Genomic DNA, 57,671 nt, shown 5'->3' with positions numbered 1-57,671 from the left:
ACCGGAGAAGGTCACCCCTCCACCCGTTGCGTCAAAGAAGGAACGATAGCTGTTCGCTTCTTTGATGATTTCTTTAGGTGTTACTTTTCGGCCACAACCGAATTCCCAGGTGTCCGCATTGTGGCAATATTGGCAGCGTAGTGGGCAGCCTTGCGTAAAGACGATGAAACGAATACCGGGACCATCGACAGTCCCACAAGATTCGACAGAGTGAACCGTCCCGTAAGTCATAGTGATCAAGTCCTTTCAGAAAAGTTAAAGTGCACCGTGGAATGTACGGTTGATGACATCGATTTGTTGTTCGCGTGTCAACTTAATGAAGTTGACGGCATAACCCGATACACGAATCGTTAACTGTGGATAAAGTTCAGGATGCTCCATTGCATCGAGTAAAGTGGCGCGATCGAACACGTTGACGTTTAAGTGATGACCACGGGTAGTCGTACCGCCCATATAGCCGTCAAGTAGACCGACTGTATTGTTGATACGTGTTGTTTCATCTTTTCCGAGTGCTTTCGGAACGATTGAGAACGTGTAGGAAATACCATCTAAGGCATGCTCATAAGGTAATTTGCCGACAGAAGTCAACGCAGCGACTGCACCACGTGTGTCACGTCCGTGCATTGGATTTGCTCCCGGTGCGAACGGTTCGCCAGCGCGACGACCATCGGGTGTATTCCCGGTTTTTTTACCGTACACGACGTTTGACGTGATCGTCAGAACAGATTGGGTTGGTAAAGCATCACGATACGTTGGATGTTTCCGGATTTTTTCCATAAAGAGTTCGACGAGATCGACGGCCATTTGATCGACACGATCATCGTTATTTCCGAATTTCGGGAAATCGCCTTCGATTTTAAAGTCGACTGTAATGCCATCCGTATCTCGGATTGGTGTGACTTTAGCATAACGAATCGCTGACAGACTATCGGCGACAACGGATAATCCGGCAATCCCACAAGCCATCGTCCGTAAAATTTCAGGATCGTGGAGTGCCATTTCAATGCGCTCATAACTATATTTATCATGCATGAAGTGAATGACATTCAGTGTATTGACATAGAGCTCAGCTAACCAATCCAATTGTTTATCATAGGCGGCCATGACGGTTTCATAATCGAGCACGTCATCTAAAATCAAGTCGGAAGGAGGGGCGACTTGAATTTTGAGTTTTTCGTCGACGCCACCGTTCAACGTGTAGAGTAAGGCTTTTGCTAAGTTCGCCCGGGCGCCGAAGAATTGCATTTGTTTACCGATTTTCATTGCTGAGACACAACAAGCAATCCCGTAATCATCACCATAAATCGGAAGCATCAAGTCATCATTTTCATATTGGATCGAACTAGACAGGATGGACATCTTCGCACAAAATTCTTTGAAACCACGTGGAAGTTTTGGTGACCATAAAACGGTTAAGTTCGGTTCAGGTGCCGGACCGAGGTTGACGAGTGTCTGCAAGAAGCGGAACGAACTTTTTGTGACGTTCGAGCGACCGTCTTCACTCATGCCGCCGATTGATTCTGTTACCCACGTCGGGTCACCGGAAAAGAGTTCGTTGTAATCGGGTGTCCGAAGAAACTTGACGATGCGAAGTTTCATCACAAAGTGGTCGACAAGTTCTTGCGCGCTCTCTTCTGTCAACCGACCCGTTTGCAAGTCACGTTCGATATAAATATCAAGGAAGGTCGAAACGCGACCGAGCGACATCGCTGCTCCGTTTTGTTCTTTGATTGCTGCGAGATAAGCAAGATAGACCCACTGGAATGCTTCTTGGGCCGTTTCAGCTGGTCGTGATAAGTCACATGTGTAACGTTTACCGAGTTCTGTCAGTTCATGAAGGGCGCGGAGTTGTTCGTTCATCTCCTCGCGATCACGAATCATCGCTTCTGATAAAAATCCACCGTGTGCTTTCAAATCCGCTTTTCTTGCAGCAATGAGGTGAGCTGTTCCATAAAGGGCGACGCGACGGTAATCACCGATGATCCGTCCGCGACCGTACGCATCAGGAAGTCCAGTGATGATACCGGCTTTACGGGCAGCACGCATTTCGGGCGTATACGCATCGAAAACCCCTTGATTATGCGTTTTACGGTACTCGCTAAAAATCTGTGTAACAGTGTCATCTGATTTAAAACCATACGCTTCTAAGGCATCATTGACCATTCGGATACCACCGTTCGGATGAATCGAACGTTTGAATGGTTCATCGGTCTGTAGACCAACGATTTTTTCGAGTTCAGGATTGAGGTAACCTGGACCGTGCGAAAGAATTGAAGATGGAGTTGCAGCATCAACGGCATAGACACCACCACGAATTCGTTCTTCTTCTGTTAACTGCATGATTTGTTGCCATAACGTGTTGGTTGCATCGGTCGGACCGGCGAGGAACTGATCGTCTCCTGTGTATTCTGAGCGATTGCGCCGGATGAAATCAGCGACATCAATCTTTTCCATCCATTCTCCACCTTCGAATCGTTGCCATGCTTGTGTTTTTTCAAGTAACATCATCAACACTCCTTCATTAGTAAGGTCAGCGGTTCTTAATACATCTCTTATGTGAATAGTGTAACAAACAATTCGGGATAGAGGTTTTACGTATATGTGAATCTTTTAACAAATGTAAAAGTGTTGCTATGACTTACTTCACAGTAAATTGTATCAGTCAGTGTCCCTTGTTCAAAAAACAGAAAACGACTGCTGTGAAAGGATTTTTCTGTAGCTGTATCATTAATTTGTAGTGGAATGGATAGAGACAGAAGCTAGTGTGATAAAAGTCACGCGGCGCTACCTTGTATTTTTAGGACGTATCGTTGACAATGAAAAAGGGAATATAGAACGTGGAGGTGGAGTGAATGGAGTTTTCGCCATTAAAAGAGCAAGCAGACTATCGAACAGGGGACTGGGTTTCCCTAAAAGTATCAACTGAAGGAACAGAACGGATCGGGATGATCACCGAGTTTGAAGACGACGGGTTTTGGCTCCGGTTTGAAGACGATTTTGATTTCGAGGACTTTATCGGTTACGACCAGAAGTACCTCGCACGATTAGTTCGACGCCCAATCGATGTCAGAGCAACTTATCCTGTACTTGCTGGTTTCGAAACACTTGCTGTTGAGCTGCAAGATCGAATGGCGCAAGGTTTCGAAGTGTTAAGTGCAGATCAACAAAATGAGACAGAAATCGTTTTTCATATTCGGTTAATCGATTCTGGAAATGAATATACACAGACGTTACGCGGTATTAAAACTGAAACCGATGATCGTTTCGAATATGTAACAGAATGATAGACAAGAGAGTAGGAGAAGATACGTTATGAATTTTACTAAACCTTTTATTAATGAAGCGTGGGAACGAGCACGCTTTGAACAAATGATGCCCGTCCAAGAACAAGCCATTCCTCTAATCCGTGAGGGTAAAGATGTCTTAGTCGAAGCGCCGACAGGAACTGGGAAAACGCTCGCTTATGTCATTCCAGCCCTCGAGCGCATCGATCCGAATGAACCACACGTTCAAGTCGCGATTACGGCACCGACACGAGAACTGGTCATGCAAATTCATCAAGTCATCCAATTATTTGCCCAAGGAAGCGGGATTAAGTCAGGTGCGTTCATCGGTGGCGTTGAATTAAAACGTCAATATGAGCGTCTCAAGAAAAAACCACAAATTATTGTTGGGACACCAGGACGCTTAGTTGAGTTGATTGATTCAAAAAAGTTGAAGATGCATAAAGTAAAATTGATTGTTTTAGATGAGGCTGATCAAATCTACGAAAGTGGAATGAGTGCATCAGCGACGCGCATCGCGAACAGTGCGCTTCGTGACCGCCAGTTAGCACTCGTTTCAGCAACATTGCCTGAACGGACAGCAGCATGGGGACGGACACTTTCGAATGATCCAGAAGTCATCCGAGTTGAACGGACGGAGACGACGCAAGTCAAGTTCGGTTACATCGAAACATCTCGTCGTCTGAAACCGGAAATGTTACGTCGTTTGTCTAATATGCAACAGGTCAAAGTGTTGACGTTCATAAACAACCGTTCTTTCCTCGGTCCGTTAAACGGTGAATTAAGCAAGTTTTCGCTGAAATACCGGATTTTAGATGCCGAAAAAGGGAAAAGAGAACGGATGGAGACGTTACGTTCATATAAACGGGGAGAGTTTCCGTTACTCGTCACGACAGGGCTTGCTGCACGCGGTCTGGACATTGATGCCGTCACGCATGTCGTGCATTATGATTTACCGGAATCCCTTGATGATTTTGTCCACCGCTCAGGTCGAACAGGACGTGGGAACGCGTCGGGTATGGTCCTTGCGCTCGTCACGGATCATGATCTGAAACACCTGAAAGCATTAGCGAAACAAATGGGTGTGGAAATTGAACCGATGGAGATTTATGGCGGGGAAGTGATTCCAAAACGTGAAGTCACGGAACCGGAAGCGCTTAAAAGTCCGGCGAAACCACACCGGAAAGGACCAACACGATGAAAAGTGAGCGAAAGATTATCCCGTTTCCGACGACTGTATCCGAAGCAGAGATGAACACAGCGCTCAAAACTTTATATCAAGAAGCAGCCACTGCTCGAAGCACCGATTGGGTCGCATTCATCGAAGAAATCGCGACGGAAGGACGTTGGTATTTAAAAGATGCTGAGTTATTCCGAGACTTGTTCGTCGATTGGGCCATTTTTTATGAGACCGATGAACAAGGGAAAACACCGCATGGTCGTTTTTTAGAACAAGTCAAAGAAGATATGTCTCAAAGTCTGTATCGTGCCTTAAGAGGGCTGGCCGATCCTGTTCCGTCGCTTTTCCTTGTAAAAGAAGACGGCGTCTTCGACATCATGTCGGAACAAACGTATCAGACCGATTTGACAGAGATTGACGTTGCGGTTGGCGATCTGTTAGTCGGCAAACTTCTCTACATTTCAGGCAAATGGCGATTCGCAATCGCCTATATGAAGGTTGCACGGGCACTTGTACCTGAAGTGCGTGTTCTTTTAGCTGATTTTGTCGATGAAGTCGGTGACGACGCACTATTGCGTCAGTATCCTGAATTTTGTGCGGAGTTGATTGACTTATTACTCGATATCGAAGAGGGAAACATTGCACCACGACCTGAAGCATAACAGCAAAAAATAAACGTCCATTCAATCCTAAGTTAGGGTGAATGGGCGTTTGTTCGTTTAAAAATCTTGATGGTACAGCGCAATATCGTTTTTTTTACGGTTTTTGATGCGATACATGGCGAGATCAGCATGTTTCAGCCAACTTTCTAAATCATCGTTTTCGAAAAATGGAGCGACTCCGATGCTGGCCGAGACATGTAACGTTTGCCCTTTATAAACATAAGGGCGACGCAATAATTGTAAGAAATGTTTACAGCGACGTCGGAGTGAAAGTTCATCTTTCGCTGAAGTTAGCAAGGCGAACTCATCACCACCCAGCCGGTAAACTGACTCTTCGCGTTCGAGGTCTAGACTTATTCTACGAGCAACTTCGATTAAGACATAATCACCAGCTTCGTGCCCATACGTATCGTTGACTAATTTAAAACCGTCTAAATCAAGTAACGCCAGATAGTTTACGGACTGGTCAATCGATAAGAATGTCCGTTCGAGCGAACGACGGTTACCGATACCAGTTAAAACATCATGAAACGCGTGGTATTCAATCCGTTGCTGCCGCTCCTTTTGTTCTGTTACGTCGTGTAAGACTAAGAAATGACCGGCCGATTTTGAAGCGATGTGGATGGGGATTTTTGTTAATTCATATTGGCGGTCGGATTCATCGAGATAACGATTGGAATCAAGCTGTAAGGAAGACTGAAGATGTAAGACTGAGTGAGTGGGTACTTCGATTGACAAGGCAGAAAGCTTAAACGTTGCTTGAGCCGCAAGATTGGCATACGTCGCTGTTTCGTTTTGATCAAAACGGATGATTGGATCAGGATGACTTGAAAACAGTGGCAGGACTTGTTGCTCACTTTCTTTGATTTGCCGGATCCGGTGTTCGATGCGTTCGGCTAACTGTTCGTTTCGCTCGTTTAACTTTTGCACGAGCAACGTATGTTGCCGAGCGATGATGATTTGTCGAATGATTAGTAACAATAAGATGATGAACACATCAAATTTTTTACCTTCGAGTTCGATGACATAATGTAAAAATAGTGGAATTGCGAGCAAAGGCAGCCAAGTTCTCTGAACGACAGGAGACGCTTGTTTACCTTCAGTGATGTGATCAAGGTGCCATAAGATTGCTGCACTTTGAACAAGACGAATCAATACAGGAGAAAAGACTAAATATTGTTCCGTGAAATCTGGAAAGTATACAGCAGATACTTCATACATGCCACGAATGAACAGTGAAAAGAATAGTAGAGATAACGTCGTTCGGGAAACCCAGTGTGTTTCTTGAACAAAAAAGAAGTAGAAGAGAACAAACAATCCGAGTGAAGTGTTGAGGACGACGATCATATCGTACGGGAACGTACTAGCTGTCGGGTCGGCCAGTTCGCTTAATGTATGAAAAGCAGCAAGTCCTAAAAAAACGACGATGATTAGAGCATCCACGAATGCAAGCAGATGTTGTGAAAAACTCTTTTGTGAAGCAATCCGGTAAAAAAGTCCGATTAAAAATATATAGTGCGAAATGGAGAAACAAATTAAGCTATAACTGTTCGGAAAAGACAGCGTATTACTGAACAAGTTAATGGTTTCAAAAATCGAAGCAGCTAGCGAGAAGATAAGTGAGATGAAGGCAATGATCCAAAATTTTCGTCTTGGCACGACGAGTGACCGTTCTTTTTTATAGGCGATGAGGATGAAAAGTCCGATTAAAAGAAACGACAAGTACTCTAGAATTTGTTCGACAAGGTGGTTCATGAATGAGCCTTGCGTGTATGAATAGAGAATTAAAATCAAAGAGATGATTAGTAGAGAAGGGAACCATCTGATGAAGTAGGGGGATCGTTGCATATGCGTTTCCTCCTAGTTGCGTTTTAGTTGAGCGGCGAACTGAAAATTATTTTTGTTCGTATTTTTAATGTGATACATGGCTTCGTCTGCACGGATCAAAAGGACATTCGAACTTTTTCCATCACTCGGATAAAGCGAAATACCGATGGACGGTGTGACAGACATCGTTTGATCTTTAATATAAAACGGCTCATTGAGTGATGCGAGCAACTTACTCGCAAATGCAGTCGTCTCATCTTCGTCTCGAACGGTGAATAAAATGAATTCGTCTCCTCCTAAACGGGCGACAAGCTCCTCTCCTTGAATTAGTTGTTGTAGCCGGCCTGCGGTTTCTTGAAGTAATAAATCTCCAGCATCATGCCCGTACGTATCATTGATAGCTTTAAAACCATCTAAATCAACAAACAATAACGATCCATGTCGTATGGTAGGGAGGAGAGTCTGCAATTGTTCTTCAAAAAAGCGCCGATTCGGTAAACGGGTCAAAGCGTCATGATTTCCTAATTTCTCCAACCATTGTTCTTGGCGAACATCTTCTGTGACGTCGGATAAAATGATAAAGACACGTTCTTGATCGGCTATACAAATCGACGTCATCGTGTAGATGAGGTCCTCTTCGTCATGGGGGATATAAAACGTTTTTGATAAGGAAGGGACCCCTTTATTGGCATGTAGCGCCTCCATTACTTGTTTGAAAAGACGGACCTGTTCGTCTTTCAATGACTTCTCCATCCATCCTTCTCGAATGGCTGCAGGATTTCCGGATAGAATGTGACTCGCTTGATTTACTTCAAGTACCATTTGCGGATAGGAGAGGAACAGTGCCTTGAATTCTTGTTCGCGTAACCGAAGTAACTCCGTTTTCTGTGAAACGATGGTTTCCAAATTTTCTTGTAGCGAAGTCGTTTCTCGTAAAAGGCGTACATTTTCGCGATAAGAAAAAAGCTGCCGCGTTAAGAAAAGTAAAAAAGTGGTCGCGATTGTGATGAAGTAGAAGCGTGTCGTGACAGGTGAAAACGTGACATAGGTAATTAACAGTAATAGTAAGATGTATGAAAAAGAAGGACGAAGAATTTGTTCAATCCGAAGTAACAATAATTGTTGTTTAGCGATGATCGGTAAATGCCAAGTTACTAGGAAACTAATGAAAAAATAGCTACTCAGCGGATAGAGCGGTAATAAAAGCATTGCGTAAAAAGTAAAATCGTTCAATAAAAAGCTGTAAAATAAAAAGTTGATCATACCTAATAAAAACGTTCCACCCATTAAAAAACTAAAAGCGAACAACGAGACCGGTTTTTTTAAACCGGAAGCATAGAGTAAAAAAAAGAAAAGAGTCAGGAGAATGGTCAAGAATGAATAGATATCCCAGCTGAGCTGCTCCGCGAACGTTCTTGTGTATTCGGGGATGTGTTTAAAAATTGTCAAGTATCCAGCAATCATCGCGACAGTAAAAAGTGTCAATGAATCAAGAATTAAAAGCTTTTGTGAACGGAAATGTTCAATATCCAAAAGACGGAATAAAAAAATGGTAATCGTCAAGAGATGGATTGTATAGGGAAAGTCGAGTAGGACGTTCAAATTGACAGACGTGAGCGAAAAGTAACCACTGACAACTCCACCTAAGTCTCCGATGAAATAAGCACTTACAGCAATGAGGATCCATTTAAGTTCTGGTGAAGGTGTTTTTCTATAAAATAAAATGGCGGCACTCGTAATCAATAAAGACCCGACAAAGCTTGAAAAGACGGCTGTGGGTAAGACGAATGAGTTTGGAATTAAAAGAAGGATGGTATACGAGATAATCAAATAAATGACGATTCCTCCTGTCATTCGTTTGAACGCTTTTGACATGAGAAAACCTCCTGTCTAATGAAAGTAACAGTTTAACTATATAATTCATTACCCTCAATTTGGAAAAAACGTACTTGGAACAGAAGAAAAAAGACCGCATTTTTCCGGAAAGGAAAATATACGGTCAAATAGACAATAAATCAAAAACAAATTATTTTTTATAAGATTCGTACGCCTCTATCTTCTCGGACAAGTAAGACCAATAGTCCATCAGTTGATCGAGTTGGGATTTTCCTTGCTCAATCTTTTGATAGAGTTCATTAACTTGCCCGATATCGCTACCTGCCGAAGCGAGCTGTTGTTCGAGTTGCTCAAGCGCAGCTTCCGCGTTTTCAATCTGTGTCTCAATCGTTGTCCAATCTTGTTGTTCCTGATAAGACAATTTTTTCGGGATGTCGGTTGGAGCAGCTACCACTTCTTTTACCTCAGTCACGATAGCTGCTTCAGGTGTCTCATCCTCACGCTGTTCCAGGTAATCCGTATACTGCCCATAATAAGAGACAATCGTACTATTCTCGAACGCAAGTAACCGATTGACGACACGGTCGAGGAAATAACGATCATGACTGACTGTGATAACCGTCCCGGGGAAGGACTCGAGATAATCTTCAAGAACCGACAGCGTTTCTGTATCTAAATCATTCGTCGGCTCATCGAGGAACAAGACGTTTGGTTCATCCATTAAGATCGTCAACAACTTGAGTCGACGCTTTTCGCCACCGGATAATTTACCAATCGGCTTATACTGTGCTTCCGGTTTGAATAAGAACTGCTCAAGCATCTGACTGGCTGTGATTTCTTGACCATCAAGTGTCGTGATCACCTGGGCGATCCGTTCGACTTCATCGATGACACGACGTTCCGGGTGCGTGAACTCGGCGAACTGTCCATAAAACCCAACTTTGACCGTTTCCCCGTGCACGACTTCCCCTTGAGTCGGTTCAAGTTGTTTCGCTAAAATCGACAACAGTGTCGATTTCCCGCTCCCGTTCCGACCGACGATGCCATAACGTTCTTTTCGACCGAATAACCAGCTAAATGATTCGAACAGTGTTCGTTCACCAAATGTATGACCAAGTTCCGTTGCTTCGATGACTTTTTTACCGAGTCGTGTCGAACCGACTTGTACTTCAAGTGTTGCTTCTTCTTCTTCATAAGAGAGTTCTTGGAGTGCATCGACACGCTGAATCCGTGCCTTTTGTTTTGTCGTCCGTGCCTTTGCACCACGACGTAGCCAAGCGAGTTCACGGCGTAAAATGTTTTGGCGCTTCTCTTCCATTGAAGCAGTCCGTTCGCGGCGCTCAGCCCGCTTTTCAAGGAATGACTCATAGTTTCCGACATAAAAATGGGCCGTCCCGTTCGCGATTTCCATCATGTGATTCGTGACACGATTCAAGAAATAACGGTCGTGGGTAATCAACAGAATCGCTCCACGGTATTCCTTGATCTGTGATTCGAGCCAAGTAATCGTTTCTGCATCGAGTTCATTCGTTGGCTCATCGAGTAGTAATAGATCGGCTTCGTCGAGCAAAGCTTCTGCCAAGCCGACACGCTTCCGTTGGCCGCCCGATAACGAACCGATTTTTGCTTCTAAATCTGTAATGCCAAGTCGCGTTAAAATCATTTTAAGGCGAGACTCCGTATCCCAGGCATTTGCGGCATCAATTTCCGTTTGGGCATCGATGAATCGTTTGAGTAACGTTTCATTTGTCGGATCTTGTTCAAGCGCTAAACGAGCCGTTTCATAATGGCGTAAAGCATTGATTGTCGGTGTGTTTCCGGAGAGGAGCACTTCCATCACTGTTTGATCTTCCGGATAATCTGTCGATTGTGAAAGTAAACGTATCCGGTAATCGTTCGGATGATGCAGTTCACCGAAATCAGCTGTCTCTTTTCCTGCTAAAATATGGAGCAGTGTCGATTTTCCTGTCCCGTTGACACCGATAATTCCAATCCGGTCTCCGGGTGTGACGGAAAATGTCACGTCTTCAAAAACGATTTTATCAGCAAATTCTTTTTTTAATTGATCTACTTTAAGTAGCATGTCAGACTCCTTCTACAATATGCTTGATTTGTTGTTCAACAGTAGCGACGAGTTCTTTTTGGGTCATTGTAGCAGGGTCGATGGGTGGAAGGATTGTCACATCGACAGTTGCCGGTCGAATCCGACCAGTCTCTTCCATGACACGATAGCTTCCTGAAATGGCAATCGGAACGACGCGTGCACCACTAGATGTTGCTAGGGTGAAGCTACCTGCTTTGAACTCAGCAATCGGTCCGCCTTTCGAGCGAGTACCTTCCGGGAAGATGATCATCGATTGCCCATCTTTGATTGTCTCGACACCGGCACGAATCGCCTTTAAAGACTGTCGGCGATCTTTTCGGTCAATCATGACACATCCCATTAAATTCATCCAGACATTGACGATTGGAATCTTATTGACTTCGATTTTCGAAATAAAGGCTTTGGGTTTTGCGATATGTCCGAGCAAAATCGGAATGTCAAAATTCCCTTGGTGGTTGGCGATGAAGACGACAGGTTGATCAGACGGAATATGTTCTTCCCCTGTCAGACGGACTTTCACTCCAGCTAAGCGAAGGAGCGAATTCGCCCAAACGTGTGCTACTTTTTGTGTATACGCGTAGCGAGCGGCGTGTGTTCGACGTTTTGCGCCAGGCAAAAATGGTAATGTAAGAGGTAATACTAGCCCAAAATGAATGAACCAGATGATCGTGCGTAACATGATGGCATCAAACTCCTTTTTTACTGTGTATTATTATTGTACAAAAAAAGACCAGGTATCGCACCCGGTCTTCTTCTTTATTCCCAGTAACGAGGTTCAGATTCCTCTTCACTCTCGCCGAGTTCGAATGTCAGGCGTCTCGTCGTCGGATCGATGGAAAACGAGGCATTCGTATTATCGATTTGTTTGATTTCCATCGTCTCTTCATCGAGGATGAGTGTCAAACGTACCTTATCTTCATGATCGACGAGTAAAACACCGTCTTCTTTTAGCCATAAGTCGATGACAGGTGAGTAACGAAGTGTCCAGCCGTTGGATAGTGGTATTTCATTCATAATGAATCGGTTCCTCCTAAAAACATGAAGTCAAACTCTTTATTTATCATGCTGTTCTGTCGTTGATAATGCAAGTGATGCGACTGTGTCATTTTGTTCGTAAGACAATTGATAAGAGTGTTCCCGTTTCTTCATACGCTCCAACTGTTTTTTGACGCGGCGGTATTGCATATATTCATGATAACCATGATATGTCGTACGAATTAATTGTCTAAAAGATGAAAGTGAAAGACAAATGGATAGGGTGAAGACGAAAATCCCGACTGAATCGGTATAATATCCCGTGATAAAACTAAGGTATGTACTAATGAGACCCGTAAGCGTCGTAAATAAGTAAAAATACACAGTACTTCCTCCTTCGTGTCACTCTACTAAGTGTGTCTAGTAAAGCAATTCGCTAACGAAGCAGGATTTCCTTTATCGTCCAGTAAAAACTCGGAAACAAATAAAAAAATCTACACGATGAGATGTAGATTTTAAGGTGTATCGATTTGTTGGAGTGCAGGTGTCTTTGGAGACAAATCAGTGCTACTCGACCCTTCAGCGAATACAATTCCAATCGTTGCGAGAAATGCGAAAAAAGCGAATACTAACGTTTTTGTAAAGCGTCTTGCGAAAGAACGCGATTGAATGTCATGAAACATAGTTTTTCCCCCATATTTACCAAAACTAAACCTTCTTTTTCCTATTCTTTTATCATATCTGTTTTTTTCAAAAAAATCACTTAAATCAGATTCGTTCACAAAAATGTCACAACTGTTCGCTTCCATTTGATGTCGGAGATAGGTTGAAAAAGAGTATAGTATTGAAGGTGATGAAAAGAACTTACGGTTAGTTGAGTGTTTCAGCTTAACCAAGTTAATGAAAGGAGATGACCATAAATGGCACTACGTGCAGGACAGGTTGTCACATTAAAAGTAGAGCGTGAAGCAGAATTTGGTGTGTTTTTAAGTGATGGTACGGAGGATATCTTACTTCATAAAAATGAACAGACGAAATCGCTCATGCTAGAAGAAGAGGTCGAAGTATTCCTTTATCAAGACAATGAAGGGCGTCTCGCCTCATCGATGACGATTCCGGAAGCGTCATTTGAGGATTACGTCAAAGCACCGATTAACGGAACACGTTACAATACAGGTGTTTTTGCGAACATCGGAATTCAAAAGGATGTTCTCGTCTCGCTGGACGATCTTCCGCAACGCCGGACATTTTGGCCGGAAGAGGGAGACGAACTTTACATTCGTTTGAAACATGACCAAAAATTACGTTTGTTAGGTGACCCGGCTCCTTATGCCTATTTCAATCTCAAGGCGCAACCGGCACCGGAAGAGTGGAATAACATGGACGTTGAAGGACTTGTTTTTGCTCAACGCGACCCGGGTGTCAACGTTTGGGTGAACGATCAATCGATTGGTTTTCTACATGAACAAGAGATGGAACGGTGGCCGCGTCTCGGAGAAGTTATGAAATTACGGGTGACAAATGTGAAGCCAGATGGTACAGTATTACTTTCAGCAAGACCACGTGCTCACGAGGCAATCGACATCGATGCGGATTTAATCCTGAACCACCTACTTGAACATGGCGGTCAGATGGCGTATGGTGATAAGACACCTCCTGAGACGATTGATGAGGTATTCGGCCTAAGTAAGGCTGCCTTCAAACGTGCTCTAGGTCGATTGTTGAAAGATAAAAAAATAGAAAAACATGAAACGGGTATTCGGCTAACGAAGTAAGCTAGCCAACTGCACCTACGTTTCGAATAAATAGTTAGGAATTCATCATTTTGGTGGTTGCGGCTGGTTTTAACCGGCGACCATTTCCAAATAAAACCCCATCACTAGTGGGGGCAAGCGGCGCGATTTAAAGCGTTGAACGGTCCGGGCATCATGCCTTTCCCTCGCCCTTATGGCAACGATTATGATGGTGACTTCCCTAAACATTATTATCAGTAGAAATAGCCTCTATCTTTAAGGACGGGCTTCTGCTATAATAGGTAGTCGATTGTATTCGTTACGGTAGCGTCTGTTTAGTGGCAGACGCTTTTCATATGACAAAGGAGAGTATTTAGCATTGACAACATTTCGTGAATTAAATCTTAGTGAGGCACTTATCAAAGGTGTCCTAAAAATGGGCTTTGAAGAAGCAACTCCAATCCAAGCAGAAACAATTCCAGTCGGTCTTAGCGGCGTTGACTTAATCGGTCAAGCACAAACAGGTACTGGTAAAACAGCAGCATTCGGTATTCCGACGATTGAGCGTCTTGACGCAAAATCGCGCCATATCCAAGCGTTGATTCTTGCACCGACTCGTGAACTTGCGATTCAAGTAGCAGAAGAACTTAACCGCATTGGTGAAATGAAACGCGTTCATGCATTGCCAGTATACGGTGGTCAGCAAATCGATCGTCAGATTCGTGCGCTTCGCAAGAATCCACAAATCGTCGTTGCGACACCTGGTCGCCTAATGGATCACATGAACCGTAAAACATTAAACCTTGACCACGTTCAAACAGTCATCTTGGATGAAGCAGATGAAATGTTGAACATGGGCTTCGTGGAAGATATCGAAAAAATCTTAGGTACACTTCCGCCAACTCGTCAAACACTTTTGTTCTCTGCAACGATGCCACCACAGATTCGTAAAATCGCGGATCGTTTCATGACAACACCAACGCACATCAAAGTAAAAGCAAAAGAAATGACAGTCGAAAACATCGACCAATCATTCATCGAACTAAAAGAAAGCCAAAAATTCGATGTGCTTTGCCGCTTGATTGATACAGATTCTCCAGAACTTTCAATCATCTTTGGTCGTACGAAAAAACGTGTTGACGAAATGACGGAAGGACTTATCCAACGTGGATACACGGCGGACGGTTTACACGGTGACTTAACACAAGCGAAACGTGACCAAGTCATTCGTCGCTTCAAAAAAGGAACAATCGATATCCTTGTTGCGACAGACGTTGCAGCACGTGGACTTGATATTTCTGGTGTTACACACGTTTACAACTTTGATGTACCACAAGATCCAGAGAGCTACGTTCACCGTATCGGTCGTACGGGACGTGCTGGTAAAACGGGATCAGCAATCACGTTCGTTACACCACGTGAATTTGGTCAAATCAAAACAATCGAACGTGTAACAAACAAAAAAATGTCACGTCGTCACGCACCGACACTTGACGAAATCTTGGAAGGCAACTTGAAGCTTGCTGCACAAGAACTCATCAAACGTGTAGAAGCGAAAAACTCACAAGAGTATACAACACTCGCGCAAGAACTTCTTGAAGAGTATGAAGCGGTTGAATTAATCGCAGCAGCGCTTAAAGGATTAACGAAAGAGCCGGATGCAACTCCAGTTCAAATTTCGTCAATCGAACCAATCCGTGTCAAACGTTTTGGTAGCAACGGTGGCGGTGGTAACCGTCGTCCTTACGGCAATAAAGGTGGATCAGGTTCTGGTTCTTCTAACCGTGGTGGCGGATACCGTGGCAGCAACCCGCGTGGTGGGGAGCGCCGTGAAGGTGGTCGTCCTTCTGAAGGAAACCGTAGTTCATCGTCATCAGATCGTCGTGAAGGTGGATACGCTGGTCGTAGCAACCGTAGCGAAAGTGATCGTAACCGTGGCGGACGTAAACCACGTTTTGAAAAGTAAAAAATCCGAACCGATTTGTCACAGACAAGTCGGTTCTTTTTTATGAATTCTCATGATAAAATGAGCAATGAAAGATATAGAGAGGGCTGAATCGTTCGTGTATACCATTTATGCAGCAGCATTCATTTGTCTGATTGGACTGCTCATCGCAACTAAAAAAATTAGCGAGCAGACGACAAAAGGACACTTTCGTTATATCCCTTTAGCGACGTTATTGTTTGGCGGGATTATTTTTCTCGTCTTAGCGATTGGTAAGGGTGGTGCTACAGGCATTCAATACGGTGTTCTGAGCATTATCTATTTAACGGCGACATTTGGGGTCTATTTGTACATTGCGTTAAGAAAAGATACAACGTTATTTTAAAGACGGGGCCTCTCTGATTACAGGGTGGTCTTTTTTTTGATAAGATAGAACAAGAGAATAGGGGGGAGAAGAATGGATGCATTAGATGTCATTGTTCATCCCGAACAGATTGAGGCGTGGTTCCAACCAATTGTTGGAGCGGCACCTTTTAAAGTGGAAGGGTATGAAATCCAATCTCATTTTCGCGGTGAGCCGCTGAAGCCATTTTTTCAAGAAGATGATGTACCAATTGAATACCAGTTAGAAGTCATGAGTCATGTCATTCGCCATGCTTTTCAAAAAGTCCCGGCCGATGCGCATTCATTTGTCTTAATCCGCTGTCGACCTGATTGGTTATTCGAAAATGGTGGCGAAGATTTTTTGAGTATCTTACGTAACGCACAGATCGACTTTCCGGAAGACCGGTTATATGTCACACTGACCGATGTCCAAGTGGATGACTTTGATCGACTCGGACGAATCGTTGCGTACTATCAAAACTCTGGCTTAAAGGTTGCGCTTGATCGTGCGGAGGCGACGAGCTTAGAACGCGTTTTTGCCATGTCGCCGGATATGCTGATTGTCGACTTATCTTCGATGATTGAGAAAAAAACCGTTTCAGCGAGTTATCCGCACCTGTTACAAACGATGGAACACTTATGTGACCAACTCGGTGCGCCACTTCTTTACAAAAATATCAGCCATCTTGGTCAACTCCGGTATGCATGGCAACACGGTGGGCGCTATTACATGGGAAATCTACTCGGTGAGACGACACCTGACTGGGTGACGACATGCCCAGGCATGGAAATCTTATTACATGAAGTGCCGATGTTCTATAAATATGACCGGGAACAGATGAATCGTTTGTTCCAGCTCGAACAAGACTGGACGGTTCGGTTTAATGAGTACTGCCAGTCGTTAAAATCAGATGAATCATTGGATGAATGGTTAATTAAGCTGGCTCAAAAAATGGAACCCGAATTCATTCGCTTTTACATCACAGACGCGAATGGCTTTCAAAAGTCATCAAACGTTAGCAAAAAGAGCGGTGAATGGAAAACATATGCGTTTTACAAAGGTTATAACTGGAGTTTTCGACCGTATTTCATTCGGACCACGGTTGCGATGGAACGACGGCATACGGGATACCTCTCTGATCGATACGTCGATTTCAGTTCGAGTGAACAAACGCGAACGTTCAGTATGCCGCTAAATAATGGGATGTTCTTATTTGCTGATATTTCAGCAAGTTATTTATATCAAGAACGGTTAAGTGAATAAGGAGGAAATGAAACATGTTGGATTATGATTATGATGCACTACGTGAGATTGGGCGCATCGTCGCCATTGCACGCGATGAAATGGCGGATGCCGTCAAACCAGGAATTACAACGAAAGAGCTTGATGACATCGGAGCGCGTATTTTGAAGGAACATGGGGCGGAATCAGCACCGATCGTCATGTATGATTTCCCTGGAGCAACGTGTATCAGTGTCAATGAAGTCGCGGCTCATGGTATTCCTGGTGCATATGTCATTCAAGAAGGCGATATCGTCAACGTCGATGTCTCGGCAGTCAAAGATGGCTACTATTCAGATACAGGTAAAACGGTGATTGCGGGCGAAGCGAAGCGTCCTGAGCACGTCCGACTGGTCGAGGTGTCATTGTCTGCCCTTGAAAAAGGACTTGAAAAAGTCAAAGCAGGTACGAAAGTCAATCAAATCGGTAAAGCAATCTATGCGGAAACACGCAAAAATGGCTTTACGGTCATTCGGAATTTAGCTGGACATGGATTAGGAAAAACGTTGCATGGTGAACCGGAGTCGATTTCGAATTACTTCAACCGAGAAGAAAATGATTTGTTGAAAGAAGGACAAGTCATCGCAGTCGAAACGTTTATCTCGACGAGCGACGAATTTTGTATGGAAGATGAAAAGGATGGCTGGACACTGTACACGCCAAATAAAAGTTTGGTTTCACAGTTCGAACATAGCGTCGTTGTCTTGAAGGATGGATACGAAATCTTGACGAAGGCAGACTAAAAAAAGCGTCGTTCCGCAAAGGGACGGCGCTTTTAGAATGTAGATTGTAGACAAACCCTCATTTCCACTTGGAAATGAGGGTTTGTCTTATGTATGTGTAAAAAATATGACACTACATTAGGATTCCGACTGAAATTCCATGACCAATTGGCCAATTTTTTGAGGTTCAGGGTAGCAAAAGTGAGCATTGCCTGAATCGTCACTTTTTTAACCCGAGGTAGCGAGTCCAACGTATGCCATGCTTTTCTGTCGCGTCCGCCAAGACACGTTCAATTATAATATGAAGGAAGGCTAAAAAAACCTCGGTTTCCGATCTAATCGCTTCCTAGTGGAAAGCAAACAGGAGCGACCCTGCAGCTTCGCTGTAGCGGCGCGATGTTTGCCACAGGAAGACGATTAGGAAGGAAAGAGAGAACAAAAAAAGATGGAAAATCACATTCAAGTGACCTGCCATCTAGTTTGTCTACATAGGTATGCCGTTTTATCGCGTCTCGCCCAAGGAAAGCAACGGAAAAGGTAGAAGCTTTTTTTGCGCAATGCGAATTCTTAACGTCTTCAAAGAACGATTTTAGACCGGGTAAGGCGATTTAACCGCTCGAGTGAAACCTCGTGCTCGGCGTATGGAATGTGACCGTTCCCGATTCGATAGTCGACTTCAAGGAGATCTTCGGCGAAATAATGATCGGTTCCAGCCATGTCAATCGGATACGCTAGACCAGGTAGTGTAGCGAAAGCAAGCGTCTGCCGACGCCCGATTCCACTCTCGAACATTCCACCGAGCCAGTACGTCGCTTTATCTCTTAATGCTAGGGCGTTCGTCAAGCCTCCGACGCGTGCCGGTTTAATGTTGATGATTTGACCTGCACCGAGTGAGAGCATTAAGTCAGCGTCAGTGACCGTTTGGATCGATTCGTCCAAACATAAAGGAGTCGAGAGCAGTGACGCAGCATATTGATGCGTCAACCAATCATCTGCCCGAAATGGTTGCTCCATCATGATTAATCCATACTGATCCCAGTCCTGCAGGAGATTCATCTCGGAACGGGTGAAACTTCCGTTGGCATCAAACATTAAAGGCGCATCAGGAAATTGTTTTCGAACGTGCGCTAAGACGGAGGTATCCGTTGGGTCTAGCTTTAGCTTGATACGCTGAAAACCGTCCTGTAACGCGTCCTCAACGGCACGTACCGTCTTGCTGGCTTCCGCGCGACCAAGTGCTTTTCCGCAAGCGATGGCTTTGTTTTCGTCACCTCCGAGATACGTGGCAAGCGTTTGGTTACTCGCGCGAGCAAACAATTCATAGACGGCGCCGTCGAACATTGCTTTTGCCATCTGGTTTCCTTGAATCGGGTGAAAGCGTGTTGCGACTTCTGACGGATGATTGAGCGGTCCTTTAAGCAAGCGATAGAGGACGGGAGCTAAGGCATGAATCGAATCTTGTGTCTCCGCGGTATACCAAGGTGTTTCAAAGGCGACACCTTCCCCGTAACCGATGTTGCCTTCTGTGTCCGTCAATCGGAGAATCGTCGTCCGGCGATTACTTAAAGTAGTGAGTGCCGTTTTCATCGGCTGACGGAATGTTAATCGGACATCAAATACTTCTGCGCTTCGAAGTGTGATCTTCATACGAAGTCCTTCAGTTGATGACGCAGCAGTTTACCGTTCGCATTCCGTGGCAGAGCGTCACGATAAACATAGGCGACGGGACACTTATATTTGGCGAGCAACTGACTGATTGCTTGACGGACGACCGATTCATCGACAGCGCTGACGATAAACGCAACAGGGACTTGTCCCCAAGTCGAATCAAAGCGACCGACGACACCAGCTTCCTTGATTCCGTCAATCGAGAGCAGGGCAGATTCGACTTCAGCCGGATAGACATTCTCACCGCCTGAAATGATTAAATCGCTTCGCCGATCGAGAACGTATAAATAGCCTTCTTCATCTAAACGTCCAAGGTCACCTGTCTTGAGATAGCCGTCTGCGGTAAAAGATGCTACGGTCGCTTGCTCATCTGAAAAATAACCTTTCATGACGGTCGGTCCTTTGACTTCGATTTCTTGATGGCGTGTGATTCGGATATCGGTCGGGGCAATTGCTTGGCCGGCAGAACCGATTTTTCGTAACGCATCTTCCGGCAATAGTGTCGCAATTTGCGAAGCGGTTTCTGTCATCCCGTATGTTTGCATGACAGGAATCTTTCGATCGAGGGCGCGAGTCAAAATCGGTAAAGGGACCGGTCCACCGCCCGTCAAGACGACACGTAAATCATAGCGACGCAACCCTGCTTCAAGCAGCCGATCCAACATGACAGAAACGAGGGAAACATGGGTAATCCGTTCATTTTTAATCCATTCAATCGTTTTCGTCGGGGCGAAATGAGGTTCAAGGACGATCGGGGCGCCGTAGATGACAGCACGGTAAACGACAGCGAGACCACTCATATGAAACAGTGGGGTAACGATTAAGAAGCGATCATCCGTCGAGGAACCGATATGACGTGCTGCATTCATCGCACTTGAAAAGTGATTTAGCATTGTCTGTTCGACTGCCTTAGCCCGACCTGTCGTTCCGCTCGTAAAGAGCATGGATTGGACATAATGTTTTGGCATATGTCGAACGATGATGTCAGGTGCCGTGTTCACATAGTGGAACGGTAAAATCTTGATATCGGTATCTAGCGTCCGGTCGGAGATGACATATTTGACTTGTGCTCGTTTTAATTGATCATCCAGTTCGCGCTGACTTAAGCGGACGTTGAGTGGGACGATTGTTAATTCAAGTAGTTGTGCCGCATGGATGGCAATGATATATGACTGACTTGCAGGACCATAAAGAGCAATCCGGTCACCACGCGAAAGGTGGCTTGCCCAGGCACTTGCTAATTTGTGTGCTGCCGTATATAATTCCTGCCAAGATAAGCGGGCTTGATCTGTGACTAGAGCTAAGTCGTTAGGTTGTTCCTTAGCGCGTGTATAAATCCAAGGGTACACCGGAAATCACATCCTTTCTTCAAGATGATACGAAAAAGGTTCAAACGTCTCACGACATTGAACCTTTTTTCGTATTATGGGAAACGTGGGAATTGACCGAAGTCAGGATCACGTTTTTCTTTGAACGCATCGCGTCCTTCTTTTGCTTCGTCTGTTGTGTAGTAGAGTAATGTTGCATCTCCAGCAAGTTGCTGAATTCCAGCAAGACCATCAGAGTCTGCATTGAGCGCTCCTTTTAAGAAACGAAGAGCTGTTGGTGAATGTTGAAGAATCTCAGAACACCATTGGATTGTTTCTTGCTCCAGATCAGCAAGTGGAACGACCGTGTTGATGAGTCCCATGTCGAGTGCTTCTTGAGCACCGTACTGACGGCAGAGGAACCAAATTTCACGCGCTTTTTTATGGCCGACGACACGAGCCAAGTAACCAGAACCATACCCTGCATCAAATGATCCAACTTTAGGACCGGTTTGTCCAAACTTCGCATTATCAGCAGCAATCGTTAAGTCACAGACTAAGTGTAAGACGTGTCCGCCACCAATTGCATAACCAGCGACCATCGCGATGACCGGTTTCGGGATAACACGAATCAAACGTTGAAGGTCAAGGACGTTCAAGCGTGGGATTTCATCTTCACCGACGTAACCACCATGTCCGCGAACTTTTTGGTCTCCACCTGAACAGAAAGCGAGATCGCCTTCACCTGTCAAGATGATGACACCGACGTTTTGGTCGTCACGCGCACGTGAGAACGCATCGATTAATTCATGGACCGTGTGTGGACGGAACGCGTTGCGCACTTCAGGACGGTTGATCGTAATTTTAGCGATCCCATTCCATTTTTCGTATTTAATGTCTTCATAACTACGGACTGCTGCCCATTCTGGAGCATATTTCATCTAAATTCCCCCATTTGCTTAAGTTAAGAGTAGTTTCTCTACTATTGTAACAAACTTTTCCGGTTGGTCGATATGTGGGGCATGCGTTGCATGCGAAATCTGGTGGATTTTTTTTGGATCCGCCGCTTGGTGCGCAATTTTTTTAAATTTTTCATCATGTTCCCCGACAATCCATTCAATGGATACGTCTTGAAGACAGGTCCATAAAGACGGCATGTTCCCTGTTCCTTGCGCGGCGAGTGAAGCGGCTAGCCCCTCTGCTGATTGGGACAAACGCTCCGACCGAATCTGTTGCTGCGCAAATGACGGTAATTGCTGCTGGCTTGCGAATAGCGGTAACGCTTCCCAGTGCCGGACGAATGCTTCGAGTCCGTCTTCAAGCAACATCTGTTGCAAAAGCCGATCTGTTGCACGCCGGGCACGGCGCTCGTGTGCTGTCTTTAGGCCAGGTGTCGTACTGACAGCGATCGTCTTTTGGACTTGCGTTGAACAGGCTGCAAGCATCAAGGCAATCCGTCCACCCATCGAGTAGCCTAACACGGTCCATCGTTCATTTCTTGTCGCAAGTAACGCTTGTAAGTCTTTGGCTTGTTCCGTCAAACGCATCCGCTGATATGCAGCAGGCGGCGTCTTTCCATGACCAAGCAAGTCAATCCGATAGACGGTGTAGGTTTCCTGAAGTCGTGCACTGAGCATCGTCCATGTCCCGCTGCTGCCGGTAAACCCATGCAGTAACAACAATGGAGGACCTTGCCCCTCGATTTCGAGATGGTAGTCATGGTCACGTAACTTCATTGAAAGCACTCCGTGAGCGCATGATTCGTCTGTTCCCAAATCGTACGGTGCTTCAGGACGTTCGTCGCACGATCTGTTCGAATCTCGAGAATTCGTGTGACGGTCGTCGGTTCGGTTAACCGTGTTTTCAGTTCGGAAATCGACGTGACGACTTGATGTTTGACCCCATAACCGGCTGCGATATGACTGAAATCGAGATGCTGGGCTGTTCCGAATAACGGTTCGAAGACCTCGGATTCAAGCTGTTGCTGTTGTGGGAGGAAGTTGAAAATTCCGCCCCCGGTGTTGTTGATGAGCAAGATGGTAATCGGACGAGTCCGTGCCATCATCAAGCCATTGACGTCATGAATAAAGGCGAGGTCACCGACGAGCAAGTAGCGTTCCTGTGCATCGTATGTCGCACCGACTGCGCTCGATAAAATCCCATCGATTCCATTCGCACCCCGGTTGGCGAGAAGGCGAAGCGGTGTACCTGCAGGCAAAAACGTATCGATGTCGCGAATCGGCATGCTGTTTGAGACGAATAAGCTGCCTGACGACAAGGTGTTTAAGGCACGAACGACGTTATACTCCGTCAGGTCGTCTTGATCGAGCGTCGTAAAGACAGTGCCGACTGTTTCTTCAGCTCTTTGGATCGTCTTGAGATAAGCAGGATCATGCTCAGTCACGGGCATCCTCAGGAGCTGACTCGGATGCCCGGCTAACAGATTCGTATGCAGTTGCGGAGCACGCCAATTTGCCGCATGACCGACGACCGTCGTCGGAATATCATGTGACCAAAGTAAGTAAGGTTTTGATGTCGGCATTGCTCCGAACCGTAAGATGTGGTCGGGTTTAGCTACTGTTTTGACTGTCTCATTTTTTAGCCACGTATCATAGAAGGCAAAAACGGTGTCTGTTTTGTACTGACGTCCTTGACTCAGGGGATCCGCTAATACGGGGATTCGCGAGTGTTTCGCGTAATCCAAAATAATTTTTGTATCGACCGTCGAAAGTTGTGGTCCGATGACAATCAAAAGACGCTTTGTAGATAGAAGAGCTAGGAGCTCGTCAGTCGTCATTTGCTCGGCAAAACGGGGGAGTGTTCCGACAGTTCGCCCAGTCCGCAATGGATCAAGCTCCGGAATCAACGGTTCGCGTAGCGGGACATTGATATGGACCGGTCCGGCCGGTTCGGTCATCGCCAACAGGACGGACCGCGTTGCAACATGAGCGACATACGATAGACTTTGTTCCTCGGGTAAAGGTAAATCGAATGCATGACGGACTTGTTTTCCGTAAAGACCGACTTGATCGATGACTTGTGGTGCTCCAACCCCACGCAATTCGTGTGGTCGGTCAGCGGTCAAAACAATCAACGGGAGTTCAAAAATGTTTGCTTCCGTGATGGCGGAAAAATAATTCGTCGCAGCTGTCCCGCTCGTACAAATCAAAGCGACGGGACGTGTCTGTTCTTCCGTCCGTGTTAATCCTAAAGCAAAAAAACTAGCCGACCGTTCGTCAACGAGGACGTGGGTACGGCTAGACGGGTGAAGAAATGCAGCAATCGCGAGTGGTGTGGAGCGAGAGCCGGGACTGATTACGAAATCCCGTACCCCGCTAGCGACGAGCGTATCGATTAATGTGTGCATCCACTTAGTCAACATAAACATCATCCTTTTCTAACGTGCACAGATGTGAAAGAGCTTGAAGCATCGGTGAAAGTTTCGTTTCCGTCTCTTCTAGTTCGCTCGTTAGTTGTGACCCGTCGACGAGTCCGCAACCGGCATAGAGAATTGCCGACCGTTCAGTGAAAAGACCTGACCGGATGGCAACAATGAATTCACCGTTTTCTTGACCGTCCATCCACCCGACAGGAGAACCGTACCAACCGCGTTCGAATGTTTCAATCTCACGGATGGCTTGAACTGCTTCTAGTTTAGGTTCGCCACCTAAAGCAGGCGTCGGGTGTAATTTTTCGATAATCTGCAGCAACGTCACATCCGGTGACAACGTAGCAGTAATCGGTGTATACAGGTGCTGGATGTGGCGGTTCTTAAGCAACATCGGCTGATCCGGTTTCTCGATTCGAGTCGATAAATCGTGTAACGTACTCGTGATGGAGTCAACGACGATTGAGTGTTCGACACGATTTTTTTTATCTTCGAGCAACTCGAGACCGAGTGCATCATCTGTTGGTTCGACTTCGTGACGTGGCGCAGAACCAGCGACGGCAGCTGTTTTAATTTGGTTTCCTTCTTTTAAGACGAGTCGTTCTGGTGTAGCTCCGAGGAACGCCTCGTCGACGGTCGGCTGGAAGAAGAAAACATAACTTCCCGGTTGAGACTGCTCGAGTTCGCGGACGAGTCCGGCAAGGTCGACGGCCTGATCCATTTCGTACACGACCTCACGGGCCAACACGATTTTCTTTAACGATGTTTTTAAAAGTTGTGTCGCTTGATGGAAAGACGCTTCAAAAGCCTCATTCCCGTCGCGAGTCATTCGGATCCGAGTCACGAAACGACTTGTTTTTGGTTGGTGTAACTCGGCGTAATCGGAAGCGAGTTGATTGAGTGTTTTTTCAGCGTTTGACTGAGGGTCGACGATCGCGAATAGTGTAACGGTCGTCCGTCCATCCCGTTCTAAGAATAAAAACTTTGGAACTGTCATCGAGGCTTCTCCAAAGGAAGACCAGCGATAATCGGGGTTTTTGAGTTCGCTGAACGAAAAACCGCAAAACGCAAATAAATCATCACCCACATGATCGCGGTTGAGATTCGACCATTTGGATTGAATTCGTAAAAATCGGTCGTGTCCTGACGCTTTTAACTGTTTCGCAATACCGAAACCGATGGCACGCATCGATCGGTCGGGTGTCGTAAAGTAATAGCGTTCTTTTGTTCCGTACGTCAATGAATTGACGTCTTGCGCTTCGATTTCCCATGAATAAGAAGCGATTATAGAGCGCTGGTATGCGTTCGCATGACCAACGGCCTGTTCAATACGTTGTTTAAGCTCTTGTTGAGCGTAAGCCATACCGCTCATTGCCCCCTAGTCTGTAGATACTGTGATACGTTTCACTTAATCTAAGTGTAAACTTTTTGTTGAAAAAAAAGAAGGAATAAGCTATCTTTCATTGAGCATTGACAGCAAAAAACGAAACCCGATACACTTAGACGGGAAAGGGGTTTATTATATGAATAAATCAATCGCCGTATATTGGCGAATGACACGGCCACATACATTAACAGCGAGTTTTGTACCGGTCGTCGTGGGGACGGCTATCGTCGCACCACGTATCGAGTCATTACGACTCGATCTATTTTTTGCGATGTTGATCGCATCGGTGTTGATTCAAATCGCAACGAACTTATTTAATGAATACTATGACTACAAGCGGGGACTCGACAATGAAGAGTCGGTCGGCATCGGTGGTTCAATCGTCCGGGACGGATTCAAGCCGGGGACGATTCTTGCCTTCGCCTTATCACTCTATGGCATTGCTGCACTGCTTGGGATTTATCTCTGTCTTGAGACAACATGGTGGCTGCTCTTAGTCGGACTTGTTTCGATGTTCGTCGGTTACATCTATACCGGGGGACCGCTCCCGATTGCATACACGCCGTTCGGGGAAATCGTCGCCGGATTCTTCATGGGGTACGTCATCATCGCCATTTCGGCTTATCTCCAGATTGGCTATGTCCCGACGGAAGCGGTCGCGATTTCAGTGCCAGTCGCGATTTTGATTGGATCGATCTTGCTAGCGAATAATATTCGTGATCTCGACAACGATAAAGTGAACGGAAGAAAAACGATTGCTTGCCTCGTCGGTCACCGGGCGGCAGTCTACGTCCTGATCGCCTTTTTTGTTGCTGCCGTCATTTCGTTAATCGTTGCCGTCGTTGCGTTTAACGTTTCCTGGTTCGCGTTACTTGCCTTACTGAGTATTCCATTGATGATCAAGGCCGTGAAGCTGTTTTGGGACGACCTTGAACCACAAGAATTGATGCCGGGAATGGCGCAGACGGGAAAAGTAAATACAATTTTCGGATTGTTGCTTGCGATTAGCTTGACGTTCGCTAACTTCTAAAATAATACCTTTAAAATATCCTACTGCCGTGAATACGGGCAGCAGGGTATTTTTTTGCCATGCACGAGTTACTCGTAAGAGTAGGATTGGTTGTCACAGATTTAAAATTTTACTATAATTGAAGCAATGTGCCTGAAATATTCGAGTGGATACTCGGGAATCATGAATTTTTTTTAGAGGTGGAACTGGAATGAATAAAATCGCGGTAATCGGAAAAGTATTCGTCGACATAAAAGGAACTTCGTTCGCTCCATTGCATAAGGATGCGAAAAACGTTGGAGACATCACGTTTTCAAATGGTGGTACAGGACGGAATGTAGCGCAGAACTTAGCCGTTCTCGGGAATGATGTTCGCTTTATCTCGACGGTTACGAACGACCAAATCGGTGTCGGCGTGTTGGAAGAACTAAAATCATACGGTGCAAATGTGGATCACGTCGAAATGCTTGACGACAACGGAATGGGTATGTGGTTAGCCGTCATGGATAACGAGGGTGACCTCCAGACATCGATTTCAAAGCAACCTGACGCAAAATTATTAGAAGAAGCGATTCTTCGCCAGTCCGTCTACGCCCTAGATGGAGTCGATGCAGTCGCGATCGATTTAGATTTATCCGTGACCGTTTTAGAACGGTTGATTCATCTCTGCCGAAAAATGGAGTTGCCGTTGTTCGGAGTGTGCGGACACCTCAGTGTCATCGAACGGAATCGTCACCTTTTGCAAGGATTCACAGGATTTATCTGCAGCCGCGAAGAAGCAGAAATCTTATCTGATTTATCAATCGTGACGGTTCAGGATGCGCTTCATGTGGCAAATGAACTGGCGAAAAAAGGGGCACCGTTCACAGTCGTGACGATGAGCGAGCTTGGTGCAGTCTATGTTGATCGCCGCAGTGCGACATCTGGTCACATCGGAACAAAAAAAGTGAAGGTCGTCGATTCGACTGGAGCGGGAGACTCATTCTTCTCAGCTGTTTTGTCGGAGTTAACAGACGCAAAAAAAGCAGAAGACGCCTTAACGCTCGGAATGAAAGTCGCGGCCGAAGTCATCGCTTCTACAGAAAACGGCTTAGTTCCTGAGATGTTAGAGACGATTCGATAAGTAACCGGACTATGTCTAATGTAAATGTGGGGAGGATAGCCATGCCAATACAACGAAGTGCCGTCATCATTTTGAATGAAGCAGATGAGGTTGCCTTGATTCGCCGGGATAAACAAGACGTGACGTATTACGTTTTCCCCGGAGGTGGTCTCGAAGAGGGGGCGACGCTCGAACAAACGGCGATTCGGGAAGCTCATGAGGAATTAGGTGTCGATGTCGAACTCGAAGGGGTAGCAGCAATCGTTCGTTTTAACGATTTAGACAATCCATATTACTGGGCGAAAATCACGGGTGGAGTATTTGGTACAGGGACTGGAGAAGAGTTCGAAGATACATCATCTGGGTATACCCCGCTTTGGGTCAAACGTAGCGAACTAAAACAGTTACCGGTTCGTCCGACTTCTCTCGTCAAGGAATTGTCAGAGATGACAGAACGATTTTATGATATTCGACTAGAAGATATTTGAGGTTTTAGTTGAACTAAACAGGGAAATAAATAGGAAGATGATGAGGTAGTCCTAGACTGCCTCTTTTTAATTAAGGAGAGATGATGAGGATGGCGCATACACGTGACCCAAAAGGGTTAGCACTTAATTTAAAGCAGCGGATGTCTGATCATAACATTACAGACTACGCTGGAACGCTCGCCTATTATTGGTTTTTATCGATTTTCCCAGGTATCATTTTTGTTATTTCAGTATTATCATTTTTCGATATTGACCAGCAAACACTTGAATCGCAACTTCGCGATTTAGCACCGGGTGGATCAGTGAATACATTCACGGATGTCATCTTCCAAGCAATCAAAGAACCTCAAGGTGGTCTGCTCTCGATTGGTGCGATTTTAGCGATTTGGTCAGCATCTAAAGGTGTCGATCGTTTGATTACAACTGCCAATCACGCCTATGGAGATTTTTCTCCACGGAGCTTTGTTGCTTCGCGTGGAATCGCCTTAATCTTGACGGTCGTTCTCGGGATTGGGATGTTATTGCTAATCATCTTAAACGTCCTCGGTGGTCCGATCATTAGTTACTTAGCAGATTTCGTTTTACCGATTGATATGGGGCAAAAAGTTCTCTTGACGGTCCTTCGGTATACAATCTCGACAATATTACTGATTGTCATCTTATCCATCTTTTATCGTGTTGCACCAAAGCGTCCGATTACGATGAAAGAGGCGATTCCAGGTGCCGTGTTCGGTGTCATCGTTTGGCAATTGCTGTCCGTTGGATTCGGATTTTACGTATCGAACTTCTCGAATTACAACCAGACGTACGGTTCACTCGGGAGTGTCGTCATCGTTCTCTTATGGCTCTACTTCACAGGATTGATTATTTTACTGGGTTCAGAATTAAATGCTTCATGGGAACGTTTCATGAAGAAGGCTGATCCGAAAAAAATGGAAGAAAAACGTCTGAAAGAACAAGCGGATCTCGACTCGATTCCGACGAATACGTTCGGGTGATAAAAAAAAGACTCTAAAAACCGGTTGCTCGGTTTTTAGAGTCTTTTTTAGTGAATCACTGAATTAAGCTGCGACTTTTTTTAAGCTGGCAGTCATCTCTACAGGTGTGGGAGCGTCTTTTTGTAAAAGACGTAAGCCGTTGAGGATGACGAGAATCGTCGATCCTTCATGCCCGACGACAGCGAACGGCATGATGAGAAATTGAGAGAGATTCGAGGCAATCAAGATTAAGATGACGCCGATTGCGAGCGTGATGTTTTGTTTGACGACACGGTTCATTTTCCGTGCCTTATTGACAGCGTAAGCGAGACGACCTAAGTCATTTTTCATCAAGACTACATCAGCAGTCTCTAATGCAGCATCTGTTCCTTCGCCCATCGCGATTCCGACATGAGCAAGGGCAAGAGCAGGAGCATCATTGATTCCGTCACCAACCATAGCGACAGTTTGTCCATCTGCTTGGTATTGTTTGATGTAGTTTACTTTATCTTCAGGTAGACATTCTGCGACAAACGATGTAAGACCGGCTTCTTCTGCAATTGCAGCTGCCGTGACAGGGTTGTCGCCTGTCAGCATGATTGTCGTGATGCCGAGCGAGTTGAGAGAAGTGATGGCTGCTTTTGCTTCAGGACGAATCGTATCACGGAGTGCATAGAGTGCAACGATGGATTCGCCGTTACTGACGTAGACCATTGTATTTCCTTTTTCTTTTAATGTTTGTTCCATCGAGCGAAACGGGTCATTTAAGCCTTCATGGAAACCATATTTCCCGATCCGATACGTCACGCCGGAAACCGTCGCTTCAATGCCGTATCCTGTCACGTCTTTAAAAGCAGACGGTTCTTGCGTCTCGATTTGAAGATGATCGACAATCGCTTGAGCGAGCGGGTGATTTGATTGCGCTTCGATCGAGGCGACGGCTTGTTTGAGCAAGAACTGATTAGCATCCTCTGCATAATGACTTTCGGTCACAATCGGTTTACCGGTCGTGAGTGTACCTGTCTTATCAAAGACGATCGTGTTGACTTGACCTAACGTCTCAATATGGGCGCCCCCTTTAAACAGGACACCATTCCGGGCAGAAGCTGCAATGGCTGATAGGGCAGCTGGTGTGATTGAGGCAACGAGGGCGCAAGGTGACGCAACAACGAGTAAAATCATGGCACGATAGATGCTTGTTTCAAAGCTCCAACCGACAAGATAATGTGGGAGAACCATCATCAATGTGACGACGACAAGGACGACCTTGACATAACGACTTTCAAACCGCTCAATGAACTGAGCAGAAGGTGATTGTTCACTTTGCGCATTTTGAACCATATGGATGATTTTTTGGAACAACGATTCATCAGCGGCTTTCGTCATCTCAATCGTCAAGACGCCGTTCATATTGACGGTTGAGTTGTAAACCGTGTCACCGGTCCGTTTTTCGACAGGAATGGATTCACCCGTAATCGAAGCTTCCTCAATCGCGGCTTGACCACGAATGATCGTCCCGTCTACGGGAATTCGTTCACCGGGACGGACATAGACGATATCACCAACCGAGAGATGTTCAATTCCGATGACTTCAAGTTTTCCGTCTGCGTTCAATCGTGTTGCTTCTTCTGGTTGTAGTGACATCAGGCTTTGAAGAGCACGTTCGTTTTTGTTCATCGTATACGTTTCAAGCGCACCGGATAACGCGAAGATGAAAATTAGGATCGCACCTTCCATCCAGTAGCCGATGGCTGCTGCACCGATTGCTGCTAAAATCATCAACAATTCAACATTCAATGTTCTTTCTTGATACGTTTCTGTCAATCCTTCTTTAGCTTTCGCATAGCCTCCGATCACATAGGCGGATAAGTAAAGTGTGACGTAGACAGTTGCCGGAATTTGTAGTTTTTCGAAAGCGTAAGCAATTAAAATTAATATTCCGCTAAAGAGTGCTAAAATCAATTCGTGATGCTCCTCGATAGCATGACGAATTGCGGAACGCTGATGAGTATCGGTAGTAGTAGAGGTAGTCATAAAAAAGCTCCTTCCAAATTATAAATGAGAAATGAAATCATTATATTAAAACAATGAGAATGGTTATTACCAACGTTTTTAAGTCAATGATAATGAGTTTCATTGTCGCTAGATTATAATTATTATTATCTGTAAAGTTACTATACCATGCCTCAGTGAAAAGAAACAGGGAAGGAAACTGAAAAAAATGAAAAAAATCTTAACCCATCCGGTCGGGATGGTTGTTTTTGCATTGTTTACGACACTTTTATGGGGGAGCGCCTTTCCGTTCATTAAAAAGAGTTATGAACTTTTAGCAATCACATCTTCAGAATATGGAGAGCAGTTATTGTTTGCGAGCTATCGCTTTTTTCTGGCAGGAGTTTTATTGCTCATCGTCAGCGTCCTGATTTTTAAACAGCCGATTACTTTGAAAAAGAGAGCGTATGCCTATAGTCGTCTTGGATTCTTTTTGACCTTTTTACAATATGTCTTCTTCTACATCGGGTTGTCATTATCGACAGGTGTCCAAGGCTCAATCATTGCCGGTTCAACATCGTTCTTTCAGATGTTACTTGCACACTTTCGTTATGAAGACGACCGCTTGAATCGTTTTAAAGGACTAGCGTTGTTCTTAGGGTTCACGGGTGTCATTTTAGCAAACTGGCCACAAGGGGCGGCGGGTGTCACGTTCGGTGTCGGTGAGATTTTGTTGATTTGTGCAATGATCTCAGGGGCATTTGCTAACTTGATTGCGAAAGAGTATTCGGCTGTTTATCCGGTCGCGCCGATGACGGGCTGGGCAATGGTGATTGGTTCGATCGGCCTGTTCATCGCAGGTGCGGTGCTGAATGGTCAATGGTTCCCGTTCCACTTCACACAAACGACGGCCTGGATGTTGTTCTATCTCGCTTTTTTGTCGGCGACAGGGTTTACACTTTGGAATTTATTAATGAAGTACAATCCTGTTAGTCGTGTTTCATTATTCATGTTTTTCGTTCCGATTTACGGTGTCAGTCTGTCGGCCCTGATTCTCGGCGAGACGATTCCGCCTCAAGCGCTCCTTGGATTGGTTTTTGTTGTATCAGGGATTCTTGTCTCGACGTATCTTCCAGTCTGGTTTCAAAAGCGTGGTTGACGAAGAATCTGAATCGTGTGAGAATAGTCTCAATTAAAGTTTCATTCTTAATCGTTCGTTGCTGAAGCCGACTTGTTCGGCTTTTTCTGTACGGTCATAAAACACCGATTCGGCCTTGCCAAAAAGGCTAGTATGACTAGAAAACGAGAGGAGATGAGAAAAGTGGAACGTAATGAGATCGTTCGAAAGATCATGGCAAATCGCCGTCCCCGGGATGAGTTCGCTCGGTTCGTCGTAACGTGCGTCAGCCAGCAACTCAAGGAAACCCATGGCGAGGTCGATGTGGAAATTATTGAGGCGGAAAAGGGGTACGATTCAGTTTGGTCGATCAATGGTCGAGAGGTCATCGTATTATTGGAGACGGAAGAGTTGAAGCAAGCGAAAAATCAACCATACGCAATCGATGAAAAGCTCTGGCAACGTTTTCGGCAAGTTGGAATCGTCAAGTGATACCGTCTCGTGTATAGGAGTCAACGAACTACGATGGACTGAACAAAAACGAAACGGTAAAGAAAGAAGGGAGTGTCGCATCGAGCGGCACTCCCTTCTTTCTTCTACATTAAAAAACGGGTCTCATTTAATTTGTGTCGGCTTCGCTGTCGAGCGAAATAATAAATAAGCAAGTGTAAAGAGGACGCCGACAAATAAACTAAAGTAAAAAGCAGGAGGAAGTAAGACAAAGACACTGCCTGCAATCGGTCCAAGAATCGACCCGAGACTAAAGGAGATACCAGCTAGGAGGTTGCCGGTCGGTAATAAATGACTCGGTAATTGTTCGGTCATGTAAGCGACCCCTAACGAATACGTCGAGCCAAGTGCCATGCCGCTAAAGGCGAAGATGGCGAACAAGGCACCGTAACTTTCAAAAAGGAAACAAGCCGCGAGAAACGCGCTTGCCCCGATGCAGAGTACAGTGATTAAGGTCCGCCGTTTTCCAAAGTGGTCAGCTAGCCGTCCGAGCGGGAGTTGCATGATGAGCGAACTGACGACGAACGTCGTGATTAAGGCACTCGTCTCGGACAAGGCATACCCGTTCCGTGTCGCGAAAACGGGGAAACTTGCATTCAATGTCGCTTCCAAAAATCCGTATGTGAAGCCAGGCAGTAACGTAAACCAGGCACTCGCGAGGACGAGACGATAGCGGGAGGCTGCACTTTGTAATTCTTCCGGCATGATGTCGGTTGGTTTTTCATTCGGCAAGCGACGTAACAAGACGAGGACGATGACGGTCAATGTCCCGGTTAAGACGAACGGAAGCCAGTCAATTAAATCGACAAGTGGAGCGGCAAGGGGACCGAGTGCGAAGCCAAGCCCGAATGCCATGCCGTAAAGCGACATCGTCCGTCCTAACTTTTCATTGGGGGTAATCGATGTCACCCAGACTTGCGAACCGTAATGTAACGTTTGATCGCCAAACCCGACGATGAAGCGTAATACCATCCAGGCGAGGACGCTTGGTAACAACGGAAAGGCGAACACAGCGACGGCGACTAACGATAGACCGAAAGAGATGACGGGGACATAGCCATGACGTCGTAAAGGTTTTTCCATCAATGGAGCAGCGACGATAACACCGATATAAAGGACGGCAGCACTCAGACCATTTATGTAAGCAGGTGTTCCTTGACGCTCGAGTAAAATAGACAACAAAGGAATCAATAATCCTTGCGTAAAGCCGGAGATAAAGACAATCGATAAAATCAGGGCGAAGCGACGAGACACGACAAAACAACTGCCTTTCATTTTTTGAATTAAGCATAACACGCCCCGCCTGCACGATTGTACAGCGGGGCGCTTGTGTTCCTATTTTTCAGTCTGTTCAAAACGTGTTGGGCGTGGCATATGCAGAAGGTGTTCGTCCCAATCCGTCTGATCGAACACTTCATCATGTTCGATGCTGTGGGAAGAACGAATTCCAATCATCATGATTCCGAGTACCATACTGAACATCCCGATGATGGTGACAATCCCGACGAGCCATTCCATTATGAAAACTCCCTTCAGCGAAAGAACGTGTGTCAACTTTGTGACAATCTTTTCCCCGTTTGGAAGCAGGTAAAACCTGTCGGCTGTTATAAGCGACTTGATTGCTTGAGGAAGTCGACATCTGGATAGTAGGCATTCTTGACGAGCGCATTCGGTCCGAGGCACTTAACGGCCGGGCAATGACACGATAGACTTTTGTTTAGTTCAGTTTGTTGCCATTCAGCATAGGCGTCGTTGAAAGAGGTATCATGAATCGTTCCGAGAGAAGCGAGTTCATCACCAAAGTCCGTGACGATGATCTCACCATCAAAAATATTGACGTTTAGGCGTGAGCGTCCATCGGGATCGTTTCGGACAGATACATTCGTTTCTTGACGCAGACGGCGATGAAGAGCTAAATCTTTTTCCTCCATCGAACAGGCATAGAACGGGAGTGTTCCGAAGAGCATCCAGACGTTCGGGTCACGGACGTCAAGCAAACGATGGATCCCGTCGCGAATCTCATCAAGACTGGCAGCTTCAATCATTGAAGCGAAATCTGCTGGATACATCGGGTGCACTTCATGACGGACGCAACCCATATCCACGATTTCTTGATGAATCGCTTCGAGGTGCGGGAGTGTCCGTTTATTAATCATTGTTTCGGCGGAGACAAGGACGCCACGGGCATTTAAAATCCGTGCATTCTCCTTCATTCGTTCGAATAACTTCGTCCGCGCTTCACGTGACGGTTTCCGTTCCATCATCGCAAAACCACCATCGATGAAATCGTCCGCCGTTCCCCAGTTATGGGATATGTGTAAAACGTCGAGATAGGGGATGATTAATTCGTACCGTGAGAGTGGAAGTGTTAAATTTGAATTAATTTGGGTTTTAGCGCCGCGTTCGTGGGCATACTTAAGTAAAGGGACAACATATTCCTTGACCGATTTCGTCGATAGCATCGGTTCGCCCCCTGTAATCGAAAAAGCCCGGAGATGTTTGATTTCATCCAGACGTTTGATTAATAGTTCGACGGGGATTTCTGGGTTCTCGCTACTCGCTAACATATAGCCGACGGCACAATGTTCACACCGCATGTTGCAGAGTTTTGTTGTCGTCACTTCGATGTTCGTCAGCATGGCCTGACCATACTGTTCGATATCGCGATAGGCTTCCCACGGATCATTTTCGATCGTGATCGTTGATTGTTGTAACATGGTTATATTCCTCCTTCATAAATGCTCCACTTCGTATCGTATGCTAAAATAACGACGGAATCTATAAGAAGAAAGGAAGTCTGAATAATGGGAAAAGCAAGAACTGATAAACTTGGCCAGATGAATGTGCTAAAATCAAGAATGCAGCTTCTATGCCACACGATCGATTCACTGGATGAAACATCAGATATCGAGGATTTAGAACGACTCGCAGTTTCCTTGGACCAGTTAAAAGCCAAGGTACTTCGTTATGCAAAAGATATGAAGGAACATGAGGGATCAGAAAGCGGTTAATCGAAACCGCTTTTTCATTTGTATCATGGAAAGGATGAAGAGAATGGCAACGAAAATTAAACTAAATGTCGGAGAAATCCGCTCCGTCACGTGTCTACGGATGGGAATCAATGGCGAGGGGATTGCGACACTCGAACGACAAATCGTGTTCATTCCGGGGTTACTCGTCGGAGAAACAGCACAGATTGAAATCACGGAAGTCCACGACAATTTCGCAAATGCAAAACTAGTCAAACGTGATGATCGCTCGCCGGATCGTGTCACACCACTCTGCCCGATTTACAGTCAATGCGGCGGATGCCAGCTTCAACATATGAGCTATGCAGGACAACTCCGTTACAAAGAAGAGATGTTACGAAATGCATTCTCGAAATCAACGAAGTTGAACATCGAAAAGGCAGATATCCGTTCAACAATCGGTACAAAAGAATGGGAATACCGGAATAAATCGCAATTTGCGGTCGGAAAAGAAGGCAATCAAATCGTCAGTGGTTTGTATTCAGCGAATTCAAATCGTCTTGTCGCGATTGATGATTGCATCGTACAAAATAAAGAAACGTTACGCGTCAACAATGCCGTGACGAAGTTATTAAATGATTACAATGTACCGGTCTACAATTCTGCGAAACAAGATGGTGTCATTCGTAACATCGTCGTCCGGACAGGAATCAAAACAGGTGAGATTCAAGTCGTCCTCGTCGCGTTTAAAGATGGATTTAAAGATCTCGAAGGACTATCACGTGATATTCACAATATTCCGGGTGTCATCTCGGTCGCGCTAAACATCAATGACAAACTGACGTCACGTGTCTTCGGAGAAGAAACAGAAGTTCTTCGTGGTGTCGAAAAGATTGAAGAGCAGATGGGTGAATTCACGTATCAACTTTCGCCACGTGCCTTCTTCCAATTGAATCCGGAACAAGCAGAACGGATGTATGAAGAAGTCGTTCGGGCAGCGGCGCTGACGGGTGAAGAGCGTGTCGTCGATGCGTATGCTGGAGTAGGATCGATTGGTCTTTGGCTTGCAAAAGGAGCAAAAGAAGTCCGCGGTATGGAAATCATTGAAGAAGCGGTTGAAGATGCGAATGCACACATGAAGCAATATGGTTTCAATCACGCCCATTACGTCGTCGGGAAAGCAGAAGCTTGGATTCCGCGTTGGGTCAAAGAAGGTTGGGTCCCGGATGTCTTCATCGTCGATCCACCACGGTCGGGTTGTGATACACAACTATTGAATGCGATGATTTCGTCAAAAGCTAAAAAAATCGTCTACGTTTCGTGTAATCCACAGTCGCTTGCCCGCGATTGTGATCACTTGATGAAGGCTGATTATAAAGTGAGTTACATTCAACCGTACGATATGTTCCCGCAAACGGCACATGTCGAAGCAATCGTCGTCCTCGAGAAAAAGAAAAAGAAAAAGTTCTAATACGTACGAACGCCGCCTTCTTGAAGTAAATCAAGAAGACGGCGTTTTTTGTTTGGATTGATACTGTTTGTAGACGTGGTGAGCCGCATACAGAACGATGACGACACCGACGACAATCCACTGGATTACCGCATCGCTTCTAATGAACCAGCTGACGCTCGCGACCTCGATGAAGAGAGCAGGAATCTTTCCAAGAGTACTTGCGATGAAAAAAACGAGCGGAGAGACACGACTAGCCGCACTCAGTAACGTGACGAGGCCAGACGGAATGAACGGCAAGACACGCAGTAAAACGATCAGCCAAAACGCATCACGTCCGTTCGTTTCAGCGAGCCGGTCGGTCCATTTTCGAACGCGGACCGAGTCAATCTTTGGTGTAAGATGCCTGACGCCGAACCGGTACAAGTAAAAAGCGATGAATGCACCAAAGGCCTCACCTAGGAAGGATAACAAAAACCCTTCCCAGTAACCGAAGTAAAGCACGTTTGCAGCGGTGACGAAAGCACTCGGTAAGAAACCAAAAATACTGACGATGAAGCTGACGAGCAAGCTGATCAGAACCGCGAAATGGTCCGCACCCTGAAGTAAATCAATTAATCTCGTTTCGATGAAGAAACACTCCTTTTAAGCAAACACTTCTGAAAAACAATCGTGAAAACGGATGACTTTTTTTGTTATGCAAATCCATCGTCTTCATCCGGTAAGAGGGGAAGCGTGATTGTGACGGTCGTTCCTTGTCCGATTGATGACGTAAAGGCAAGCGTTCCATCGTGGCGATCGATGATGTGCTTCGTGATCGCGAGGCCAAGACCGGTCCCGCCATCTTTACGTGTCCGCGATTTGTCGACACGATAAAAACGTTTCGTCAAACGCTCTAAATGTTCAGGGGGAATTCCTTCTCCTTCATCACGGATCGTACAGATGGTCAAATTGCCATCCGTTTTCGTCGTCAAGTAAATCGAACGGTCAGACGGTGTGTACCGAAGGGCATTGTCAATCAGGTTTCCGATGACTTGTTCCAACCGGTCATTGTCACCGAGGACGATTTGACTCGGATCAAAGTCTGTCACGAGTTGAATGCCTTTTGCTTGCGCGATCGGTGCCATCCGGTAGACGACATCTTCGAGGACCTGGCTGAAAACGAGCGGTTGTTTCGTCATCGGATACGAGTCCCGTTCAAGTTGCGCGAGGTCGAGTAAATCGTTGACGAGACGCTGCAGACGTTCCGTCTCCCGTTCGATGATTTGGTAATACTGATCGCGTGTCTTCGTGTCTAAATGTTCATCTTGCATCATTTCCGTATAACCACGGATATAGGACAAGGGTGTCCGGAGTTCGTGGCTGACATTCGCGAGGAACTCTTTTCGCTGTTCGTCGACTTCGCCAAGTGATTCTGCCATTTTGTTCAATGTTTCGGCAAGCTCCCCGATTTCATCATCCGATTGAATCGGAATCCGGTAATCAAAATCACCTTGGGCATAGACCGTCGAGGCCCGTTTCATGTCAATCAATGGACGAATGATCGTATCGATGATTTGTCGACCGAAGATGACGAGGTTGAGGACGATTAAGCCGATCATGAAGAAAATCATCAGCCGCAGAGGGCGGAACGGTTCACTGATCTGTCCCAGTTCAAGGTAGAGGATCAACGTCCCGACTAACCGGTTGTTTTCGATGATTGGAAATCCCGTCATCAAAATATCAGTGCCTTCAATCGGATGGGTCCGGCTCGAGACGACCGTTTGGCCGTTTCGGAGCTGTTCGATATCTTCGTTCGTCAGGAAACGCAGTCCGCCCGGATTCTTTTGTAAGAAATCGATGAAAAAGACTTTTGATTCCGTCAGCTCGTTCGTATAGGTCATTCCGTCATAAAAAGCACCGGACAGGCCTTCCGATTCATAGATGTTAATCAATTTTTCACCGCGGTTCAGCAAGATGTCTTCTTGTGTCTGGAGATAAAACCGGTCGTACAGATAAAACGTGAGTAACAGGAAGAGAATCGCCGAAAAGACGCTCGTGAACCAAATTGTGATCCAAATCCGCTTTCGGATCGTGTAGCGTTTAATCATACTTCCTCGAATTTATAGCCGATGCCCCAGACCGTTTGAATGGCGCCCCCAGCTTCTCCGAGTTTCAGGCGAAGTGTTTTGATATGCGTATCGACCGTCCGTAAGTTTCCGATATAATCGGCTCCCCAAATCTGGTCGAGCAGTTGTTCGCGAGAAAAAACTTTGTCGTTATGTTGGACGAACAAGTGCAACAAGTCGAATTCTTTTCGTGTCAGGCTGACTGGTTTACCGCTGACGTGGACGCTTCGGCTTTCTGTATCGAGTTCGAGTTTGCCGATCGATAACGACGCCGATTGATCGACAGCGAAACGGTGCGACCGGCGGAGCGTCGCTTCGATTCGCGCAAGGAGTTCCCGTGGACTAAAAGGTTTCGTGATGTAGTCATCGGCACCGATTTTTAAACCATGAATCCGGTCGAGTTCGTCCGAACGTGCCGTCAACATGATGATCGGGACATTTGAAAATTCGCGAATCCGCATGCATGCCGTCAGTCCATCCATTTCAGGCATCATCACGTCAAGTAAAATGAGATGGAAGGTATCCTGTTGAATTTTATCGATTGCTTCTTGTCCATTCGTCGCAGTTGTCGTGACGTAAGCTTCTTTTTCAAGGTTTGATACGAGTAAATCGCGCATCTGTGCTTCATCATCGACGACGAGTATTTTAAACTGTTCTGCCATTCAAATCGCTCCTCATTCATCCGGGAAACGGGATTTGAACCCAGTTGACCGGTGAGTTTTTTTTAATCATACCATTTGAGCGTTTCACGCCGCATCAAAAGTACGACAAAAAAAGCACGAGTGGGCGATGCCACTCATGCTTCGAGTTGTTGTTCGTAGACCGTTTCGAGCTCACGACCATGAATATACATGTGGAAACTCGACTTTGATACTTCATACAGCGTGAACTGGGTCTCGCCTGTATTCAATTGTTCGAGTAACGTTGGACGGAGTTCATCCGCACAAAAGGCATAAGGCAATTTTTCAGCTGCTTTTTGTGAACGGATATTCGTCTGGCGTATCTTCATAAAGACACTCTCGAAACCGAGTTCGAAAAACAGCTCGGAAAAGAATGCTTCTTTTGCAAGGTTGTTATAGCCTTTTCCATGATACGGTTTACCTAACCATGTACCGAGAAAACCATAATGTCCTTCGATATCGAGTAAACTGATTGTACCGATTGGTTGATCGAATTCATCCAGGATTGTACGTGAGACAAGTTCACCACGTTCTTCCTCTTCGATTGCCTGCTTTGTAGTAAACAGAAATTCATCAAAGTACCGTGTTTTTTGGCGGACGTACGGATATACGTCTTGATGCTGCATCAGTTCGAACAAATCAGCGCAGTCGCTCAGCTCCCGTTGCTTGAGCATACTTCCATTCCTCCTTCTTAAGACCGCTAGAATGATTGTCGAAAGCTACCTGTCTGACTCGTTTGAACCGCGCATGGTATGCCTTCTTCAGTTGTCGGATAAGATAATATTACCTTCTTTTTTTAAAAATGCAAGTAAATAATTTTTGTGAAAAAACATACAAAAACAAGACAAATTTTGCAAATGAAAATGACTGTTTTTCACAAAGAAAAAAGCCTTTGATTTTCAACGTTTTAGCGTTAAAATCAAAGGCTGATTTTTTAAGACATCGAGGTTAAATGCGTGTGTTCAAAAATGACGTTTCCGTCAATCATCGTCATGAGCGGTTTTGCTAAATAATCAAGTGGGAAATGGCTCCATAACACTAAGTCAGCATCTTTTCCGACTTCAATCGATCCGACATGATCCGATACGCCAAGCGAACGAGCTGGATTGATCGTGATGGCGCGGAGGGCAATGTCGACGGGTAAGCCTTCACGAGCGGCGAGTCCTGCGCACAAGTTCAAGTACTGGACAGGCGTGTACGGATGATCGGTCGTGATCGAGACTTCGAGACCATGTTCGTGGAGAACGCGATACGTCTCCCATGTCTTATTTTTAAGCTCGATTTTTGATTTGCGGGTGAAGGTCGGTCCGACGGTGACGTGTTCAATCGGCAATTGTTGTAATTCTTTTGCGACGAGATGACCTTCCGTGCAGTGTTCGATCCGGACATCGAGATTAAATTCTTCAGCGAAGCGGATGGCAGACAGGATATCATCCGCCCGGTGTGCATGGACGCGAAGTGGCATCTCTTTATTCAGGACGCGTTCAATCATTCGGTGAGCGAACGTATCTGCCGTCCGTTGCATCTTCACTTCGAGGAACGCTTCGCGGAGCATGCCCATGATGCCCATCCGCGTCAATTCTCCTGCACGTCCGGCACTGTGGACACGTTTCGGGTTTTCACCAAGCGCAATCTTCAGACCGGCATATTTCCGTAAAATCATATCGTCGATAAAGCGTCCGTGCGTTTTGATGACACTCGTCACACCACCGATGATGTTCATGCTGCCCGGCATGACTTGGACGGTCGTGACACCATGTTCAATCGCTTCCTTGAATCCTTCGTCCAGCGGATAGACGCCGTCAATCGCACGCAGGTGCGGTGTCATTGCGAAAATCGTTTCGTTGGCGTCATTTCCGACCGTTCCCGTTCCTTCGTCATAAAGCCCGAGATGGGTATGGGCGTCGATGAAGCCCGGCAATAAAAAGCGTCCTTCGGCTTCGATGACACGTTCGTTGTCTTGAACGTCAAGTAACTCGTGGATTTCGTGGATTTTGCCATCCTTGATGCGAATATCACCATAAAAACTATCTGCTGTGATCGGGAAAATGTGTGCATTGCGTATTAATACGTTCAACGTTTCGTCAGCCCCTGTATTAGTTTGTCTGCTCTAAGTTGCTTAGTGCATCCTTTAATTCAGCATACCGAAACTTGAACCCATTTTCGAGTGCTTTTTTCGGAATGACGCGTGCTCCTTCGAGGACGATGACGCTTTTTTCACCGAGTGCGAGTTCGAGAGCAAAGCGCGGAGCCGGTAACCAGTGGGGGCGCTGTAACGTTTTTCCGATTGTTTTTCCGAACTGACGCATCGTTTCCGGATGCGGTGCCGTAATGTTAAGCGGACCAGTGAGTTGATTTGTTTTAAGGGCAAAGATGAATAATTCAACGAGGTCGTCGATATGAACCCAAGAGACCCATTGCTTTCCGTCGCCCATCGTCCCGCCGCCGAAAAGCTTGTAGGGGAGGCGCATCAATGGATAGGCTCCGCCTTCTTTACTAAGGACGACACCGATCCGCGGATGGACGAGCCGAATCCCGAGGTCAGCGATTGGTTGGGCTAACGCTTCCCACTTGACGCAGACTTGACTGAGGAAGTCACTTGTCGGCGGGAGTGGCTGTTCCTCCGTGAATGTCTGGTGCCGGTCCTGTCCATAGATGCCGACAGCGGAAGCGGAGAGGACGACAGTCGGTTTCGTTGTTAATGCCTGGTTGATGCGGACTAACTCTTTCGTCGAATCGATCCGGCTTTGCAGAATCGTTTGTTTCCGTTCTTCCGTCCAGCGACCATCATTGATGGAAGCGCCAGCCAGGTGGATAAAGGCATCGATACCTTCAAGCTGCTGTTCTGGAGCGGCGGACGACGTCAACCACTCAACGTAAGTAGTGTGTTCTGTGTTGTCTTGTACGGACCGGGTCAAAATATAGACATGATGCCCCTCCGCAATCAATCGTTTCGAGAGCGCCTGCCCAATCATTCCTGTCCCACCTGTAATCGCAATCTTCATCTGTATCATCCCTTTCAACAATCTTGTACATATGTTCCCGTTTGTCAGTTTCACTCAAACATGAGGAAGCATGTTATCGTTAAGTATTCAGTTTCATATAGGAGGATACCCCCTTGAAGATTAAACGGATTTCAACCCAAAAGAAAAATAATGAACGGTTTAATATCTATATCGAACGGGACGGAAAAGAAGAGTATGCGTTTGCCGTCGATGTTGACATCTTAATTAAATATAACCTTGAGCGTGATAAGGAAATCGATGACGACTTCGTCAAGGAAGTGTTGACGGCGGAAGAAGAACAAAAAGCTTACCGGTTGTCGTTGAACCATTTGTCTTACCGGATGCGGGCGACGAGCGAAGTCGAAACGCATTTGATCGAAAAGGAAACGCCGGAACACGCAATCAAACATGCGATTCAGCGCCTGACGGAACAAAAGTATATCGATGACCAGCAGTTTGCCCTTGCCTATACGGCGACGAAAAAAGCGACGACTCCCCAAGGTCCAGGACGAATCCGGCGTGATTTAGCAGCATTGAAGGTAAAAAAAGAGTTTATCGATGAAGCGTTACGACAGTTTACGGAAGAAGAAGAGCTTGAGAAGGTCGTCAAGTTCTTGCGCCAAAAACAAAAGGAATTAGCGCGGCGTTCGGTCCGGGAATTGAAACAGAAACTGCAACAAACTCTGATGCAACGTGGTTTTTCGTCAGAAGTGACGCAACAAGGGTTTCAAATCGTCTTTGAGGAAGTCGAAGTCGACGCGGAAGAAGAGGCGGCGCTCTATCAAGCGCGTAAATATTATCCGAAATATCATAAACTGGAGCCATTTGCCCGAGAACAAAAAACGAAACAAGCACTCGTTCGAAAAGGGTTCCCATATGCAATCGTGGCAACAGTCATCGAACAGGTCAAGCAAGAAGAAGAAGGAATCTGACAAGCGTCTTTCCTTTTGAAAAAATTGAAAACTCATTCTCCTAAATAGCAAGATGGAAAATTGACAATTGTCCGACAATTGTGCTATTCTACGCTCAGATTAAGAAAAGGAGGAACCGTCACATGAAAAAGCAACTTGTTATCGCATCTACTATTGGACAGTTGAATATGGCGGAGACTCTCGAACTCGTATAAACACTCATTTTAGTGTGCGATTGACAGGGAATCCGTTCCCCGAGCGCGCAGACCATATTTTTGATTCATATCGTCTTTTCAAGGCATATTGATTCTCGGACTGCTTCCGGAAATCAGTATGCCTTTTTTGTGCGTTCGGAAAAAAGGAACACCATAACATGACACAAAGGGGGGAACCATCGTGCGATTATTTCGCCAACTCAGTTGGTTTCTAAAAGAACACAAAACATCTTATCTGATTGCCGTCGTACTCTTAATTATCACGGGTTTTATTGATTTAACGCCGCCGTGGCTGATTGGAAAAGTGATTGACGGGTTACGGTCCGGGTCGATGGACCGGACGACACTGATTCAATATGTCGTCGGACTGCTCGTAATTTCGATCGCTTCGTTTATTTTGACGTATCTATGGCTCGCGAAATTGTTCGGGACGGCATTTTTACTCGAACGGACATTACGAAGCCGATTCTTTACACATTTACTGAAATTGACGCCGACATTTTATCAAAAGAACCGAACAGGAGATTTGATGGCGCTTGCGACGAATGACTTAAAAGCGGTCGAACGAACAGCCGGATTCGGTGTGTTGACGCTTGTCGATTCGTTGAATATGACGGCGATTACCCTCGTCGTGATGGGGGTCGCGATTGATTGGAAACTGACGCTCGCGGCACTCCTTCCGATGCCGCTCCTCGCGTATGCGATGAACAAGCTCGGAAGTCAAATTCACGGCCGCTTCATCGTCGCCCAAGATGCGTTTGGAACGATGAATGACCAGGTCGTCGAATCGATTTCCGGACTTCGTGTCATCCGCTCGTTCGTCCAAGAAGAGATTGATGTCAAAAAATTCGATGACACGACGACGGATGTCTTCGAAAAAAACATGCATGTCGCAAAAATTGACGTCTTATTCGAACCGATCATCAAGTTATTGGTCGGTGTCAGCTATTTAATTGGTCTATCGTTCGGGACGTACCTTGTCTTTACGAACGATATTACGCTCGGTCAGCTCGTCGCTTTCAATATTTACCTCGGGATGTTGATTTGGCCGATGTATGCCTTCGGTGAGCTCATCAACGTCATCCAGCGCGGGACGGCGAGTCTCGATCGCTTAGAAGCGACGATGCGTGTCAAACCGCTGATCACATCGACACCGAAAGTCGAAGTTGTGCGACCGGAAATGATTACTCTGGCTAACTTGACGTTTACGTATCCAGAGATGAATCATCCGTCGTTACACGGGATTGATTTGACAATCAAACACGGACAGACGATTGGAATCGTCGGTCCGACTGGATCTGGGAAAACAACGCTCTTACGCCAATTTTTACGGGAGTATCCGATTGGACGAGACATGTTGAAAGTAAATGGAACCCCCTATGAAGACGTCGCACTGGAGACCGTCCGCGGGTGGACGGGCTATGTCTCGCAAGAGCATCTACTCTTCTCAAAATCCGTACGCGATAACATTTTGTTCGGGGCGGGTGAGGCAACAGAAGCTGAGTTGCAAGAAGCGATTCGTTTAGCGGCCTTTACGACGGATGTCGAGACGCTTGACCAAGGGTTACAAACGATGGTCGGAGAACGGGGAGTCACGCTTTCCGGTGGACAGAAACAACGCTTGTCGATTGCCCGGGCGATGTTGAAGAAACCGGAGTTGCTGTTGCTCGACGACTCGTTGTCAGCCGTTGATGCGAAAACGGAATCACAAATCATCGACGCGATCCGGACGAACCGTCATCAGTCAACGACATTGATCGTTGCGCACCGGTTGTCTGCCGTCGCGCATGCGGATGAAATTCTCGTCTTACAAGACGGCGTGATCAGTGAGCGGGGAACGCATGAACAGCTGATGGAACGACGTGGCTGGTATGCAGAACAATTCGAACGACAAAGTGAAGAAACGTAAGGCAGGAGGTGCTGAAATTGACTGAACAAGAAAATTATTTACTCGATCCCGTCAGACGGAAAACGACGATTCGTTCACTCGTCCGCTATGCGATGCATGAGAAACGCGCAATCTTTCTCGGGCTTTTCTTGCTTATTTTAGCGGTCGGAGCTGAACTGACAGGACCGTATATCGCAAAAATCATCATCGACGAACACATCGTCGCAATCGAAAAAGACTGGGTGGAAGTCGAATCGGGGGGGACGGTCGGTTATGACGGACGACGTTTTGCGAAGTCGCAAGACGTTCCGAAGTCGGCGGTCATCGGTCCGATCTCGATCGTCCAGTCGAAGGCGGGGTATTATTTCGTTCCGGAACAAGTCGTCAGTGGTGGCGAACGTCAAGTCGCGGGGGACACGTTAACTGTCACGCGAGGAGAGGAAACGTTTCGGTACGCCGGTGTCGAAAAGCTCACGCAAGGACAAGTCTATGATTTTTATGCCTCGGACTTAAAGGCGATTGGTTGGTTATCGTTCTTTTATATCATTTTGCTGTTGATCGCAGCGGGCCTGAACTGGGTCCAACAAATCTTATTGCAACGCTCAGCGCATAAAATCGTTAAACGGATGCGGCTTGATGTCTTTTCACATCTGCAACGCTTGCCGGTCCGTTACTTCGATCAGACACCGATTGGTAAAATCGTCAGTCGTGTCACGAACGATACGGAGACGATCCGGGATCTCTACCTCGGTGTCCTGGCGCGTGTGTTCTCAGGCATCATCACGATGGCAGGGATTCTCGTCGCGATGTTCTTCCTGGATGTCCGGCTGGGTCTCGTTTCCTTAGCCATTATCCCGATCGTCTATTTTTGGATTCAACTGTTCCAAAAGTTTGCGACGGAAAACAACTTTAAAGTCCGGGCACTCGTCGCGGATATGAACGGACAATTGAATGAAAACATCCAGACGATGCCGATCATTCAGTCGTACGCCCGTGAAGCAGAAGTGCTCGCTGAATTCGAACAGAAAAATGAAGAAAACTATCAAACCCGTGCGAAATTGTTACGGCTCGATGCATTGATGTCACACAACTTATCGTATTTCTTAAAAAACTTGACGCTCGCCTTATTGATTTGGGTCGTTGCCGGTCAAAGTTTAACGAACGGGACATTTTTATCACTCGGAATTCTCTATGCCTACATTGATTACGTGTCGCGTCTGTTCGAACCGGTCACACAAATCATGAATCAACTGTCACCGCTCCAACAAGCACTCGTCTCGGCCGACCGGATGTTCCAGTTGCTCGACGAAAAAGGTGAACCGGTCGAACAAGGTCGGATTCCCCGTTTCTCAGGGCGCGTCGAGTTTAAAGACGTCGGATTCAGCTATGAAGAGGGGTATCCGGTTTTACGTCAAATCGAGATTGAGGCACGTCCTGGTGCGACCATCGCCCTCGTCGGGCATACGGGGAGTGGGAAAAGCTCAATCATGAACCTGTTGATGCGTTTTTATGATCCTTCGTCCGGTCATCTCCTGATTGACGGACAAGATGTTACGACGTTACCGAAACAAGCGGTCCGTGACCACATGGGAATCGTCTTACAAGATCCGTTCTTGTTTACAGGAACGATTCGTTCGAACATTACACTGGATAATCCATCGATTTCGGAAGAGCGTGTCCGCCAGGCAATCGTTGCCGTCGGAGCAGACCGCTTCATCGATCGACTTCCGCATGGCTTAGACGAACCGGTCATCGAAAAAGGTGCGACCTTGTCTGCGGGGGAACGGCAATTAATCAGTTTTGCCCGTGCGCTTGCCTTTGATCCCGCGATTCTCGTTCTTGACGAAGCGACGGCAAGTGTCGATTCTGAGACGGAAGCGATGATTCAAGAAGCCTTGCTGACGTTGACGAAAGGACGGACGACCTTCATCATCGCGCACCGGTTGTCGACGATTAAAGATGCCGATGAAATCATCGTCCTCGATCACGGTCAAATCATGGAGCGTGGTACACATGACGTGCTCTTGTCGGAAAAAGGGATTTACGCGAAGATGTACGCCCTTCAAAGCAAACGGAATCTTGAGCTGAAATCGAGCTAACACCATGATATGACTCCTCCTTTTCGTATATACTAATGACGAAGAGGGGGAGTTTTTTGATGGAAACACGGATGAGTCAATTATCGAAATACGAATTAGAAATGCTCGTCACGAAACTAAACGAGCAAAAAAGAAAAGCGGAGCAGCATGGGAACATGAGTGAAGTCGAAGTCGTCATTCGGAAAATCGCGATGGCACAAAGTTATCTCGTCGATGCAAGTCAGTTCGAAACCGGACAACTTTACCAAGTCGAAGGGGAAGAGGCGGTATTCGAATTACATTTCGTCAACGGCGTCATGGGTTGGGGGCATTTTGAAGGAACCGTCAATGAAGTCGCGATTCCGCTTGCGCTGATTCATTCTGAGGAGGGTGTATGATGGGAGAAAACCGCACAGCGGCACTAGAGCAACTAGCAGGAGAATTACAAGCCGTCAATCCGGTATTAACGCCAATCGAGGCATTGACATGGGTCGAAGTCCTTTGGGAAGATTTCGAGGCGACGCTTGCCCGGGCAGGCGAAAAATATCAAGGTGAGGCTGTCGCCGTCCGGTTCGTCGAGCAACAAATCAAACAACATGGCGCGATGTTGCACCGCTTCAATACATCGAATGAAAAGTTTAAGCACTTGATGCTCGGACGCGACGTCCAGTAAATGAACAGAAAAAGACTCCCTGTCTTGGTCGGTTGACCACGGACACGGAGTTTTTGTTTATAAAGCAGGGATAATCAGTTTCTTTTGCAGCGTCCGTTCGCTAAAGACCCAACCCGTATAGGAACTGACGATTTGTTGGGACGCCTCATCGATTCGGACGACGGCAACGAATGGGTAGACATCTTTTGTGAAGTACCGTAAGTTCGTGAAACGATATTCGACGATGCCGTCTTTTCGGGATACCGTATACGTGTGGATTTTTGAGAAGGCGAGGAAAGCTTTCAAGTCCTCATTTTGTTTGACGACTTCATAGAGTACATCCCCATGCGGTTCCTCTTTGATGCGGAAGTTTCCGCATTCGACGACGACACCAGAGTTGATTTTGACGACGGAATAGTCGTCGCGCAGTCGTGCTGCGACGTGCCACTCGTCCCACTTCATTCCGGGTGAGATGAATAACTTGTGGGCCCCGCCATAGTAACGGGCTGCCGTCGCCAGGGCATCATTTCGGAGTTTAAACTGCACGGCGTAATAAATCGCGACGATGACGATTAAAATCGGGAAAATAACGATGGTCGCGCGTGTCAGGACCCAGATCCCGAAAGCGCCGTAATACATCGTAAATAAATACGGATCAAACGTATTGATGACACCCCAACCAATCCAGGTCTGTTTGAAGGGGTGCAGAGCTTGTGTACCATAGGCGTTAAACAGATCGACGAAGACATGAAGGGCGACAGCGATCTGCGCCATCAGCCATAATGAAGTAGGTGGTACGCCGAATAAGGTACCGATGACGATTGATAAGAGTAACGGCCAAGCGAGTAGGGCAATCAATCCATGGGATTTTCCACGGTGTTGCGTCAAGTAAGCACCGTTCCCTTTAAATTTAAAAACCGTGTCAAAGTCGGGGGCGTGCGATCCGACTAAGGCAGTGGTCGTGACGGCAGCAAAGAGTGTTGCGCTTGCTGCGACATCCGGTTCAAGTGTTGCGATGGCGGCGAGACAAAGTCCCATTCCGATATGTGTACCAGTATCCAATGCGAATTCGCTCCTCTAAAAGTAGTAATGGTACGGATAAACAAACAAGTGTAAGCGTTCCGGGTAATTTTCATTCACTATAACGTATTTTTGTAGAAAAGAGGTAGACATTTGATCCCCGTTCAAGAATATTTCATAAACTTTAACAAACGAACGTTCACAACCGAATTGGTCGCATGGTTTTTACGTGAACAACGCCAGTTACCATGGCGAGAAACTAAAAATCCTTACCACATCTGGATTAGTGAAATCATGTTACAACAGACGCGTGTCGATACCGTCATCCCTTATTATAATCGCTTCACGGACCGTTTTCCGACGCCGCACGATTTAGCGGCGGCAGAGCAAAGCGAAGTCTTAAAATACTGGGAAGGCTTAGGATACTATTCCCGTGTTAAGAATCTTCAAATCGCCGTTCAAGAAGTTGTTGAAAAATATGGCGGAATTGTTCCTGACGAAAAAGAAATTTTTGAAAGCTTACGTGGTGTCGGACCGTATACGACGGGAGCAGTCCTGTCAATTGCTTACGGTCAGGCGGAACCGGCAGTCGATGGAAATGTCATGCGCGTCTTATCGCGGGTGCTTGGGATTTATGAAGACATCGCCGCACCGAAAACACGGAAACTGTTCGAGGCAGCGGTCCATGAACTGATTGATCCGCTTGATCCGTCGAGCTTCAACCAAGGGTTGATGGAGCTCGGGGCAATCGTCTGTACACCGAAGTCTCCGATGTGTGGGTTATGTCCCGTCAATGACGTCTGTTTTGCGTACGAGCGAAATGCCCAAGGTGAGTTACCGGTCAAAACGAAAAAAGGAAAAACGCAGACGATTCAATACGACGCTCTCGTCTACGAAGAAGCAGGGAAAGTTGCAGTCGAACAGCGACCGGATACGGGACTGCTCGCGGGTATGTGGCAATATCCGTTAGTCGAATCGACGGAAACCGTACCCGGAACGTATGTCGGGAAGATTAAACATATCTTTTCACACCGGATTTGGGAAGTCAGTATTTACCGTGTCGCGACGCAACCTGAAGGAACGGTACTGATGGATGAAGCAACGTACGTCAAGCAGCCGATATCAGTCGCACAAATGAAAATCGATCGTCTATTAAAGGAGGAGACTACATGAATACATTTCGTACGGAAACGAAAGTAACAGCGACGTTAGAGCAGGCTTGGACGTTTTTAGGCGATGCGAAAGCATTAACGGGAATGACGGTTTTCCCGAAAGTGAAAACGATTGGTGATACGCGGACAATCGCCGGAAACACGATTCAGCTTAAAGTCGGTCTTCCGCCCATTTTCGTCGAGTGGGAGTCACTGATTCCGATTGTCGGTCAACATGCTTTCGTTGATGTAGGAGTCAAGGTCCCGTTCCCGTTCGCTACTTGGTGTCATCTCCACCGTGTCGAACAGCGTCCGGACGGGGTCTACATGATTGATGAATTACTCTATAAATCTTATTTTCCGAAAATGATTGTCGATCTACTGATTCTCAAACCGATGTTCGATCAACGGAAACGCGCGATTTTAGACTACTTTAGTTAATAAATCACAGTCATTTTTCTGAAAAAGTACCCTTTCGTTTTTCATGTGTTCTGAAAATGGGTATAATAAGCACGAGAGTATAGAAAAATTGAATAAAAAAGCTTCAGAAAGGAGTAGCACATGAGTCGATTCCCAAAAGAAGGTAGCAAGATTGAGATTCAAAGTTTCAAACATAATGGCAGCTTACACAGAGTTTGGGAAGAAACGCTCGTGCTTAAATCGACGGAAGAAGAATTGATTGGATTCAATGATCGAATCATGGTCAGTGAATCGGATGGTCGTCAGTGGCGGACACGCGAACCCGCGATTTGTTATTTTTCGACAGAACTCTGGTTTAACGTAATCTGTATGATTCGAGAGGATGGAATCTACTATTACTGTAACCTAGGGTCACCTTCGACGTTTGATGAAAAGGATCGAGCAGTCAAGTACATTGATTATGATTTAGACATTAAGGTGTATCCGGACATGTCGTATATGATTTTGGATGAGGATGAGTACGAGAAACATCGCCGGGAAATGAATTATCCGAAAGCGATTGATCGTATCCTGAAGGACAACGTCCAGATTTTAATCCAGTGGATTCGAAGTCGGAAAGGTCCGTTCAATCCGGCATTCGTTGAAACGTGGTATCGTGAATATGAAACAAGATATCGGAGATGATGGTTCGCCATCGTCTTTTTTTAATTGAAGGAAGTGAATCATCATGGGTAAGGAAACTCAACAACAGAAAAATAAGACACCAGGTTCGATTCGTCGCTACATGCAGTTCGTCAAGCCGTACAAAAAACAAATCCTCTTGACGGTGTTCGTCGGAATCATCAAGTTTTCGATTCCGTTAGGATTACCGTTACTGTATAAGTACATCATCGATAACCTCCTGACCGATAATACGGTACCGCTTGCAGAGCGGAGTAAGGAACTGGCGTATTTGATTGGAGCGGGCTTCTTCGTCTTCCTCGTCGTCAAACCACCACTTGAATTCGTCCGTCAGTATTTAGCACAGTGGTCGGCGTCGAAAATTTTGTTCGACGTACGGAATAATTTGTTTGATCATGTTCAGAAATTATCACTTCGCTTTTATTCGAACACGAAAACCGGCGAAGTCATCTCCCGAATCATCAACGATGTCGAACAAACAAAAGATTTTGTTGTAACGGGTTTGATGAACTTATGGCTCGATATGATTACGATTTTTATCGCAATTGCCATCATGTGGACGATCAATCCGAAATTGACGCTCGTCGCAATCATCCCATTGCCGTTTTATGCCTTTGCCGTGAAGTTCTTTTATGGGCGGCTCCGCAGTTTGACGCGCGATCGCTCAGCAGCACTTGCGGAACTCCAAGGACATTTGACGGAGCGGGTCAACGGAATGGCAGTTATCCGCAGTTTCGCCCTTGAACCACATGAAAACAAAGCGTTCAAAGGTCAAAATGATGGTTTCTTAAAAGCGGCACTTCGTCAGACGAACTGGAATGCACGGACCTACGTCGTCGTTTCGACGATTACCGACTTTGCACCGATTTTGATTTTTGGTACGGCTGCCTTTTTCGTCTTGAACGGACAAGTAACAATCGGGACGATGGTCGCTTTCATCGGCTACATCGACCGTCTGTATGCACCGCTCGGTCGCCTCGTCAACTCGTCCACTACGTTGACACAATCGATTGCTTCGATGGACCGGATGTTTGAATTTTTAGACGAACCGTATGATATTACGGAAAAAGCACATGCGAAAGATCCGGTCGCTGTTAAAGGAAACGTCCAGTTCGAAGACATCAGCTTCTCGTATGAAGAAGATGGCGAACTTGCGATCAACCGGTTGACGCTCGACGTCCAGGCGGGGGAACGAATCGCCTTCGTCGGAATGTCGGGAGGCGGGAAATCGACGCTCGTCAGTCTGATTCCTCGTTTTTATGATGTTTCGTCTGGACGGATTACGCTTGACGGTGTCGACATCCGAAACTTGAAATTGCGTGGCTTACGCGACCAAATCGGAATGGTCATGCAAGAATCGATTCTCTTTAGTGAATCGGTCGAAATGAACATCAAGATGGGGAACCCGGAAGCGACGGATGAAGAAGTAATTGCTGCTGCGAAGGCGGCGAATGCACACGAGTTCATTGAACGGCTGCCGCAAGGGTACAAGACGGCGGTCGGAGAACGAGGCGTTAAACTGTCAGGGGGACAAAAGCAACGCTTGGCGATTGCCCGTGTCTTCTTGAAGAACCCACCGATTCTCATTCTGGATGAAGCAACAAGTGCGCTAGATCTAGAAAGTGAATCGATGATTCAAGATTCGCTTGCGCGTCTCGCGAAAGGACGGACGACGTTTACTGTCGCCCACCGTCTGTCGACGATTACGGATGCCGATAAGATTGTCGTGATTGAAAATGGTCAAATCACGGAACTCGGTCGTCATGAAGAGTTGATGCGTAAACGTGGCGCATATTTTGAACTGTACGCGATTCAGAACCTCGAGCTCGTCGAATGAAAAAAGGCTATTCCGTTTTTTTCGGAATAGCCTTTTTGTATAAAGAATGAACAGCTTACAATTGTGCGAACGCACGGTTGACGGCAGCAATCGTCTCATCGATGTCTGCGTCCGTGTGAGCCGTCGTCAAGAACCACGCCTCGTATTTTGAAGGGGCAAGATTAATGCCTTGCTCGAGCATCAATTTGAAGAAACGACCGAACATCTCGCTATTTGCGCGCTCCGCACCGAGGTAGTCAGTGACCGTCTCATCCGTGAAGTAGACCGTCAAAGCTCCTTTTAGACGATTGATTGTAATCGTGACGTCATGAGTAGCAGCAGCCTCGAGAATCCCTTGTTCGAGCTTCGCACCGAGACGTTCGAATTCTTCGTAGACACCAGGCTGTTCAAGTAACTCTAGGCAAGCGATACCTGCTGCCATCGATGCCGGATTTCCAGCCATCGTTCCAGCTTGATAAGCAGGACCGAGCGGAGCAACGTGTTCCATGATGTCTTTACGACCACCGTATGCACCGATCGGAAGACCACCACCGATGATCTTGCCGAGTGCCGTCATATCAGGACGGATATTCAATAGTTCTTGAGCACTGCCGTATGTGAAGCGGAACGCCGTGATGACTTCATCGTAGATGACGAGTGCGCCGTACTCATGAGTAATCTCATTGATGGCTTCGAGGAATCCAGGATGCGGTTCGACAATCCCAAAGTTCCCAACGATCGGTTCGACGAGGACACAGGCAACTTGATCGCCCCATTCAGCCATGATTTGACGATAGGCTTCAACATCGTTGAACGGTGTTGTCAAGACTTCTTTCGCTGTTGCTTTCGTTACACCGGCAGAGTCCGGTGAACCGAGTGTTGCTGGACCACTTCCTGCTGCAATCAACATTAAATCAGAATGTCCGTGGTAACAGCCGCTGAATTTCACGACGAGTTCACGACCCGTGTAGGCACGCGCGACTCGTATCGTCGTCATGACCGCCTCGGTTCCTGAATTCGTAAAGCGAACTTTTTCTAAAGACGGAATCGCTTGTTGAAGCTTATGTGCGAAGTCGATTTCTAGACGGTGAGGCGTACCATATAGGAGACCATTTTGCGCCGCATGCGTAATCGCTTCCGTAATATGTGGATGCCCGTGCCCGGTGATGATTGGACCGTAAGCGGCTAAGTAATCGATATAACGATTGCCATCGACATCGTAAAAGTAAGCACCTTCTCCACGTTCCATATAAACGGGGGCGCCTCCTCCGACGGCCTTAAAAGAGCGGGATGGACTGTTGACACCTCCGACGATACATTTTTGGGCAACGTCGTATAACGCCTCGGATGTCGGGCGTGTAGAATGGGTTGACATGGATGATTCCTCCAATCGTTGATTCGTGAAAAATATCACGATATGATTGTATCACGGACGTCAAATCAGAAGCAGAGCCGTTGACGGACGGGAATAATGTAGGTAGACTAATTATAAAGATTACAATCTAATAATCAATGAAAGATAGAAATGAGGGGATGGACGTGGCTAACGAAATGCTAGATGACGCAGTACGATCTTTACGGGACTCGGGCGTTCGCATGACACCACAACGTCACGCAATCTTGGAATACTTGACGACAGGACATACGCATCCGACGGCAGATGATATCTATCGTGCGCTCGAACATCGTTTTCCAAATATGAGTGTGGCGACAGTTTATAATAATTTACGTGTTTTCCGTGAAAAAGGAATCGTTGAAGAGATGAACTATGGAGACGCTTCGAGCCGATTCGATTTCGTTACGACACGTCATTATCATATGATATGTGAAGGGTGCGGTAAAATCGTCGACTTCAATTATCCGGTTCTCGATGATGTCGAGACGGTCGCTGCACATTTGACTGGATTTAAAGTAGATCGTCATCGTCTCGAAGTATACGGGACGTGTCCTGAATGCCAATCAAACGTACAATAAAAACGAGCTTCCTTTAACGGGGAGCTCGTTTATTGTGTTTATTGTATTTTTCATCGAATTCTTTTCCTTCAAGTTCTTGGTCCATCGTGAGTGGCTCATCGCAATGCATACATAAATCGACGCGACCGAGGACTTTTGTTTCTTTTCCACAGTTCGGACAAGTGACGACGGCTGCTTTCGTTGAAGTTAAACCAATCAAGAAATATAAGGCAGTACTTGCTAAGACCATGACAAAACCGAGTAGCATTAAAATAACCATGATGATTTCAAATTGTTTTAATAGAAGACCGCCATACATAACGAGCATTCCACCAAAAACGAGGAACATCGCCAAGTTACGGGCGCGGTTTATTTTATTCTTGCGTTGTTTTTTCAATTGAATTCCCCCTAACGACAGTCTAGCATATTGTAGCTTATGTCCTGAAGAAGGAAACAATGAATTTTTGTCGAAAATGGTAACGGATGAGTATGAGTGAAGAAGGGTGAGAATTGAATGGAACAAGTCACAAGAACAATTTATTCCGAATATGCTGCCTATCAAGAAACGCAAGGGATCATCGCTGTTGAAAAACAGCAACCGAAGGATTCATTGACGGACCAATTTGATATACTGTTACTAGTTGTTACACGGGACTCCTCTATTGAATGGACAATCAAACACTACCGCCTAGATACACTCAAGGTGTCACTTCATGTCGTCCATGAAGATGTACTGTCACGATGGATTGTACTGAACGCGAATCGGCGAGCTGTCCATTGGATATCCGAAGGAACAATTATTTTTGAACGCAATGATTATTTAACTGATATGAAAAAAAGGCTGTTGAATTTCCCGGAAGCAGAACGTTGCCTGCAAATGTCACTGTCTTTTGCGAAACTACTACGTCGTTTTCAAGACGGGCGTAATCTCTTTAGTCGCGGTAACTACTATGATGCTTACACGCACGTGCATCATGCTTTACATCATTTAGCACGGCTTTCCGTTCTTGAAAAAGGAGCACATCCTGAAATTGTCGTCTGGGAACAAGCTCGCATGGATGATCCGGAAGTGTACAAGTTATACCAGCAATTACTATTAAGTGAAGAAACACTTGAATTGCGAATCCATTTAGCTTTGATTGGTCTGGAACATCTACTTCAATCGAAAGTATTATCCGGTGGAAAGTATTTATTTGAAGTGATGCGTGAAAGAACAATCCCGTGGACGATGTATGAACTAATGGAAAATGAACGATTGCAGGAACTGAAGGTTGATTTAGGTAGTTTAGTCGATTTCTTTATGCGTAAAGGGTTAATTCGCATCTCTTATCGTCAAACAAAAGGTACGGGCGTGGAACTCGTAACATATGAACCAGTCGTTTAAACGATTGGTTCATATGTTTTTTATCGCGAATCGAAAATACTATATATAGAAGAAAAAAATAATTAAAAGTTTTTTATTAAAATCTGTTGACGTTACTATTTTGAGATAGTATATTAATACATGTCGACAGGGCGACACGTTCTGAACGACGAAAGCAAATTAAAAAAATAAGAAAAAGGATTGACGGTTAAGTTATTCCATGATATCTTATTAAAGTCGCTAACACGACACGACGAACTTTGAAAACTGAACGATGAGGCAAAAAACGTATCTTCGGATACAAACAATGAATGAAGCGCAAGCTTCGTCAACGTGACTTTTAGTCACAAAAACGAGCAAGTCAAACACTTTATGGAGAGTTTGATCCTGGCTCAGGACGAACGCTGGCGGCGTGCCTAATACATGCAAGTC

At 46.0% G+C, this 57,671-nt stretch carries 55 protein-coding genes, 1 rRNA gene and 1 pseudogene (1 of these 57 running past the window's edge); 28 read left to right on the top strand and 29 right to left on the bottom strand.

What is annotated here, in order from left to right; translation table 11 throughout:
• Positions 1–231, bottom strand: the start of a protein-coding gene (pflA, locus tag KNP96_RS08670; protein ID WP_214770022.1) for a pyruvate formate-lyase-activating protein. The gene continues 489 nt to the left of window position 1, outside the view; 231 of the gene's 720 nt are visible here — the first part of the coding sequence; its start codon is at positions 229–231; its stop codon lies beyond the left edge, outside the window.
• Between the two features lie 24 nt (positions 232–255).
• Entirely contained in the window at positions 256–2,505 is a 2,250-nt protein-coding gene (gene pflB / locus KNP96_RS08665) for a formate C-acetyltransferase (RefSeq protein WP_285800501.1), read from the bottom strand.
• 347 nt (positions 2,506–2,852) lie between these two features.
• Here pflB and KNP96_RS08660 point away from each other — a divergent pair, with 347 nt between their 5' ends.
• From KNP96_RS08660 to KNP96_RS08650, 3 genes are read left to right on the top strand one after another with little or no spacing between them, the layout of a single operon-like run.
• Positions 2,853–3,284 carry a hypothetical protein gene (locus tag KNP96_RS08660; RefSeq protein ID WP_088836396.1) on the top strand — a complete coding sequence of 144 codons (432 nt, stop codon included), beginning with the start codon at positions 2,853–2,855 and terminating at the stop codon, positions 3,282–3,284.
• A gap of 28 nt (positions 3,285–3,312) precedes the next feature.
• Positions 3,313–4,485, top strand: a complete 1,173-nt coding sequence (locus KNP96_RS08655; RefSeq protein ID WP_214766648.1) for a DEAD/DEAH box helicase — start codon at positions 3,313–3,315, stop codon at positions 4,483–4,485.
• Positions 4,482–5,126, top strand: coding sequence for a hypothetical protein (locus KNP96_RS08650; protein WP_214766646.1), 645 nt, complete (start codon positions 4,482–4,484; stop codon positions 5,124–5,126). The genes KNP96_RS08655 and KNP96_RS08650 overlap by 4 nt, the downstream gene beginning before the upstream one ends.
• 57 nt (positions 5,127–5,183) lie before the next feature.
• Here the strand turns inward: KNP96_RS08650 and KNP96_RS08645 are convergent, their stop codons facing one another.
• The 7 genes from KNP96_RS08645 to KNP96_RS08615 all read right to left on the bottom strand — a co-directional run bounded on the left by KNP96_RS08645 (position 5,184) and on the right by KNP96_RS08615 (position 12,551).
• Entirely contained in the window at positions 5,184–6,974 is a 1,791-nt protein-coding gene (locus KNP96_RS08645) for a GGDEF domain-containing protein (RefSeq protein WP_214770017.1), read from the bottom strand.
• Between the two features lie 12 nt (positions 6,975–6,986).
• On the bottom strand, positions 6,987–8,828 hold the full coding sequence (locus tag KNP96_RS08640) for a GGDEF domain-containing protein (protein WP_214770014.1): 1,842 nt from the start codon (positions 8,826–8,828) through the stop codon (positions 6,987–6,989).
• A 151-nt stretch (positions 8,829–8,979) separates the two neighbouring features.
• Entirely contained in the window at positions 8,980–10,872 is a 1,893-nt protein-coding gene (locus KNP96_RS08635) for an ABC-F family ATP-binding cassette domain-containing protein (RefSeq protein ID WP_088836401.1), read from the bottom strand.
• 1 nt (position 10,873) lies between these two features.
• Complete coding sequence (locus KNP96_RS08630) at positions 10,874–11,572, bottom strand: lysophospholipid acyltransferase family protein (RefSeq protein WP_214770011.1); 699 nt, start codon at positions 11,570–11,572, stop codon at positions 10,874–10,876.
• A 77-nt stretch (positions 11,573–11,649) separates the two neighbouring features.
• Positions 11,650–11,907, bottom strand: a complete 258-nt coding sequence (locus KNP96_RS08625; protein WP_029332738.1) for a hypothetical protein — start codon at positions 11,905–11,907, stop codon at positions 11,650–11,652.
• Between the two features lie 39 nt (positions 11,908–11,946).
• A complete protein-coding gene (locus KNP96_RS08620) occupies positions 11,947–12,252 on the bottom strand; it encodes a hypothetical protein (protein ID WP_088836403.1) in 306 nt (101 codons plus the stop codon).
• Positions 12,253–12,383: 131 nt separating this feature from the next.
• On the bottom strand, positions 12,384–12,551 hold the full coding sequence (locus KNP96_RS08615) for a hypothetical protein (RefSeq protein WP_204251421.1): 168 nt from the start codon (positions 12,549–12,551) through the stop codon (positions 12,384–12,386).
• A 237-nt stretch (positions 12,552–12,788) separates the two neighbouring features.
• Here KNP96_RS08615 and KNP96_RS08610 point away from each other — a divergent pair, with 237 nt between their 5' ends.
• From KNP96_RS08610 to map, 5 genes are all read left to right on the top strand, one after another.
• On the top strand, positions 12,789–13,643 hold the full coding sequence (locus KNP96_RS08610) for a S1-like domain-containing RNA-binding protein (RefSeq protein ID WP_029332740.1): 855 nt from the start codon (positions 12,789–12,791) through the stop codon (positions 13,641–13,643).
• Between the two features lie 337 nt (positions 13,644–13,980).
• Positions 13,981–15,567: a degradosome RNA helicase CshA gene (cshA, locus tag KNP96_RS08605; protein ID WP_088836404.1), complete on the top strand. Its 1,587-nt coding sequence runs from the start codon at positions 13,981–13,983 to the stop codon at positions 15,565–15,567.
• Positions 15,568–15,664: 97 nt separating this feature from the next.
• On the top strand, positions 15,665–15,931 hold the full coding sequence (locus tag KNP96_RS08600; RefSeq protein WP_029332742.1) for a hypothetical protein: 267 nt from the start codon (positions 15,665–15,667) through the stop codon (positions 15,929–15,931).
• Positions 15,932–16,003: 72 nt separating this feature from the next.
• Positions 16,004–17,194, top strand: coding sequence for an EAL-associated domain-containing protein (locus KNP96_RS08595; RefSeq protein ID WP_214770009.1), 1,191 nt, complete (start codon positions 16,004–16,006; stop codon positions 17,192–17,194).
• 14 nt (positions 17,195–17,208) lie between these two features.
• Positions 17,209–17,955 carry a type I methionyl aminopeptidase gene (gene map, locus KNP96_RS08590; protein ID WP_088836406.1) on the top strand — a complete coding sequence of 249 codons (747 nt, stop codon included), beginning with the start codon at positions 17,209–17,211 and terminating at the stop codon, positions 17,953–17,955.
• 32 nt (positions 17,956–17,987) lie between these two features.
• On the opposite strand, the pseudogene KNP96_RS16735 reads toward map, so the two are convergent.
• From KNP96_RS16735 to KNP96_RS08555, 7 genes and pseudogenes are all read right to left on the bottom strand, one after another.
• Positions 17,988–18,229 (bottom strand): annotated as a pseudogene (locus KNP96_RS16735) (transposase); the annotation flags it as partial.
• A 281-nt stretch (positions 18,230–18,510) separates the two neighbouring features.
• Positions 18,511–19,581 carry an o-succinylbenzoate synthase gene (gene menC / locus KNP96_RS08580; protein WP_088836407.1) on the bottom strand — a complete coding sequence of 357 codons (1,071 nt, stop codon included), beginning with the start codon at positions 19,579–19,581 and terminating at the stop codon, positions 18,511–18,513.
• Entirely contained in the window at positions 19,578–20,951 is a 1,374-nt protein-coding gene (gene menE, locus KNP96_RS08575; protein ID WP_214770006.1) for an o-succinylbenzoate--CoA ligase, read from the bottom strand. Before menE ends, menC begins: the two co-directional genes overlap by 4 nt.
• Positions 20,952–21,025: 74 nt before the next feature.
• Positions 21,026–21,850: a 1,4-dihydroxy-2-naphthoyl-CoA synthase gene (menB, locus tag KNP96_RS08570; RefSeq protein ID WP_029332747.1), complete on the bottom strand. Its 825-nt coding sequence runs from the start codon at positions 21,848–21,850 to the stop codon at positions 21,026–21,028.
• Positions 21,851–21,868: 18 nt separating this feature from the next.
• Positions 21,869–22,645 (bottom strand): 2-succinyl-6-hydroxy-2,4-cyclohexadiene-1-carboxylate synthase, encoded by a 777-nt coding sequence (menH, locus tag KNP96_RS08565; RefSeq protein ID WP_214770003.1) that lies wholly within the window; start codon positions 22,643–22,645, stop codon positions 21,869–21,871.
• Positions 22,642–24,291 carry a 2-succinyl-5-enolpyruvyl-6-hydroxy-3-cyclohexene-1-carboxylic-acid synthase gene (menD, locus tag KNP96_RS08560; protein WP_214770001.1) on the bottom strand — a complete coding sequence of 550 codons (1,650 nt, stop codon included), beginning with the start codon at positions 24,289–24,291 and terminating at the stop codon, positions 22,642–22,644. Before menD ends, menH begins: the two co-directional genes overlap by 4 nt.
• On the bottom strand, positions 24,281–25,660 hold the full coding sequence (locus KNP96_RS08555) for an isochorismate synthase (RefSeq protein WP_214766632.1): 1,380 nt from the start codon (positions 25,658–25,660) through the stop codon (positions 24,281–24,283). The genes menD and KNP96_RS08555 overlap by 11 nt, the downstream gene beginning before the upstream one ends.
• A 160-nt stretch (positions 25,661–25,820) precedes the next feature.
• Here KNP96_RS08555 and KNP96_RS08550 point away from each other — a divergent pair, with 160 nt between their 5' ends.
• The 4 genes from KNP96_RS08550 (at position 25,821) to KNP96_RS08535 (ending at position 29,281) form a co-directional block, all read left to right on the top strand.
• Positions 25,821–26,714: a 1,4-dihydroxy-2-naphthoate polyprenyltransferase gene (locus KNP96_RS08550; protein ID WP_088836412.1), complete on the top strand. Its 894-nt coding sequence runs from the start codon at positions 25,821–25,823 to the stop codon at positions 26,712–26,714.
• 190 nt (positions 26,715–26,904) lie between these two features.
• Entirely contained in the window at positions 26,905–27,816 is a 912-nt protein-coding gene (locus KNP96_RS08545; protein WP_029332752.1) for a guanosine-inosine kinase, read from the top strand.
• A 41-nt stretch (positions 27,817–27,857) separates the two neighbouring features.
• A complete protein-coding gene (locus KNP96_RS08540) occupies positions 27,858–28,283 on the top strand; it encodes an NUDIX hydrolase (protein ID WP_088836413.1) in 426 nt (141 codons plus the stop codon).
• Between the two features lie 89 nt (positions 28,284–28,372).
• Positions 28,373–29,281, top strand: coding sequence for a YihY/virulence factor BrkB family protein (locus tag KNP96_RS08535; protein ID WP_214769998.1), 909 nt, complete (start codon positions 28,373–28,375; stop codon positions 29,279–29,281).
• A gap of 63 nt (positions 29,282–29,344) precedes the next feature.
• On the opposite strand, the gene KNP96_RS08530 is transcribed toward KNP96_RS08535, so the two are convergent.
• A complete protein-coding gene (locus KNP96_RS08530; RefSeq protein WP_214769994.1) occupies positions 29,345–31,294 on the bottom strand; it encodes a heavy metal translocating P-type ATPase in 1,950 nt (649 codons plus the stop codon).
• A gap of 187 nt (positions 31,295–31,481) precedes the next feature.
• On the opposite strand from KNP96_RS08530, the gene KNP96_RS08525 reads away from it, so the two are divergent.
• Together KNP96_RS08525 and KNP96_RS08520 are read left to right on the top strand one after the other, a co-directional pair.
• Positions 31,482–32,411, top strand: a complete 930-nt coding sequence (locus KNP96_RS08525) for a DMT family transporter (RefSeq protein WP_214769992.1) — start codon at positions 31,482–31,484, stop codon at positions 32,409–32,411.
• Positions 32,412–32,573: 162 nt separating this feature from the next.
• Positions 32,574–32,861, top strand: a complete 288-nt coding sequence (locus tag KNP96_RS08520; protein WP_029332757.1) for a hypothetical protein — start codon at positions 32,574–32,576, stop codon at positions 32,859–32,861.
• A 123-nt stretch (positions 32,862–32,984) separates the two neighbouring features.
• Here KNP96_RS08520 and KNP96_RS08515 read toward each other — a convergent pair whose 3' ends face one another.
• The 3 genes from KNP96_RS08515 to yfkAB all read right to left on the bottom strand — a co-directional run bounded on the left by KNP96_RS08515 (position 32,985) and on the right by yfkAB (position 35,596).
• Positions 32,985–34,175 (bottom strand): MFS transporter, encoded by a 1,191-nt coding sequence (locus tag KNP96_RS08515; protein WP_251136129.1) that lies wholly within the window; start codon positions 34,173–34,175, stop codon positions 32,985–32,987.
• A 39-nt stretch (positions 34,176–34,214) separates the two neighbouring features.
• A complete protein-coding gene (locus KNP96_RS08510) occupies positions 34,215–34,397 on the bottom strand; it encodes a hypothetical protein (RefSeq protein ID WP_029332759.1) in 183 nt (60 codons plus the stop codon).
• Positions 34,398–34,483: 86 nt separating this feature from the next.
• Positions 34,484–35,596 (bottom strand): radical SAM/CxCxxxxC motif protein YfkAB, encoded by a 1,113-nt coding sequence (yfkAB, locus tag KNP96_RS08505; protein ID WP_214766626.1) that lies wholly within the window; start codon positions 35,594–35,596, stop codon positions 34,484–34,486.
• 87 nt (positions 35,597–35,683) lie between these two features.
• Here yfkAB and KNP96_RS08500 point away from each other — a divergent pair, with 87 nt between their 5' ends.
• Positions 35,684–35,890, top strand: a complete 207-nt coding sequence (locus KNP96_RS08500) for an SE1561 family protein (RefSeq protein ID WP_029332765.1) — start codon at positions 35,684–35,686, stop codon at positions 35,888–35,890.
• Positions 35,891–35,933: 43 nt separating this feature from the next.
• A complete protein-coding gene (rlmD, locus tag KNP96_RS08495; protein ID WP_088836421.1) occupies positions 35,934–37,319 on the top strand; it encodes a 23S rRNA (uracil(1939)-C(5))-methyltransferase RlmD in 1,386 nt (461 codons plus the stop codon).
• A gap of 30 nt (positions 37,320–37,349) precedes the next feature.
• On the opposite strand, the gene KNP96_RS08490 is transcribed toward rlmD, so the two are convergent.
• The 6 genes from KNP96_RS08490 to KNP96_RS08465 form a co-directional block, all read right to left on the bottom strand.
• Complete coding sequence (locus tag KNP96_RS08490) at positions 37,350–37,868, bottom strand: TVP38/TMEM64 family protein (RefSeq protein WP_251135763.1); 519 nt, start codon at positions 37,866–37,868, stop codon at positions 37,350–37,352.
• Between the two features lie 125 nt (positions 37,869–37,993).
• Positions 37,994–39,388: a sensor histidine kinase gene (locus KNP96_RS08485; RefSeq protein WP_088836423.1), complete on the bottom strand. Its 1,395-nt coding sequence runs from the start codon at positions 39,386–39,388 to the stop codon at positions 37,994–37,996.
• Positions 39,385–40,068: a response regulator transcription factor gene (locus KNP96_RS08480; protein ID WP_029332769.1), complete on the bottom strand. Its 684-nt coding sequence runs from the start codon at positions 40,066–40,068 to the stop codon at positions 39,385–39,387. The genes KNP96_RS08485 and KNP96_RS08480 overlap by 4 nt, the downstream gene beginning before the upstream one ends.
• A gap of 134 nt (positions 40,069–40,202) precedes the next feature.
• Entirely contained in the window at positions 40,203–40,760 is a 558-nt protein-coding gene (locus KNP96_RS08475; RefSeq protein ID WP_029332770.1) for a GNAT family N-acetyltransferase, read from the bottom strand.
• A 260-nt stretch (positions 40,761–41,020) separates the two neighbouring features.
• Positions 41,021–42,163, bottom strand: a complete 1,143-nt coding sequence (locus KNP96_RS08470) for an amidohydrolase (RefSeq protein WP_088836424.1) — start codon at positions 42,161–42,163, stop codon at positions 41,021–41,023.
• A 19-nt stretch (positions 42,164–42,182) separates the two neighbouring features.
• The gene (locus tag KNP96_RS08465) at positions 42,183–43,091 is read right to left on the bottom strand and encodes a TIGR01777 family oxidoreductase (protein ID WP_214769988.1); all 909 of its coding nucleotides are present in this window, start codon (positions 43,089–43,091) and stop codon (positions 42,183–42,185) included.
• A gap of 113 nt (positions 43,092–43,204) precedes the next feature.
• Between KNP96_RS08465 and KNP96_RS08460 the strand changes: the two genes are divergently transcribed.
• The 5 genes from KNP96_RS08460 (at position 43,205) to KNP96_RS08440 (ending at position 48,856) form a co-directional block, all read left to right on the top strand.
• Positions 43,205–44,023, top strand: coding sequence for a RecX family transcriptional regulator (locus tag KNP96_RS08460; protein ID WP_214766622.1), 819 nt, complete (start codon positions 43,205–43,207; stop codon positions 44,021–44,023).
• A 375-nt stretch (positions 44,024–44,398) separates the two neighbouring features.
• Positions 44,399–46,126 carry an ABC transporter ATP-binding protein gene (locus KNP96_RS08455; protein ID WP_088836427.1) on the top strand — a complete coding sequence of 576 codons (1,728 nt, stop codon included), beginning with the start codon at positions 44,399–44,401 and terminating at the stop codon, positions 46,124–46,126.
• Between the two features lie 17 nt (positions 46,127–46,143).
• Positions 46,144–48,204 carry an ABC transporter ATP-binding protein gene (locus KNP96_RS08450; RefSeq protein WP_214769985.1) on the top strand — a complete coding sequence of 687 codons (2,061 nt, stop codon included), beginning with the start codon at positions 46,144–46,146 and terminating at the stop codon, positions 48,202–48,204.
• A gap of 59 nt (positions 48,205–48,263) precedes the next feature.
• On the top strand, positions 48,264–48,581 hold the full coding sequence (locus tag KNP96_RS08445; protein ID WP_088836429.1) for a DUF1811 family protein: 318 nt from the start codon (positions 48,264–48,266) through the stop codon (positions 48,579–48,581).
• Complete coding sequence (locus tag KNP96_RS08440; protein ID WP_214769980.1) at positions 48,581–48,856, top strand: YfhJ family protein; 276 nt, start codon at positions 48,581–48,583, stop codon at positions 48,854–48,856. Before KNP96_RS08445 ends, KNP96_RS08440 begins: the two co-directional genes overlap by 1 nt.
• Positions 48,857–48,913: 57 nt before the next feature.
• Here the strand turns inward: KNP96_RS08440 and KNP96_RS08435 are convergent, their stop codons facing one another.
• On the bottom strand, positions 48,914–49,897 hold the full coding sequence (locus KNP96_RS08435) for a metal-dependent hydrolase (protein WP_088836430.1): 984 nt from the start codon (positions 49,895–49,897) through the stop codon (positions 48,914–48,916).
• A 111-nt stretch (positions 49,898–50,008) separates the two neighbouring features.
• Here KNP96_RS08435 and mutY point away from each other — a divergent pair, with 111 nt between their 5' ends.
• From mutY to KNP96_RS08415, 4 genes are all read left to right on the top strand, one after another.
• Entirely contained in the window at positions 50,009–51,028 is a 1,020-nt protein-coding gene (mutY, locus tag KNP96_RS08430) for an A/G-specific adenine glycosylase (protein ID WP_088836431.1), read from the top strand.
• Positions 51,025–51,447, top strand: coding sequence for an SRPBCC family protein (locus tag KNP96_RS08425; RefSeq protein ID WP_088836432.1), 423 nt, complete (start codon positions 51,025–51,027; stop codon positions 51,445–51,447). Before mutY ends, KNP96_RS08425 begins: the two co-directional genes overlap by 4 nt.
• A gap of 120 nt (positions 51,448–51,567) precedes the next feature.
• Positions 51,568–52,110, top strand: a complete 543-nt coding sequence (ntdP, locus tag KNP96_RS08420) for a nucleoside tri-diphosphate phosphatase (RefSeq protein WP_029332781.1) — start codon at positions 51,568–51,570, stop codon at positions 52,108–52,110.
• A gap of 43 nt (positions 52,111–52,153) precedes the next feature.
• A complete protein-coding gene (locus tag KNP96_RS08415; protein ID WP_088836433.1) occupies positions 52,154–53,944 on the top strand; it encodes an ABC transporter ATP-binding protein in 1,791 nt (596 codons plus the stop codon).
• Between the two features lie 55 nt (positions 53,945–53,999).
• Here KNP96_RS08415 and KNP96_RS08410 read toward each other — a convergent pair whose 3' ends face one another.
• Positions 54,000–55,298 carry a glutamate-1-semialdehyde 2,1-aminomutase gene (locus KNP96_RS08410; protein WP_088836434.1) on the bottom strand — a complete coding sequence of 433 codons (1,299 nt, stop codon included), beginning with the start codon at positions 55,296–55,298 and terminating at the stop codon, positions 54,000–54,002.
• A gap of 176 nt (positions 55,299–55,474) precedes the next feature.
• Between KNP96_RS08410 and perR the strand changes: the two genes are divergently transcribed.
• The gene (gene perR, locus KNP96_RS08405; protein ID WP_369834779.1) at positions 55,475–55,897 is read left to right on the top strand and encodes a peroxide-responsive transcriptional repressor PerR; all 423 of its coding nucleotides are present in this window, start codon (positions 55,475–55,477) and stop codon (positions 55,895–55,897) included.
• A 13-nt stretch (positions 55,898–55,910) separates the two neighbouring features.
• On the opposite strand, the gene KNP96_RS08400 is transcribed toward perR, so the two are convergent.
• Positions 55,911–56,273 carry a DUF2614 family zinc ribbon-containing protein gene (locus KNP96_RS08400; RefSeq protein ID WP_029332785.1) on the bottom strand — a complete coding sequence of 121 codons (363 nt, stop codon included), beginning with the start codon at positions 56,271–56,273 and terminating at the stop codon, positions 55,911–55,913.
• 117 nt (positions 56,274–56,390) lie between these two features.
• On the opposite strand from KNP96_RS08400, the gene KNP96_RS08395 reads away from it, so the two are divergent.
• Positions 56,391–57,260, top strand: a complete 870-nt coding sequence (locus tag KNP96_RS08395) for a nucleotidyltransferase-like protein (protein WP_029332786.1) — start codon at positions 56,391–56,393, stop codon at positions 57,258–57,260.
• A gap of 348 nt (positions 57,261–57,608) precedes the next feature.
• Positions 57,609–57,671 (top strand): 16S ribosomal RNA (locus KNP96_RS08390); the annotation flags it as partial.

This window comes from Exiguobacterium sp. s133 (genome assembly GCF_018618595.1).
In the GTDB taxonomy this organism is placed as follows: Bacteria; Bacillota; Bacilli; order Exiguobacteriales; family Exiguobacteriaceae; genus Exiguobacterium_A; species Exiguobacterium_A oxidotolerans.
This window is presented reverse-complemented; position numbering and strand designations above follow the sequence as displayed.

Bases quoted from the DNA above. Each gene is read 5' to 3' on its own strand.
- pflB (WP_285800501.1), bottom strand. From the start codon at position 2,505: ATGTTACTTGAAAAAACACAAGCATGGCAACGATTCGAAGGTGGAGAA.
- KNP96_RS08660 (WP_088836396.1), top strand. From the start codon at position 2,853: ATGGAGTTTTCGCCATTAAAAGAGCAAGCAGACTATCGAACAGGGGAC.
- KNP96_RS08655 (WP_214766648.1), top strand. From the start codon at position 3,313: ATGAATTTTACTAAACCTTTTATTAATGAAGCGTGGGAACGAGCACGC.
- KNP96_RS08650 (WP_214766646.1), top strand. From the start codon at position 4,482: ATGAAAAGTGAGCGAAAGATTATCCCGTTTCCGACGACTGTATCCGAA.
- KNP96_RS08645 (WP_214770017.1), bottom strand. From the start codon at position 6,974: ATGCAACGATCCCCCTACTTCATCAGATGGTTCCCTTCTCTACTAATC.
- KNP96_RS08640 (WP_214770014.1), bottom strand. From the start codon at position 8,828: ATGTCAAAAGCGTTCAAACGAATGACAGGAGGAATCGTCATTTATTTG.
- KNP96_RS08635 (WP_088836401.1), bottom strand. From the start codon at position 10,872: ATGCTACTTAAAGTAGATCAATTAAAAAAAGAATTTGCTGATAAAATC.
- KNP96_RS08630 (WP_214770011.1), bottom strand. From the start codon at position 11,572: ATGTTACGCACGATCATCTGGTTCATTCATTTTGGGCTAGTATTACCT.
- KNP96_RS08625 (WP_029332738.1), bottom strand. From the start codon at position 11,907: ATGAATGAAATACCACTATCCAACGGCTGGACACTTCGTTACTCACCT.
- KNP96_RS08615 (WP_204251421.1), bottom strand. From the start codon at position 12,551: ATGTTTCATGACATTCAATCGCGTTCTTTCGCAAGACGCTTTACAAAA.
- KNP96_RS08610 (WP_029332740.1), top strand. From the start codon at position 12,789: ATGGCACTACGTGCAGGACAGGTTGTCACATTAAAAGTAGAGCGTGAA.
- KNP96_RS08595 (WP_214770009.1), top strand. From the start codon at position 16,004: ATGGATGCATTAGATGTCATTGTTCATCCCGAACAGATTGAGGCGTGG.
- map (WP_088836406.1), top strand. From the start codon at position 17,209: ATGTTGGATTATGATTATGATGCACTACGTGAGATTGGGCGCATCGTC.
- menC (WP_088836407.1), bottom strand. From the start codon at position 19,581: ATGAAGATCACACTTCGAAGCGCAGAAGTATTTGATGTCCGATTAACA.
- menB (WP_029332747.1), bottom strand. From the start codon at position 21,850: ATGAAATATGCTCCAGAATGGGCAGCAGTCCGTAGTTATGAAGACATT.
- menH (WP_214770003.1), bottom strand. From the start codon at position 22,645: ATGAAGTTACGTGACCATGACTACCATCTCGAAATCGAGGGGCAAGGT.
- menD (WP_214770001.1), bottom strand. From the start codon at position 24,291: ATGTTGACTAAGTGGATGCACACATTAATCGATACGCTCGTCGCTAGC.
- KNP96_RS08555 (WP_214766632.1), bottom strand. From the start codon at position 25,660: ATGGCTTACGCTCAACAAGAGCTTAAACAACGTATTGAACAGGCCGTT.
- KNP96_RS08550 (WP_088836412.1), top strand. From the start codon at position 25,821: ATGAATAAATCAATCGCCGTATATTGGCGAATGACACGGCCACATACA.
- KNP96_RS08545 (WP_029332752.1), top strand. From the start codon at position 26,905: ATGAATAAAATCGCGGTAATCGGAAAAGTATTCGTCGACATAAAAGGA.
- KNP96_RS08540 (WP_088836413.1), top strand. From the start codon at position 27,858: ATGCCAATACAACGAAGTGCCGTCATCATTTTGAATGAAGCAGATGAG.
- KNP96_RS08535 (WP_214769998.1), top strand. From the start codon at position 28,373: ATGGCGCATACACGTGACCCAAAAGGGTTAGCACTTAATTTAAAGCAG.
- KNP96_RS08530 (WP_214769994.1), bottom strand. From the start codon at position 31,294: ATGACTACCTCTACTACTACCGATACTCATCAGCGTTCCGCAATTCGT.
- KNP96_RS08525 (WP_214769992.1), top strand. From the start codon at position 31,482: ATGAAAAAAATCTTAACCCATCCGGTCGGGATGGTTGTTTTTGCATTG.
- KNP96_RS08510 (WP_029332759.1), bottom strand. From the start codon at position 34,397: ATGGAATGGCTCGTCGGGATTGTCACCATCATCGGGATGTTCAGTATG.
- yfkAB (WP_214766626.1), bottom strand. From the start codon at position 35,596: ATGTTACAACAATCAACGATCACGATCGAAAATGATCCGTGGGAAGCC.
- KNP96_RS08500 (WP_029332765.1), top strand. From the start codon at position 35,684: ATGGGAAAAGCAAGAACTGATAAACTTGGCCAGATGAATGTGCTAAAA.
- rlmD (WP_088836421.1), top strand. From the start codon at position 35,934: ATGGCAACGAAAATTAAACTAAATGTCGGAGAAATCCGCTCCGTCACG.
- KNP96_RS08485 (WP_088836423.1), bottom strand. From the start codon at position 39,388: ATGATTAAACGCTACACGATCCGAAAGCGGATTTGGATCACAATTTGG.
- KNP96_RS08480 (WP_029332769.1), bottom strand. From the start codon at position 40,068: ATGGCAGAACAGTTTAAAATACTCGTCGTCGATGATGAAGCACAGATG.
- KNP96_RS08475 (WP_029332770.1), bottom strand. From the start codon at position 40,760: ATGCTCAAGCAACGGGAGCTGAGCGACTGCGCTGATTTGTTCGAACTG.
- KNP96_RS08465 (WP_214769988.1), bottom strand. From the start codon at position 43,091: ATGAAGATTGCGATTACAGGTGGGACAGGAATGATTGGGCAGGCGCTC.
- KNP96_RS08445 (WP_088836429.1), top strand. From the start codon at position 48,264: ATGGAAACACGGATGAGTCAATTATCGAAATACGAATTAGAAATGCTC.
- KNP96_RS08440 (WP_214769980.1), top strand. From the start codon at position 48,581: ATGGGAGAAAACCGCACAGCGGCACTAGAGCAACTAGCAGGAGAATTA.
- KNP96_RS08425 (WP_088836432.1), top strand. From the start codon at position 51,025: ATGAATACATTTCGTACGGAAACGAAAGTAACAGCGACGTTAGAGCAG.
- ntdP (WP_029332781.1), top strand. From the start codon at position 51,568: ATGAGTCGATTCCCAAAAGAAGGTAGCAAGATTGAGATTCAAAGTTTC.
- KNP96_RS08415 (WP_088836433.1), top strand. From the start codon at position 52,154: ATGGGTAAGGAAACTCAACAACAGAAAAATAAGACACCAGGTTCGATT.
- KNP96_RS08410 (WP_088836434.1), bottom strand. From the start codon at position 55,298: ATGTCAACCCATTCTACACGCCCGACATCCGAGGCGTTATACGACGTT.
- perR (WP_369834779.1), top strand. From the start codon at position 55,475: ATGCTAGATGACGCAGTACGATCTTTACGGGACTCGGGCGTTCGCATG.
- KNP96_RS08395 (WP_029332786.1), top strand. From the start codon at position 56,391: ATGGAACAAGTCACAAGAACAATTTATTCCGAATATGCTGCCTATCAA.